The 57,671-nt window shown below is 34.1% G+C and carries 57 protein-coding genes (2 of these 57 running past the window's edge); 29 read left to right on the top strand and 28 right to left on the bottom strand.

Annotated features, from left to right (window positions below; genetic code table 11):
• Together HS129_10495 and HS129_10500 are read left to right on the top strand one after the other, a co-directional pair.
• A protein-coding gene (locus HS129_10495; protein MBE7412467.1) for an MFS transporter crosses the window boundary here: on the top strand, positions 1-233 show its end. It extends 979 nt beyond the left edge of the window; 233 of the gene's 1,212 nt are visible here — the last part of the coding sequence; its start codon lies off the left edge, out of view; it ends in the stop codon at positions 231-233.
• Between the two features lie 113 nt (positions 234-346).
• Positions 347-1,528, top strand: coding sequence for an acetyl-CoA C-acetyltransferase (locus HS129_10500; GenBank protein ID MBE7412468.1), 1,182 nt, complete (start codon positions 347-349; stop codon positions 1,526-1,528).
• On the opposite strand, the gene HS129_10505 is transcribed toward HS129_10500, so the two are convergent.
• Together HS129_10505 and HS129_10510 are read right to left on the bottom strand one after the other, a co-directional pair.
• On the bottom strand, positions 1,525-2,505 hold the full coding sequence (locus HS129_10505; protein MBE7412469.1) for a DNA-protecting protein DprA: 981 nt from the start codon (positions 2,503-2,505) through the stop codon (positions 1,525-1,527). The genes HS129_10500 and HS129_10505 overlap by 4 nt on opposite strands.
• On the bottom strand, positions 2,495-3,376 hold the full coding sequence (locus tag HS129_10510; GenBank protein ID MBE7412470.1) for a hypothetical protein: 882 nt from the start codon (positions 3,374-3,376) through the stop codon (positions 2,495-2,497). Before HS129_10510 ends, HS129_10505 begins: the two co-directional genes overlap by 11 nt.
• Before the next feature lie 147 nt (positions 3,377-3,523).
• Between HS129_10510 and rimI the strand changes: the two genes are divergently transcribed.
• Positions 3,524-3,937 carry a ribosomal protein S18-alanine N-acetyltransferase gene (gene rimI, locus HS129_10515; protein ID MBE7412471.1) on the top strand — a complete coding sequence of 138 codons (414 nt, stop codon included), beginning with the start codon at positions 3,524-3,526 and terminating at the stop codon, positions 3,935-3,937.
• On the opposite strand, the gene HS129_10520 is transcribed toward rimI, so the two are convergent.
• Positions 3,911-4,273, bottom strand: coding sequence for a hypothetical protein (locus HS129_10520; protein MBE7412472.1), 363 nt, complete (start codon positions 4,271-4,273; stop codon positions 3,911-3,913). The genes rimI and HS129_10520 overlap by 27 nt on opposite strands.
• A 224-nt stretch (positions 4,274-4,497) precedes the next feature.
• On the opposite strand from HS129_10520, the gene HS129_10525 reads away from it, so the two are divergent.
• A complete protein-coding gene (locus HS129_10525) occupies positions 4,498-5,676 on the top strand; it encodes a hypothetical protein (GenBank protein MBE7412473.1) in 1,179 nt (392 codons plus the stop codon).
• Between the two features lie 15 nt (positions 5,677-5,691).
• On the opposite strand, the gene HS129_10530 is transcribed toward HS129_10525, so the two are convergent.
• Both HS129_10530 and HS129_10535 read right to left on the bottom strand, forming a co-directional pair.
• Positions 5,692-5,910, bottom strand: a complete 219-nt coding sequence (locus HS129_10530) for a transcriptional regulator (GenBank protein MBE7412474.1) — start codon at positions 5,908-5,910, stop codon at positions 5,692-5,694.
• 1 nt (position 5,911) lies between these two features.
• A complete protein-coding gene (locus HS129_10535) occupies positions 5,912-6,844 on the bottom strand; it encodes a ferredoxin-NADP reductase (protein MBE7412475.1) in 933 nt (310 codons plus the stop codon).
• Between the two features lie 156 nt (positions 6,845-7,000).
• On the opposite strand from HS129_10535, the gene HS129_10540 reads away from it, so the two are divergent.
• Positions 7,001-7,615, top strand: a complete 615-nt coding sequence (locus HS129_10540) for a hypothetical protein (GenBank protein MBE7412476.1) — start codon at positions 7,001-7,003, stop codon at positions 7,613-7,615.
• Positions 7,616-7,628: 13 nt separating this feature from the next.
• Here the strand turns inward: HS129_10540 and HS129_10545 are convergent, their stop codons facing one another.
• The 4 genes from HS129_10545 to HS129_10560 all read right to left on the bottom strand — a co-directional run bounded on the left by HS129_10545 (position 7,629) and on the right by HS129_10560 (position 13,401).
• The gene (locus tag HS129_10545; protein ID MBE7412477.1) at positions 7,629-8,441 is read right to left on the bottom strand and encodes a hypothetical protein; all 813 of its coding nucleotides are present in this window, start codon (positions 8,439-8,441) and stop codon (positions 7,629-7,631) included.
• Between the two features lie 48 nt (positions 8,442-8,489).
• Positions 8,490-10,259, bottom strand: a complete 1,770-nt coding sequence (locus HS129_10550; GenBank protein MBE7412478.1) for a FecR domain-containing protein — start codon at positions 10,257-10,259, stop codon at positions 8,490-8,492.
• Between the two features lie 11 nt (positions 10,260-10,270).
• Positions 10,271-12,199, bottom strand: a complete 1,929-nt coding sequence (locus HS129_10555) for a HAMP domain-containing protein (protein MBE7412479.1) — start codon at positions 12,197-12,199, stop codon at positions 10,271-10,273.
• Positions 12,200-12,303: 104 nt separating this feature from the next.
• Entirely contained in the window at positions 12,304-13,401 is a 1,098-nt protein-coding gene (locus HS129_10560; protein MBE7412480.1) for a phosphoribosylformylglycinamidine cyclo-ligase, read from the bottom strand.
• A 159-nt stretch (positions 13,402-13,560) separates the two neighbouring features.
• Here HS129_10560 and HS129_10565 point away from each other — a divergent pair, with 159 nt between their 5' ends.
• Entirely contained in the window at positions 13,561-14,409 is an 849-nt protein-coding gene (locus HS129_10565) for a hypothetical protein (protein ID MBE7412481.1), read from the top strand.
• A gap of 56 nt (positions 14,410-14,465) precedes the next feature.
• On the opposite strand, the gene murB is transcribed toward HS129_10565, so the two are convergent.
• From murB to HS129_10585, 4 genes are all read right to left on the bottom strand, one after another.
• On the bottom strand, positions 14,466-15,410 hold the full coding sequence (gene murB, locus HS129_10570) for a UDP-N-acetylmuramate dehydrogenase (protein ID MBE7412482.1): 945 nt from the start codon (positions 15,408-15,410) through the stop codon (positions 14,466-14,468).
• A 7-nt stretch (positions 15,411-15,417) separates the two neighbouring features.
• Positions 15,418-16,062 (bottom strand): DedA family protein, encoded by a 645-nt coding sequence (locus HS129_10575; GenBank protein MBE7412483.1) that lies wholly within the window; start codon positions 16,060-16,062, stop codon positions 15,418-15,420.
• A 72-nt stretch (positions 16,063-16,134) separates the two neighbouring features.
• The gene (locus tag HS129_10580; GenBank protein ID MBE7412484.1) at positions 16,135-17,352 is read right to left on the bottom strand and encodes an MFS transporter; all 1,218 of its coding nucleotides are present in this window, start codon (positions 17,350-17,352) and stop codon (positions 16,135-16,137) included.
• 253 nt (positions 17,353-17,605) lie between these two features.
• Positions 17,606-17,977: a hypothetical protein gene (locus HS129_10585; GenBank protein MBE7412485.1), complete on the bottom strand. Its 372-nt coding sequence runs from the start codon at positions 17,975-17,977 to the stop codon at positions 17,606-17,608.
• A gap of 639 nt (positions 17,978-18,616) precedes the next feature.
• Between HS129_10585 and HS129_10590 the strand changes: the two genes are divergently transcribed.
• The 10 genes from HS129_10590 to HS129_10635 all read left to right on the top strand — a co-directional run bounded on the left by HS129_10590 (position 18,617) and on the right by HS129_10635 (position 31,304).
• A complete protein-coding gene (locus HS129_10590; GenBank protein MBE7412486.1) occupies positions 18,617-19,024 on the top strand; it encodes a DUF1564 family protein in 408 nt (135 codons plus the stop codon).
• 133 nt (positions 19,025-19,157) lie between these two features.
• Positions 19,158-19,895 carry a response regulator gene (locus tag HS129_10595; protein MBE7412487.1) on the top strand — a complete coding sequence of 246 codons (738 nt, stop codon included), beginning with the start codon at positions 19,158-19,160 and terminating at the stop codon, positions 19,893-19,895.
• A 10-nt stretch (positions 19,896-19,905) separates the two neighbouring features.
• The gene (locus HS129_10600) at positions 19,906-22,437 is read left to right on the top strand and encodes a response regulator (protein ID MBE7412488.1); all 2,532 of its coding nucleotides are present in this window, start codon (positions 19,906-19,908) and stop codon (positions 22,435-22,437) included.
• Between the two features lie 89 nt (positions 22,438-22,526).
• The gene (locus tag HS129_10605) at positions 22,527-23,270 is read left to right on the top strand and encodes a FecR domain-containing protein (protein MBE7412489.1); all 744 of its coding nucleotides are present in this window, start codon (positions 22,527-22,529) and stop codon (positions 23,268-23,270) included.
• A gap of 49 nt (positions 23,271-23,319) precedes the next feature.
• Positions 23,320-24,072, top strand: coding sequence for a glycerophosphodiester phosphodiesterase (locus tag HS129_10610; protein ID MBE7412490.1), 753 nt, complete (start codon positions 23,320-23,322; stop codon positions 24,070-24,072).
• An 89-nt stretch (positions 24,073-24,161) separates the two neighbouring features.
• On the top strand, positions 24,162-26,156 hold the full coding sequence (locus tag HS129_10615) for a DUF4178 domain-containing protein (GenBank protein MBE7412491.1): 1,995 nt from the start codon (positions 24,162-24,164) through the stop codon (positions 26,154-26,156).
• A gap of 32 nt (positions 26,157-26,188) precedes the next feature.
• Positions 26,189-26,383, top strand: a complete 195-nt coding sequence (locus HS129_10620; GenBank protein MBE7412492.1) for a hypothetical protein — start codon at positions 26,189-26,191, stop codon at positions 26,381-26,383.
• A gap of 10 nt (positions 26,384-26,393) precedes the next feature.
• Positions 26,394-27,893 carry a polyamine aminopropyltransferase gene (locus tag HS129_10625; protein ID MBE7412493.1) on the top strand — a complete coding sequence of 500 codons (1,500 nt, stop codon included), beginning with the start codon at positions 26,394-26,396 and terminating at the stop codon, positions 27,891-27,893.
• Complete coding sequence (locus tag HS129_10630) at positions 27,869-28,663, top strand: M15 family metallopeptidase (GenBank protein MBE7412494.1); 795 nt, start codon at positions 27,869-27,871, stop codon at positions 28,661-28,663. Before HS129_10625 ends, HS129_10630 begins: the two co-directional genes overlap by 25 nt.
• Positions 28,635-31,304, top strand: coding sequence for a hypothetical protein (locus tag HS129_10635; protein MBE7412495.1), 2,670 nt, complete (start codon positions 28,635-28,637; stop codon positions 31,302-31,304). The genes HS129_10630 and HS129_10635 overlap by 29 nt, the downstream gene beginning before the upstream one ends.
• 116 nt (positions 31,305-31,420) lie before the next feature.
• On the opposite strand, the gene HS129_10640 is transcribed toward HS129_10635, so the two are convergent.
• From HS129_10640 to HS129_10655, 4 genes are all read right to left on the bottom strand, one after another.
• Complete coding sequence (locus tag HS129_10640) at positions 31,421-33,016, bottom strand: VWA domain-containing protein (protein MBE7412496.1); 1,596 nt, start codon at positions 33,014-33,016, stop codon at positions 31,421-31,423.
• Positions 33,017-33,186: 170 nt separating this feature from the next.
• Complete coding sequence (locus HS129_10645) at positions 33,187-33,651, bottom strand: DUF1564 family protein (GenBank protein MBE7412497.1); 465 nt, start codon at positions 33,649-33,651, stop codon at positions 33,187-33,189.
• Positions 33,652-34,532: 881 nt separating this feature from the next.
• Positions 34,533-35,426, bottom strand: coding sequence for a ChaN family lipoprotein (locus HS129_10650; protein ID MBE7412498.1), 894 nt, complete (start codon positions 35,424-35,426; stop codon positions 34,533-34,535).
• 79 nt (positions 35,427-35,505) lie between these two features.
• Positions 35,506-36,420 (bottom strand): hypothetical protein, encoded by a 915-nt coding sequence (locus HS129_10655; protein MBE7412499.1) that lies wholly within the window; start codon positions 36,418-36,420, stop codon positions 35,506-35,508.
• Between the two features lie 233 nt (positions 36,421-36,653).
• Between HS129_10655 and HS129_10660 the strand changes: the two genes are divergently transcribed.
• From HS129_10660 to panB, 3 genes are read left to right on the top strand one after another with little or no spacing between them, the layout of a single operon-like run.
• Positions 36,654-37,532, top strand: coding sequence for an ATP-binding protein (locus HS129_10660; GenBank protein MBE7412500.1), 879 nt, complete (start codon positions 36,654-36,656; stop codon positions 37,530-37,532).
• Positions 37,519-37,968: a 2-amino-4-hydroxy-6-hydroxymethyldihydropteridine diphosphokinase gene (folK, locus tag HS129_10665; GenBank protein MBE7412501.1), complete on the top strand. Its 450-nt coding sequence runs from the start codon at positions 37,519-37,521 to the stop codon at positions 37,966-37,968. Before HS129_10660 ends, folK begins: the two co-directional genes overlap by 14 nt.
• Positions 37,961-38,761, top strand: a complete 801-nt coding sequence (gene panB, locus HS129_10670; GenBank protein MBE7412502.1) for a 3-methyl-2-oxobutanoate hydroxymethyltransferase — start codon at positions 37,961-37,963, stop codon at positions 38,759-38,761. Before folK ends, panB begins: the two co-directional genes overlap by 8 nt.
• Before the next feature lie 15 nt (positions 38,762-38,776).
• Here the strand turns inward: panB and HS129_10675 are convergent, their stop codons facing one another.
• The 8 genes from HS129_10675 to HS129_10710 form a co-directional block, all read right to left on the bottom strand.
• A complete protein-coding gene (locus HS129_10675; GenBank protein MBE7412503.1) occupies positions 38,777-39,136 on the bottom strand; it encodes a response regulator in 360 nt (119 codons plus the stop codon).
• A gap of 10 nt (positions 39,137-39,146) precedes the next feature.
• On the bottom strand, positions 39,147-40,406 hold the full coding sequence (locus tag HS129_10680; GenBank protein MBE7412504.1) for a response regulator: 1,260 nt from the start codon (positions 40,404-40,406) through the stop codon (positions 39,147-39,149).
• Positions 40,403-41,482 (bottom strand): chemotaxis response regulator protein-glutamate methylesterase, encoded by a 1,080-nt coding sequence (locus tag HS129_10685; protein MBE7412505.1) that lies wholly within the window; start codon positions 41,480-41,482, stop codon positions 40,403-40,405. The genes HS129_10680 and HS129_10685 overlap by 4 nt, the downstream gene beginning before the upstream one ends.
• Entirely contained in the window at positions 41,460-42,308 is an 849-nt protein-coding gene (locus HS129_10690) for a protein-glutamate O-methyltransferase CheR (GenBank protein ID MBE7412506.1), read from the bottom strand. The genes HS129_10685 and HS129_10690 overlap by 23 nt, the downstream gene beginning before the upstream one ends.
• 4 nt (positions 42,309-42,312) lie before the next feature.
• Positions 42,313-44,220 carry a chemotaxis protein CheA gene (locus tag HS129_10695; GenBank protein MBE7412507.1) on the bottom strand — a complete coding sequence of 636 codons (1,908 nt, stop codon included), beginning with the start codon at positions 44,218-44,220 and terminating at the stop codon, positions 42,313-42,315.
• Position 44,221: 1 nt separating this feature from the next.
• On the bottom strand, positions 44,222-44,782 hold the full coding sequence (locus tag HS129_10700; protein ID MBE7412508.1) for a chemotaxis protein CheW: 561 nt from the start codon (positions 44,780-44,782) through the stop codon (positions 44,222-44,224).
• Positions 44,783-44,786: 4 nt separating this feature from the next.
• Complete coding sequence (locus HS129_10705) at positions 44,787-47,078, bottom strand: hypothetical protein (GenBank protein MBE7412509.1); 2,292 nt, start codon at positions 47,076-47,078, stop codon at positions 44,787-44,789.
• 304 nt (positions 47,079-47,382) lie between these two features.
• Positions 47,383-47,847: a DUF1564 family protein gene (locus tag HS129_10710; GenBank protein ID MBE7412510.1), complete on the bottom strand. Its 465-nt coding sequence runs from the start codon at positions 47,845-47,847 to the stop codon at positions 47,383-47,385.
• Between the two features lie 398 nt (positions 47,848-48,245).
• On the opposite strand from HS129_10710, the gene HS129_10715 reads away from it, so the two are divergent.
• Genes HS129_10715 through HS129_10735 form a run of 5 tightly spaced genes read left to right on the top strand, consistent with a single transcriptional unit; the run spans position 48,246 to position 49,398 of the window.
• A complete protein-coding gene (locus HS129_10715) occupies positions 48,246-48,428 on the top strand; it encodes a hypothetical protein (GenBank protein MBE7412511.1) in 183 nt (60 codons plus the stop codon).
• Complete coding sequence (locus HS129_10720) at positions 48,418-48,621, top strand: hypothetical protein (GenBank protein MBE7412512.1); 204 nt, start codon at positions 48,418-48,420, stop codon at positions 48,619-48,621. The genes HS129_10715 and HS129_10720 overlap by 11 nt, the downstream gene beginning before the upstream one ends.
• 37 nt (positions 48,622-48,658) lie before the next feature.
• Complete coding sequence (locus tag HS129_10725; GenBank protein MBE7412513.1) at positions 48,659-48,877, top strand: hypothetical protein; 219 nt, start codon at positions 48,659-48,661, stop codon at positions 48,875-48,877.
• Positions 48,878-49,156, top strand: a complete 279-nt coding sequence (locus HS129_10730; GenBank protein MBE7412514.1) for a DUF4160 domain-containing protein — start codon at positions 48,878-48,880, stop codon at positions 49,154-49,156. It begins immediately after the preceding gene.
• 32 nt (positions 49,157-49,188) lie between these two features.
• Entirely contained in the window at positions 49,189-49,398 is a 210-nt protein-coding gene (locus HS129_10735) for a hypothetical protein (GenBank protein ID MBE7412515.1), read from the top strand.
• A gap of 384 nt (positions 49,399-49,782) precedes the next feature.
• Here the strand turns inward: HS129_10735 and HS129_10740 are convergent, their stop codons facing one another.
• From HS129_10740 to lepB, 3 genes are all read right to left on the bottom strand, one after another.
• Positions 49,783-50,028, bottom strand: a complete 246-nt coding sequence (locus tag HS129_10740; GenBank protein MBE7412516.1) for a DUF1564 family protein — start codon at positions 50,026-50,028, stop codon at positions 49,783-49,785.
• Positions 50,029-50,535: 507 nt separating this feature from the next.
• The gene (locus HS129_10745; GenBank protein MBE7412517.1) at positions 50,536-52,344 is read right to left on the bottom strand and encodes a PASTA domain-containing protein; all 1,809 of its coding nucleotides are present in this window, start codon (positions 52,342-52,344) and stop codon (positions 50,536-50,538) included.
• A 25-nt stretch (positions 52,345-52,369) separates the two neighbouring features.
• Entirely contained in the window at positions 52,370-52,918 is a 549-nt protein-coding gene (gene lepB, locus HS129_10750) for a signal peptidase I (GenBank protein ID MBE7412518.1), read from the bottom strand.
• A gap of 151 nt (positions 52,919-53,069) precedes the next feature.
• Here lepB and HS129_10755 point away from each other — a divergent pair, with 151 nt between their 5' ends.
• From HS129_10755 to HS129_10775, 5 genes are all read left to right on the top strand, one after another.
• Positions 53,070-54,209 (top strand): fused response regulator/phosphatase, encoded by a 1,140-nt coding sequence (locus tag HS129_10755; protein MBE7412519.1) that lies wholly within the window; start codon positions 53,070-53,072, stop codon positions 54,207-54,209.
• Positions 54,210-54,359: 150 nt separating this feature from the next.
• Positions 54,360-54,518: a hypothetical protein gene (locus HS129_10760; protein ID MBE7412520.1), complete on the top strand. Its 159-nt coding sequence runs from the start codon at positions 54,360-54,362 to the stop codon at positions 54,516-54,518.
• 15 nt (positions 54,519-54,533) lie between these two features.
• Positions 54,534-55,352: a hypothetical protein gene (locus HS129_10765; protein ID MBE7412521.1), complete on the top strand. Its 819-nt coding sequence runs from the start codon at positions 54,534-54,536 to the stop codon at positions 55,350-55,352.
• 90 nt (positions 55,353-55,442) lie between these two features.
• A complete protein-coding gene (gene trxA, locus HS129_10770) occupies positions 55,443-55,757 on the top strand; it encodes a thioredoxin (GenBank protein MBE7412522.1) in 315 nt (104 codons plus the stop codon).
• 23 nt (positions 55,758-55,780) lie between these two features.
• Positions 55,781-57,671, top strand: partial view of a cAMP/cGMP-dependent 3',5'-cyclic-AMP/GMP phosphodiesterase gene (locus tag HS129_10775; protein ID MBE7412523.1) — the 5' portion only. 257 nt of this gene lie beyond the right edge of the window; 1,891 of the gene's 2,148 nt are visible here — the first part of the coding sequence; its start codon is at positions 55,781-55,783; its stop codon lies off the right edge, out of view.

Consider the following 57,671-nt stretch of genomic DNA (forward strand, 5'->3'; position numbering starts at 1 on the left):
TTCTTTGCCTGTCGATGGACATTGCCGACATAAGAATATCTGCAACAATGTTTGCGATTACAGTTGCTATCTCAAACATAGGCTCTCTATTCTCTGAATTTTTCACTCAAAATATGATTGAATTTTTAGACTATAGAACTCTGTTTCAGTTTTTTACTTGTCTGAATCTCCCTGCAATCATTGTTTTATTTTTCTTTTTTCATATTCAAAAAGAAAAACTCCAAAGCCAATAAATTATTTGCAATAGGGAAACTTAAAAATTAGTGCAATCCAAGCACAAAAAAAGAGATTGGTTTTAAGAATAGAATTCATTATAAAAATATCACTTAGAATGTGAGGATGAAATATGGAACAAGCTGTAATAATTGATGGAGCAAGAACTGGTTTTGGTTCATTTGGCGGCTCACTAAAAGATATAGGTGCAACAGAAATGGGCGTAGAAGTTTCAAAGGCAGCTATTCAGAAATCTGGCGTTGACCCAAAAGAAATCGAAGAATCTATTTTTGGAAATGTAGTTCCATCAGGAAAAGACTCAATCTATCTTGCAAGACACATCGGCCTAAAATCCGGGCTAACTATTGAAACACCAGCTCTCACTCTAAACCGTCTTTGTGGATCCGGAATGGAGTCCATAGTTCAAGCAGCCAAAAAAATCTATTTGAACGAAGCCTCTATAGTTCTGGCAGGTGGAACAGAATCTATGAGTCAGGCTCCTTATGTTGTTAGAAACGCTCGATTTGGAGTTCGTTACGGCTCTACAGAATTTGAAGACTCTTTAAACCAAGGCTTAACCGATTTGTATGTAGAATTGCCCATGGGTCTAACCGCAGAAAATCTTGCAACCGAATACAATATTTCTCGTCAAGAGCAAGATGACTGGGCAGCTACATCTCAAGAAAGAGCAGAGGCGGCAACTAATTCTGGCATCCTAAAAGAAGAAATTACCCCGATTACTCTCGGCGGGAAAACGCCGGTCGTATTTGATAAAGATGAGTATATCAAAGGCGCATCCGGAACCTCTAAACTTTCTCAATTGAAACCTGCATTTAAAAAAGATGGGACTGTCACTGCAGGAAATGCTTCCGGAATTAATGATGGTGCAAGCGCTGTAATTGTATCTTCAAAATCTTTTGCAGATAAGTTAGGAAAAAAACCTCTTGCACTGATCCTTGGATACGGACATAGCGGTTGCGACCCCGCGAAAATGGGAATCGGTCCGGCTCTTGCAATTCCCAAAGCTCTGAAATCGGCTGGACTCACCTTAAAAGATATTGGTTTAATCGAAGTCAATGAAGCCTTTGCCGCACAATACCTCGCAGTTCAAAAAGAATTAAAATTAGACCCGAAAATAACTAACGTAAACGGTGGTGCCATTGCTTTCGGTCATCCACTTGGTGCAAGTGGAAACAGAGTCACACTGACTTTGGCTTATGAAATGAAACGCAGAAAAGTAAAATTTGGAGTCGCTTCTCTATGTATCGGTGGCGGACAAGGGATTGCTATTGTCTTAGAAAATCTTTTGGCTTAAGTTTTGCCAAGATTTAGATAATATCCACCACCCATATCTTTCAGTAGTCCTTCGCTTTCTAATTTGCCGAGACCGGACAAAATTTTTGGTATATTTTTAGAGTCTGCCAAGAATTCAGAAATATGTGTGATTGAATTTTTTTTCTTAGTAATATCATCTAAAGTAATTGGCTTTGCACCATCTTCTAAAAGTTTACGTCCCCCCTCGTTATTAAAAAGGCTCTTGTGGTCAAATACAAGAATCTCCCTAAATTGACTGATTGCATGGTTGGCGGAAGAAATAGCACCACTTTTTTTTGGGGCTTCCATAACTACTAACAAATTAGACAGACCCGTGATAATTCTATTTCGTTTCGGAAAAGACCATTTACCGTATTTTTCATCAGGTCTCATCTCTGAAATAATAAGAGTGTTGTCCGAGCTTTTCATTTTTTCGTATAAATCTTTGTTTATATATGGGTATTCTATATTAATTCCTGTCCCAAGAACTCCGATTGTAGGAATATTTTTTTCTATAGAAGAGAGCATAACCTCCCTGTCTATCCCCATTGCCATTCCAGATACGATTGCAATATTTTTGTCCTTGGATAAAAGTTCGGGAATTTTATTTGCAGCAAACCTTGATAGTCTCGAAGGTTTTCTTGTACCCACTACAGAAGTTTTTTCGATCTGAAAAAGATTTCTATTTCCTTTGTAAAATAAAATCAAAGGAGGATCCGAAATATTTCTCAATAAATCTGGATAGTCTTTTTCAAAATAGTGGATTATAGAAATGGAGTCTCTTTCTATCAACTCTTTTGTGTATTCGCAAACAGGCAGGTGTTTTAATAATTCTGTTTTAGGTAAATAATCAATAATTTTTTTTATTAGCTCTTCGATGGTTTTTGAATCTTCTATTATCTTTCTATTTCTTGCAAAATTCGCTATCCGAGAAATTGATAATAGAAATATCAAAGTATTGATTGAGCTATGGAACATTTGCAGGGTGTTGTAATTTCTCCAGATTTTTTAATACGTTTTTATAGGACTGATTTTCTTTTAGATCTTCTGTAATCACTCCATTTTTCTTGAAGTCTTCCAATAAACTTTTAATAGATTTGTATTCTAATTCTGATTCTTTCGTCTTACCCAACTGATATAAAAAATTTGCCTTCGCAAATTTTACAGGAACAGACTTAGGCTCTCTTTTTAAAATATCGCCCAATATCAACATTGCCTTATTTTGATCATTGTATCCTTCCGGGTCAACCCCTTCTATTTTCCCGTCATTCATTGAAGAATCAAAATAGATTAGAGCAATTTGATAAGGGTATCGCATATCTTCAGGGTTTAAGCGAGTGAGGTTTGTAAAAATACTGAGTGCAATTCTCCTTCTTTCCTTATCCCAACCTCTGTCGCGTGACGCATTTGCAAAAGCAAGACCGGTTTCAAATAAAAGATCTTCATCTGCTTTCTTATAAAGATTTGCTTTTTCAAAAAAAGGAATCGCACTTTCAAAAAAGTGAACTTCTGCACCGATTACCTCTACTTTTTCGTTTCCCTTTTCTTTGAGAGATTGAGTGTAGTGCCTACTTCCAAGTTCGTAGTTGGCAACCTTCATATAAGCTCTTGCAATTTTCCACGAAAGAGCACCCGCTTGACCTGTTTTCTGTACCATCTTCTTAATTTTTGAGTCTAATTCTTGAATTTCTGCTTCTTCCAATTGGAGCATTTCTTTCCATTTTTCTACTTCTTTCGTGTCTGGTTCTGGCACGAGTAATTTATTTCTCGCATTTTTTCGACCCCACTCGGACAACCTTTCACAATTTACAATCGAAACAAAAAAAATACTTACTAATAAAACTCTCATTGCAATTCTAAGATATTTGTGTTTTACGGTATATTCAAAAAAAGAAAGATTCATCATACAATACAGGATAGAAAAATTAATAAAAAAAGAAATAAAAAAAAAATTTTTACTATTCATAAAAACCCCTCTATTAGCACTAAATACGAAATGTTCATAAAAAAATTGGAAAATGCAGACATAGAAAATATTTCGGAAATAGAAAAAATCTGTTTTCCTGATACTTTTTGGACCATGGAACAAATCCAGTCTCATCTAAAGAATTTCTATGGAATGGGAATGTTCAATCAATCTATTATTGGCTATATTTTATTCAGTGAGACAATTTCTGAAATAGAAATTTTAAGAATTGGGGTGCTGCCTGATGAAAGAAGAAAGGGGCTGGCTGAAAAATTAATTTATGAGATAAAAGACCGAAAAAAGGATCTAATCTTAGAAGTTAGTGATACAAACGATTTTGCTTTAAAGCTCTATCAAAAATGCGGGTTTAAAACGATTCATTCAAGAAAAAAATATTACAGAGATGAAAGCAATGCCCTAATTTTGAAATACACTGTGATTTAAAAAAACCATCAACAACTCTCTATTTTCTCGTACTTCTTCTAGTTCCTTTTTCAATTCCATTACTTCATTTCTTAAATCAAACAATGTCTTTCTTCTTCTAACAGAAGTCATAAATTTGAGATTTTCAATTTCTTCTTCGAGTAGAGATTTTTTATTTGAGTCGGAATTTAGCCAAGCATTTTTCCAATCTTCGTGCCACTCAAACCACTCGGATCGCTCTTTCCTACTGTCCTCCAATTCTTCTAAAACTTTTGAGATCAGAATTTCTAACTCGTTTAAATATTTTTTCAAACGCAAATACATTGTTTCAATAGTATCGTTATTGCTGTAATTCATCGTTTTTATTATCGGCTTATTTTAGCTCGATCAATTGAATCTCTTCTGTATTCTACTTTTTTTTTGTAGGGTTTGCGACATAAGCAACAATTCCAAGATAAAAATATAAATGAAAACTTGAAGTTGAATAAACTTGATAAAATCAATTCTATTTTAAATGTTGGTTTATGACGTTATTGCAAAAAGCTGTTTCGTTACAATTTTCTTCAATCAGGAGTATTTCATTGTTTAAATTTCATTTTTGCTTTTCCTTACTCTTCCTCTTTTTGATAACCAATCAAATTGTTGCACAACCGAATAAAAAAGACAAGCCACCTGTTGCCGAAACCCCCACTACCCCGATAGAAAACAAAGATACAAAACCAATCACTCCTCAAAATGAATTTGATGTTACTCAAGTGATTGCAAACGACTTAAATTTTCGCGGTTCCAGTGTGCTGGGAGAAAAATTAGCAAGAAGGAATCTACAGCCCTACGAATCTTTTAGCAATGCTTGGCTCATATCTTCTAATGTCGCTTTTATTTTACCTGCCACCGGATTTAAGCTATTCTTTACTTCCAACAACCCAATTGAAAATAGAGGAAATAGAGATACCGACTTCCGATACCAGTCCAGTCCGGGAGGCACAGACCAGACAAGCACAGTAATTAGAGACGTAGGCAGACTGACAGATACAAAAGACCCTGCAAGCATAACTTATGATCCAAACGCCGTAAGAATGAGAAGGGAACAAAATGGACTAAGAGATTCTTTCACTATGCAATTGTATTATGACTGGGAAACAAAAGCAGGTGGATTTAGAACGGGTATGTTCTACTTGAACAACCAAAATTATCCTTCAAGATTCAATCTCGGAGAATTTGTTTTAGGATGGAAATTTCCGTTTTTGAAATTTTTGAATCCGGCTCTTACTACTTATTATAGATTCACTTCTGACACTGGCTCTGCCTACCATGCCAATATTCATTTTCGATTTACAATGAACCACGAATTTAACAAGGGAGAATTTTTTCGTTTTACTCCAAGTGTTGAGGCAGGATACCAAACTGCAAACAATACCACAGACAGAAGAACAGGTGCAACCGACGTAACTACAAAACTTCAGTTTAATTTTGGACACTTCTTAATTTCGTTTACTGATGTATATAGACCGGATACCTATATGTATGACAACGATAGAACTTATCCAAAAATCGGAAAATATTCTGATATAAACCCTGCCGATGGTAGAACAGTTGACCCATCAAAGTCAGTAGGACTAATCAATAATTTAGTCTTAGATCAAATTTCAAAACTAAATACAATAGACGTTGGTAAAATGGCGCTGACCCAAAGTTACCAAGAACAAAAAATTGTGAAACATATTTATATTGTTCAAATTGGTTACAATAAAAAGTTCTAAAAGAGCCTGTGTTATTTAAAATTTAGAGCCGGCTTCTATTATTGCTGTCTTCACATCTTCATACAACTCTGGAGGGATTGCAATTCCCTTTTGAGTTGGTTTCAACTCTCCTTCTTTATCAGTGTACCAAACTCTAAGGTTTAAATAACTTTTTCCCTTGTACTCACTTATTTCTACACGAATGATTTCTCCCTTGCCCTTGTCTATGTCACGAATAACTCCAAGCTCTGCCATTTTAATAAGTCTCCACAAATAGTTGATTTTTTTCTTTTAACTCTTCTTCAAATTTTTCCAAGCTATGCGAACTATCCACAATTTTTTTAATCTCTTCAAGTATTCCTGTCTCCATGCCTTTTGGTCCACCACAAATATAAAACCTCCCTCTATTTTCCAAAGACGCTTTTACTTGAAGGCCAAGTTGCTTGACTAAATGACTGATATACATTCTTCCCCCATCGAATGGATTTTTTTCTTCACGACTGATTGCGGTTAAAAATCTGAAATTAGAATATTTTTTTTCAAATTCTTCAAACTCATTTTTAAATACCATCTCATCAGTATAAGGCGACCCAAAAAGCAAAGTTAATTTTCCGGTAAACTGGATCAATTTATGCTCCAATAGTTCACGAACCATTCCATAAAATGGAGCAATGCCGGTACCCGTAGCACAAAAATATATATCTCCAGAAAAATCACTTGTCGGTAAAAGAAATGTTTTCCCGGAAGGCCCGGTCATCACCACTTCATCACCGGGCTTTAAAGAGCACAAATAATTAGAACAAACCCCAGTATAAAGCACATTCCCTTCTTTGTCATAAGCGTTGTCACGTTTTACTAAAAGCTCCATTGTTTTTTCTTGAAGATCTCTATCATAAGTAGGGGAGCATATAGAATACAATCTGACTGTATAGCCTGTATTGTCTGAGCCTTTAGCCACTTTTTCAGGATCTTCTCCGGGTGGAATCACCCCTGCGCTCTGCCCGATTATGTACGGATACTTAGAGTGATCGACTGAAAAGATAATTTTGTGTATAGATGAGAAGCCCTCATTTTTCGGACGCTTTCCTTTTCCGAAGTCCGGGGTCAATTGAACGTTCTCAATAACCTTTGCAATATAAGGATTGGATTTCTTAAATAGATTTATCTTTGGTTCTCGAATTTGTTTCATAGAAATTTTATGGTCAATCATGGCTAAGATACGGTAAAGCAAAAAATTATTTTTTACTCGAATACATGAAAAATAGAATAAATTTCTTTTAATATTTTTGAATCATTATAATTAGTATATATAAAATTTAATCTATCCCGAGTTTTGCAAAATCAAATGAAATCTATCCCTGAAAAGATTCTTTTATTCTTTTTTAGAAATCGTTCGACTGCTATTTTTCTAATAGTAGTTTTTATAATTATTTTTCCTGTCACTATTCAAGTTTTCAAAAATCAGAGAATTATTACTCTTACGCTATCTACCCTACTTCTTTCAGCCCCCAAAAAAGAAATCCCTTCTCAACTTATTAAAAAAAATGAAACCATTATTTATAAAAAATTAAAGCTCAGTTTTCCTTTTGATGTTGTGGTTCTCACGATTCATTCTCAAAAACCTTACTTAAAAATATTTTCGGTTAAGGAAGAGTCTTTTTTTATAACTATAAGGGAATTTAGAGGTACTCCAAACTTTGAAGAAATAGATTTGAAAAATTTAGAAACTTCCTTTTTGCCGAATGCGACTTATCATCCTACAGTAGAGTATAATTTTATAAAAAGTTACAAGATAAAAAAATGGTCAGCAGAATTTATCAAAAACGGTAATGAACTAAACTCTTTTGTTTATCTCGTCCAAAAAGAAAATGAATTTTACACAATTTGGGTGACCTATAGAAAATATATTTCTGAAATTGATTCTGTTTTCCAAAAAGTAAATTTTTTTACAAATAAGTAATTCTTCAAATTTTCTATTTAGAAGAAGAATCTTTATCTTTTTCTTTCCAAAGAATTCTTGTACTCGCCAGCTCTTTTTGTAATTCTTTGTAACCTTTGTCAGTCATATTCGTATTCTCTAAAGAGAGAAAACTCAAACCTTTTAACTCTTTTAAATATTCAACTGCCTTGTCTGTTACACTAGAATAATTCAAATCAATTTCTTTTAAATTTTTTAACTCTTTTAAAAGAATTAATTTCTCTTCCTGAATCTTCTTACTGCTCAGATAGAGTTTCTTTACATTTTTCAGCTCATCAATAGAAAAATTTACCTTCAATGAATCCAGAAATACTTTTGTTTCATCCAACGTCTTTGCCTTACAAGTGTTGCAAAGAATTGTAACACTCGGAAGAGACTTTTGAATTTCTTCTAAGCCTTTTTCGGTTACGCTTGTATTTATCAAATCAAGGTTTTGCAATTTTTGTAAATCTTTAAGTGAATTTGCAATCGAATCGCCAATAGGAGAATTCATAATTTTTAAATATTTCAAATTAGGAACATCTTTCAAAGATGAAATTCCAATATCTGTAATTTTAGAAGATTCAATAATTAGCCTTTCGAGGTTTGCCAGCTCTTTTAACAAGGTCAGACCTTTATCAGAAATCTCAGTTGCTTTTGAAAATTCTATGGTCTTCAGATTGATTAAGATATTTAAAGAATACCTTTTTCCTATTGAATCGAGATAGTGTTTGGTATCGTTGATATCTTTTTTTTCAGAACAACCAAAAATTAAGACAAGAATGAACCCTAAAAATCTTATTGTATTTTTATTGCGAAAGTATGCCATGATATTGCACCCTTAAATAAATTGTAATTTTGTCTTGTAAAATGTATTCTACATTTTTAAATATTCATTGAATTTTTCAAGTTCGATTTTTCTTCTCTGCTCTCTTTCTTCTTCGGTTTCCTTAGTCGGTCTTCTCGGTTTTACCTGAGGCTCTGAACTGTCAGGTTGAGTCTTTTTCTCTTGAGTGGTAACTTTTTTTGTCTTAATAGTTTCTTCGGTAATTACTTCTTTCGGTTTCTCTACAACTTGCTCTACTTTTTTGGGTGGAACAACTACAGGTGAAGTAACTTCTGTATTCTTCTCAGGCTCTGAAACTATAAAACGAAACGCTTTAGAAAAATCTCCACCCTTCTCTAAATTTTTCACCCTCCAATAATACTCCCCGTTGTGCAGGGCTTGAGTGTATGAAAAATTTGGATGATCTGTTTTTTGTTCAAATACTATGTTCTTAAAGTTTGATTCCTGACTAATCTGTAAAAGAAAACTATCCGTATTCAAAGCCTCCCATTCAAAGGCAATGTTTGAAGGAATTTGAGAATATTGAAATTGATCAGCCGGCTTAAGTAAAATTACAGGAGAAACCTGAATGCTTTTCTGAATACTAAATTGAGACACAGAACTATTCCTAATCGGTATATCTGCAAGCTCTGATTTTGAAGTGATTTTCCAATAGTAAACCCCATCCTCTAAGTTAGACAAACTCATACTATTGGAATCAATTTCATAAGACTTGGTTTTTTCTTTTAAGTCAGGGCTATGAGATAAAGTAAGCGTGTATCCTGCGGAAAGAAATCTCTTATTCCAGTGAAAATCTACCAAAGGGGAGGAATCTTTGTGGTATATAATTTCTTTATTTCTCGGAGAGAATATTTTAATCTGTGAGTCTGTAACTATAATTAATTTTCTTGTTTCGCTATGCTCTTCTTTCCCTTCAGAAATAGCAGAGACCCTCCAGTAGTAAGTTCCTTCAGGGATAGAGATTTGTATTTTATCTCCTGAAACACGAGTCTTCTTATAAATAGTCTGAAAGGCAGAGTTTCTGGAAATTTCTAAAAACACTTCTCCAGAGCCGAATTTATTCCAAGAAAAATCTACTTCAGCAGTCTCACCGGAATCTATAATTCTGATTTTATCGGGAGGATGTATAAGGGATATAGAAATTTTTTTCGCTTGAATATCTTTCTCACCGAGACTGGCAAGCGTACCTTCCTCTATTTTTTGAGAAGTATTATTGCTTATAACCTCTGCTTTTCCTTTCTCTACATATACGTCTAAATTTTCTTTTGTTCTTCGTAAACTAATATCACTTTTTCCGATTTCTACAGTCTGACCCTCGGATTGAATGATCATTTTTGAACTAAAAAAACTATTATCAAAAGATTTTTTGATTTTGATCGAGCCTTCTTTAAAATTGATCGTAGGGTTGAATCCAGAAAAATCGAGAAAAATCATAGTGTTTTCGTCTATATGGATTTCTGTTCCATCATTGAGTTTGATAATCGCATCTGCAAGCGCTTCAGTTTTTATAGAGTCTTTATTGGAAACAGGATTATTAATATCTATCGTACTCCAAACTATTCTATTGTCAAATTTCCTTTGGACTGAATTTTTCTTAAAAACAATGTTTCCAATAGATTTTCTAGTTCCAAAACTCTCTTTTTTTCGATAATCGTAAGTAAATAGAAGTGAAAAAATTACAGTGTTCAAAATAAGAATTGCAGGGATACGATTCTCTTTTGAAAAAAATAAATTCCCTACTATGTAAATTCTAATGAATTCATAAGAATCAGTAAGAAATTTTTTAATTAATAATTCCATTTTCTCATTCGCTAACTTTTCTTCTGATTTGGTTTAAAATCAATTCCTACAAGATTTCTCAATTCCTTTATGGAATTTGGAGCTTTTGAGTCACCGGCTTTTCCGAGAACGGCATACACAGTGATTGCCTCGGATTTTCCTTTTACGGTTACCGGTTGCAATTTCTCAACTTTGTAGAGCTTGATGTACTGTTTGAGAGTAGATTCAGAAACCAAAATATCCGTTCCGTAAGTCTTGTTCAAAGATTCAAGTCTGGACGCAATATTAACAGAATCCCCAATTACAGTAAAATCTAATTTTTCTTCAGAGCCGATTTGACCTACTACGACAGGTCCTGTATTGATTCCTATTCCAATTTTAATAATTGGTTTTTTTACGCTTCCTCGCCCCCTATTGTATTTTAATAATACCTCTCTCATCAATAGTGCGCAATCTATTGCTTTTTTTGGGTCGTCGTCATGGGCTTTGGTAGTCCCCCATGCAGCCATTATAGCGTCTCCGATAAACTTATCTACATTTCCACCTGTTTGTTTTACGCAACTAACCATTTCCTGTAGATAAGAATTTAATACTTCTACAACTTCTTCCGGTGGAAGTTTTTCCGATAAAGAAGTAAACCCTCGTATGTCCGAGAAGAAAATTGTACAGACTTTTCTTTCTCCTCCTAAATTTAACTCACCTTTGGATGCAAGCTCTGCAATCTCTTTATTCACAAATTTTCCGAGAGATGATTTTAAATTCTCTCTTTCGATTAGCCCGCCCACCATGGAAACAAAGGAATTTGTCAACACTCCTATTTCATCTCTTGTGGTTGGCTGAATATTTACGGCGTATTGCCCTTTCTCTATTTGTTTTGCTGCCCCTACAAGTTTTAAAATAGGTGAAGTTAAAGATTTTGAAAATAAATACACTATGAGTATAGCAAGATTTAATACTACTATCATTAGATAGGCATTTCTTCTTTGAATATTGTAAACTTCTTCAAAGGCTTTTTTTTCGGATACAGTGGAAATTACACCGGCTCCGATAGAAGGAAGTTTCTTGTATGAGCCAATAAATAACTCTCCATTTTTATCTTTATATTTTGTAAGACCGGAATCTACAGAGCTTTCTTTCATCGCTTTGACAATAGGAACTTCAGAAAACTTTGCACCTTGCTTTACCAAATTTGTATCAGGGTGAGCCATTAACTTTCCTTCTGAATTTACTAAATAAGTAATTGTAATTCCCGAGGATTGAAAAGCACCTATGAATTTGTCTAATTTTACGTAGCAGATGATTACAGACCTACCGCCAAAAGAATATGGAAAAGAAATTCCAATTACAGGGTAATGGAAACCGGAACTGACATTTTGAATCTTTATCATTCCATTTACGGACTGTTTAAAAAAATTGGAATGATTGTTAGTGATTTTATCTATTGAGTCGCGAGAAATTTCTCTTTCCGATAAAAAAGATGAATTGTAAAATTTTTTCCTTGGAGTCAAATCTTCTGATACAGAATATGAGCCTACAAAAATTAAATTTTTATCGCTTTCAAAAAGAGAACGAACCAGTGTAGTTTCTGCTCCAGGAGTTTGCTCTAATGTAGAGGCTACTACCTTAGACAGACTTCCCAAAGACTGAACTTCGGACGAAACTTTTTGCCCGATTATATCGGTGAGATTTATATTATTTTCTTTAATCCTTACTTCACTGTCTGATTTAAAGAAAAAGGTGGCAAGCGCTATCATAAAAGATAGTGAAATTACGATCAGTCCAGAAATAATCGTAATTAGTTTGTAACGAATTGTCCACTTTGACGGTAAAAATTCCGGCTTACTGTCCTTTGAAGGTAAAGATAATTCAGAGGTAGTTTCAGAAATATTTTTCTGAAAAGGCGATTTAGGCTGACCTTTCTTTTTTGTTTTTTGCACTGCCTTTTTAGTTGTTGGTTTCACAAACAATCCTTTTCATTCAAATCATTTGGTTGTCAAAGTGTGAATTTTTTCAATTTTCTCAAATTCTTGCACTCCTATTGAATTGTAAAGTAGAATTAAAATTTTTATTGAAATTCTACCGTATCTTTTTGTTTTTTTACAACCTGTCCGACTATATGGGCTTCTTCTCCGAGGGACTCTAAAATGTTGATACTATCTTCGGCATCTTTTTCAGGCACAATAACAACATAACCTATTCCCATGTTCAGGACAGAATAAATTTCTTTATGACTCATAGAGGAATCTATATGTATCTTTTCAAAAACTTCATTTTCAGGTAAAAGTTTCTTCTGTATCCTCGCGCATAAATCTTTTGGCAATACTCTGGGTATATTTTCATAAAATCCTCCACCTGTAATATGTACCATTCCTTTCACTTGAACTTTTTGGATTAATTGCAAAATGGATTTCACATAAATTTTAGTAGGAGACATAAGATCGTTTTTAATAAATTCTAAGTCTGCTTTTTTCTCAGGCAAATTCCCTTTTTTTAAATACAGTTTTCGTAACAGAGAAAAACCATTACTGTGAGGACCGCTCGATTCCAACCCAATAATTATGTCTCCTGTCTTAATGTTTTTACCGTCAATGATTTTGTCTTTTTCAACAACTCCTACTGCAAACCCACCTAAATCGTATTCGTCTTCTTTCATAATTCCTGGGTGTTCTGCGGTCTCTCCTCCTACAAGTGAAACACCCGCAAGTTTACACCCCTCTGAAATCCCAGCTACGATTTGATTCATTTTTTTTATATTTAGTTTACCGCAAGAAATGTAGTCTAAAAAGAATAATGGCTCGCCTCCACTAACTAATAAATCGTTTACACACATTGCAACCAAATCTATTCCTATGGTGTCGTGTTTGTTTAAAAGTCTGGCAATCTCTATCTTTGTTCCTACCCCATCGGTACCAGATAATAAAACCGGGTGCTTGTAATTTTTTAAAAAAGAAACGTCGTATGCGGCAGAAAACCCACCAATCCCTCCCAATACATTTCTATCATGGGTGGAATGAACTTTGGAACGAATCATAGACACAAATTTTTGACCTGCATGGGTATCTACTCCGGATTTTTTATATGTAATCTTTGAGTTTATTTTTTTCATCTTGAATAATTCTTCCTGAAAACAAAAAATTATTAAAACAAAGTTTGTCGAATACATTATTCATTATTCCAAGGAGTTTGAAGGCAAACCTATACTGAAAGAAATGCAAGACTAAAACCCTAATTTTTTTTTAAAAAAAGTTAGAAATTTACTTGCTAAATTTTGTAAGTATGGTAAAATTTTGTCAAAATTAAGAAAATTTCAATGGAGATGAAAATGAAAAAAATAGTATTAAGCACTCTTTTTCTATCATTTTTTACAATAGGACTAAACGCAGATACCTATAGATTGTTTGTGCACGGTCGCTCGGATAAAAACCACTGCTCCCCGATCACTAACACAGGTAGTGCTACAGCTGATGTAAACGGTTACTGGATGGGAGCTGTTTACGGTCTTTCTAATATTCGTTATGTTGGTTTTGACGGAACTCAAAATGGTGGGGCTTATAGCTGGAACAATTGTGGTGCTCAAAAGCAATTGAATGACGCTCTAAGAGTATTCTGTACAGGTGTAAATAAATGTGAGATCTACACTCATTCTACAGGTGGATTAGTTGCGGCTGCCTATTTTGGAATGAATAACCCTGCTGTAAATGTAACTAGAATTCAACTTCTTGCAAGCGCTGCAGGCGGCTCTGAATTAGCAGACGTATCTACAACCTACCTTAGCTGGCTTGGAATCAAAACTCTCGGCGGGCAGTTAGACAAATCCGTAAGTACAAGTGGAGCAAGAAACGGTTTCAACCACAACCAATCCTACGGTAAAGTATATTACACAACTTCTGGAGAAGGATCTGACTATTGGAATTTAACAAGCCCTCTTCTACCAGGTAAAGACGATGGAGTGCTTGCAAATCACTCTCTTTGCAATATCAATAAAGTAGCAGATATCAATGTATCTTGCTCTATTGGAAAAGGAAACCTAACCCAATCTCGTAAGTGTGGATTCTTATGGTTATCTACATGCTACGACACATATAGCCGATGGACTCCTTACTACACTGTGTGGCAAGGTGGATCTAAAGAGTCTCACAGAGACGCTCACAGCGACTACAATAGACGTTAGATAAATACTATAGTTTACTATCTTTGAAAAGCCACTCTAATTCAGAGTGGCTTTTTTTATGGAACTTCTCCGAAATATTCTATTTCTTTCTCTAACAAGATTCCAAACTTATTGTACACGCTATCTTGTACCAAAGAAATCAAATAGTCAACATCACTCGCTCTTGCATTTCCCTCGTTGGTGATAAAATTACAATGCTCTTTTGAAATAATTGCACCACCTTTTACAAATCCTCGAAGTCCAACCCTATCAATCAATTCCCAACTTTTTAATGGTCTAAGGTTGTTTTTAGTTTTGGGAGGATTTTTAAAAACCGAGCCCGCACTTTTTTTATTGGAAGGTTGAGAAGAATTTCTCTTATCCCTTTTTTCTTTCAAAGATTCTTCAATTTCACTAATATTTCCTTCTTTCAAAGAAATTTTAATATTTAAAACTATGGAATTTTTATTTTCCTTAAATTCTGAATTTCTGTAACTATACTGAATATCTTTCTTGTTTAAATGTACCAGCCTTCCATTTTGAATACACTCAACTGAGTCGATTAGCTGAAATATTTCTCCACCATAACAACCCGCATTCTGAATTACAGCTCCACCCACAGAGCCAGGAATTGTACTTAAAAATTCCCCACCTGTAAACCCGGATTGTGAAATTTTACGAAAAGTAGGAGTAGTCAGCGCACCTCCACCGATTGAAAATTGGTTGTCCGAGATCAAAGTAAATTCCTTAAACTCTCCAGCCAATTTCAAAACGACAAAATTATCCGGATGATCCGAAATAAGTAGATTGGTACCCCCACCCAAAATCTTATAGGCAGTTTCTCTTTTTTGTAAAATATGAAATATATCAAAAATCTGTTCGGTATTTTCTGGTTCAATCAGTAAAGGAGAAATTCCACCTATCTTAAAAGAAGAATATAAGGATAGATTTACGTTGGTTTTAAACGAAATTGACTTTTCTTTCAAATCCTCCTGTATCTCTGAAAGAAATTTCAAGACCACTCCAAAGCTATTTTTTTTGAAAATAACGTATCTTGATAAACTCAATAATTGCAGGAAGTATAGAAAGAAAAATTATCGCAAACACAACAAGAGTAAAATTTTTACGAATTAAAGGAATATTTCCAAATACAAACCCTGCTACAGTGAAAATCAAAATCCAAATTATACCACCTACAATATTGTATAAAATAAACTTCGAATAAGTCATCTCACCAATCCCTGCAACAAAAGGCGCAAAAGTCCTAACAATCGGTATAAATCTCCCTATGATGATAGTTTTCCCACCGTATTTTTCGTAAAATTCATGGGTCTTGTCTAAATGTTTTTTATTAATAAACCGTATATTATGCCCACTCAAAATCTTGGGTCTGAAATATCTGCCTACCCAATAATTTACAGTGTCTCCGATGATTGCAGCAATTATAAGAGTAATAATTATTATAGTAAGGCTAAGACTCCCTCTTGCAGCAATTGCACCTATCGCAAAAAGTAAAGAATCCCCCGGTAAAAATGGAGTTACCACTAGACCTGTCTCAGCAAATATAATCAAAAACAAAATCAAATAAGTTAGCAAACCAAATTCTTGCGTTATGTAATCTAAGTGCTTGTCTATATGTAATATAAAATCAATAATGTTTGTAATAAACTCCATAGAATTTTCCATTTGAATATATTTTATTTAATGTATTAAATATTTCTCCAATTATAGGTCACCAATAAAAGACTATTTTTTCATTCTACCCGCAATAAATAAAGATAGAATTGTAGCTACTATGGACACATAACCGACTTTATCGTAATTTTTAATGAGTCCGTGCTTGCCAGTTATTATAATAAACCCCGCTAAAGAAGATGCAAGACCCGCAGTAAGTTGCTGAACAGATGAATTCACGCTCATAAAACTTCCTCTAAATTTTGGATCAGCTACAGAATTAATCAAAGCAAGAGCCGGCACAAATCTACCCGACACAAAAATCATAAATACCGTAGTCACCGAAATCGCTAAAAATAAAGAAATCACCGGAAGATTGGTGATCAATACAATCGGGATAATTGAAATCGCAGCTACAATTTTAAATATAAATACTTTTCCAAATCTATCAGAAAATCTACCAATCAATTGAGATGTAAAAAAAGTAAAAACTCCACCAAAAAAATAAATATAAGGCAAATCAGTTTCTGCAATTTTTACATTAGAAACCATGTAAGGACTAATGTAAGGAATCACACTAAAGCCACCAAACATCAAAGTGGTTGTTAAAAAAAATGCTTTGTAGTGATTGGAATTTTGCAACACATTTAAGATAGATCGAATTGGAGAGATTTCATCTGTTTTGACAATATGCCCTTTAACAGAAGGTAAAGAATACCAGCTTAAAATCAAAACGAAAAAGCTAATCACACTCAAACCCGAAAATGCAAAAGACCAACCAAATGAATTTGCAAAAAATAATCCTATCGGTATCCCAACAATAGATGCTACAGAAAATGCTGACATTACCGTACCTGTCGCCCGACCCCTTCTCGAATCCGGTATAATATCTCCAATGATGGCAAGAATAGTTGACCAAAGAATCCCTGCAAAGGCTCCCGCAACAACTCTCGCACTGAGTAAAAAATGGAAGTTAGTCGCAATCGAACAAAAAAAAGTACCAATAGTAAAACCTGAATAAGTAAAAAGTAGTAAACTTTTTCTGTCAAATTTATCTACAAAAAATGCGCCAAACAAACCAAAAAGACCTGCACTGAATGTATAAGAAGAAACTAATAACCCGAATTCGGAAGAGCCAATAGAAAATACTCTCATAAACTGAGGTCCAAGAGGCATAATAATTACAAAGTCAACCATGTGAGTAAACTGAATCGCTGCGAGAGTGAAAATCGCAAGCCTCTCTTTAAATTGGGGTAATCCAACTGGAGAATGGTGTTTGTCGATATCCATATTTAAAACCATAACCTGAATAGGCGATTTTTAGTGAATCTCTTTATATTTTAAACAGGACGGCCATCATTTGACAGTTGGCGTAGATAGTGTTTTTACTTGTGCAAAAAATCAATATTTGGAAATGAAAAAGATTTTCATTTCCAATGTAAAATCATCACTTTCAATCCTTGCCCAGCTCTTGCAAACAAGGACTGAGCAATTACTGAAAGTAGTGCCAAAAATCAGCAAATTAGAACTTCGATCAATGTATTTATTTGTCGGAATTTTTTACAGTAAAGCTTGCTTCGTAACTATTCCATGAGCTGGTTGTTACTCCATTTTTCTCAGAACCAGTATATGCAGGAAGACCCGCAATGATAAATACGGTAACTTTTCCACCTTTATCTTTTTGAATAGCTCCAGTGTGTACGGCTGCAAGACAAATAGAAGAATCAGTTGTATAAGAATCAGTTCCCCAAATGGAAGCACTTCCACAATTTGCGGGGCAATTGACTGCAAATTCTTTTAAATTTTGCATTTTTAAAGTTTTTGGCGAATCTGAACATGTCGCATTGACCGTTTTTTTGCAACCTACAGTAATTAGACTGAGTATTACTGCCAACATTAGAATAATTTTTTCCATTTATATCTCCTATTTTTGGATATTGAGTATCCATATAAAAAATAATTTTTTAAATTTTATTTAGTCAATTAAAAATTTATAACTTTTTGCAGGTGTGCCATTTATAGAGTCCACGTTTTATACTAATAGAGTACTTTTCGTGCTAAAATGTGGGAACTCCACTTTTTTCAATAAAGTGCATGCTTTATACCAATTGTGAACCTTTTATGTAAACATGTGGGATCTCCAATTCAGAGGCCTGATGTCTGAGGTCTGAAATAGTGGAGGTAGAATCTTTGCAAATAGGTTTATCTTTTAGGATGAGGTTTTGAGCCTTAGTAGAGTTTTTGAAATTTCGCGTTTAGTGCAGATTCAGCAGTTTTCGTGCAAAAATGTGGGAACTCCATCTTTTTGGGGATTTCAAGAGATTACGCATTTAATGCAGAATTTGGGACTTTTTCTGTAAAAGTTGAAAAATTTCTTCAGAAAATCGCAAAAATTTTATTTCTATCGTGATATTATTTTACCTTATATCAAGAGGCAAGAAATAGTGGCTGGGGACAGAAACTAGAGGAAAGAAAAATTTTATATTAGGAGAATACTTTGAATCCAGAAAAATTTGAACGAACGCAGTCAAGTCTGCTTATTCCAGAAAAATATATGGATGAGTTTACCTCGAGGACTGAAACTATTTCGAGAGAGGATTACTTGCACGAATTGTTGGAGAGATACAGGAATGTGTTACTTTGGAGGACTTTTGAAAAGTTGGATTGTGTTAAAACGGTGTATCAGGAAGAAGGGCAGAATCTTCAGAAGAAGAATTTTCGTCCTGAGAACGCAGATTGGATTGAGCTTGGTGAGTTTGCTCAATGGCTTGGTATTTCCCGAACGGCTCTTTTTACTCTTCTTTTGTTGCTTGACATTGCCGGATGGGACATAATCATCCCTGCCAAGTTCTATGACTTTGGAGTTCCACCCAAGGTCAGTTCGATTGCGATAGGAGTCTATCTCTCAAAGAGAAAAACTATCCGATACAATAGGCTGATACGACATAAGATGCGGCACTGAAGAAACTAAAAAAGCCGGGAGAAAAAAATAAAAAATAACTAAGAAAAAGCTATGCCCTGCTTGGAATAAACTTATTACAGCTCTATGAATTTAGAGTTTTCAAGAAATCTAGTGATTCTAAATGGTATTTACAATGAAAAAAGTTTATAAACTACTTATTTTAGAAGATGATCCAAATTCAGTACTCTTAGTAGAAAAAGCCTTAGGTAGGTATAATTTTCAGATAGACGTTGCACAAAATGGAATCGAAGGGCTTATCAAGGTCAAGAAGAAAAAATACGATTTAATTATTAGCGATATTATGATGCCTGGAATGGATGGATTAGAATTTATCGAAAGAAGTGAAAATTTTACTACAGGAATACCTATCATTATGCTCACTGCCGCAGGGGATAAGGATCGAGTATTGAGAGCAGCTCAAAACAATGTAGCGCAATATTTATTAAAGCCGATTCGTCCAAGAATTTTATTAGAGAAAGTTTTAGAAACTTTAAAGTTGGATTTAGATAACCTTGTTGACATCAAACTTTTACCTTTTCGGTTACTAGTGAAAGTAGAAGTAGATAACGTATTGAACTTTCAGTGGGTGGGTTGTCCCGAAAAATCAAATCAAGAAAATATAATAAATGATATTAGTCGTTCAGTATTGAATTATCCAAAAATCAATACTTATCTATTTGAGTTAGGCGCAAGCCTCATTTATTTTAATGAGTCTTTACAGTTGATCGAAGATGCAATTACTACAATTCTAATGAGAAATCCAAACTGTTCACCAAACGATATAACTTTAAGAGGAGAATTCTTGAAAGATGTTTCTGTTAATGAATTGCATTCTTTAAAATACTTATCTAAATGCAATATTAGCAGATAATAAAAAATTCATGGATGTAGAACTACCTCAAAATGAAAAAGAACGAATTCAGGCTTTATTAGAATATCAAATTTTAGATACAGAGCCAGAAAAAGCATTTGATGATCTTGCAATGATTGCACTTAAAGTTAGCAATACTACGATTGCCTTAATCAGTTTTGTTGACACGGACAGAGTATGGTTTAAGTCCAAGATTGGCTTGGAAAAGGAAGAGGTATCACGCGAACTTGCATTAAGCTCTTTTGCAATCATAAACTCTTCATCTATTATAGAAATTCAAGATACTTTATTAGATGAAAAATTTTGTCATCACCCCCTTGTTGTATCTGATCCCAAAATCCGATTTTATGCAGGGGTTCCTTTGATTAATTCACAAGGATATTCTCTTGGAGCTTTATGTGTCATAGACAAATCTCCTAAAATTTTAAGCAACGATCAAAAAGAATTTCTCATAACTTTGGCTAATCAGATTGTTTATTTACTTGAACTGCGAAAAGTAGTTATAATTCAAAAGAGAATCATTCAAGAAAAAACTCAAATTGAAGAAAGCCTTAAAAGCAGCAAAGCAATATTGAAAGGTATATTAGACAACATCAACTATGGAATTATTGCTACAGATTTGGATGGAGTGATTCAATCTTTTAATAAAAAAGCTGAGACAATCCTTGAGTATAGTGCCTCTGAACTTATTGGAAATTTTACTCCAATAATATTCCATAATAAAGAAGAGATACAGTCTTGTGCAAAAGAATTATCTAAGGAATACAAGAAAGAAATTCAACCCGATTTTTCAGTCTTCAAGGAAATTGCGAATCTGGAAATAACAGAAGATCGAGAATGGACTTATATTAAAAAAAGCGGAGAAAATATTCCTGTTTACCTCACCGTAAAATTGCTATACGACAGCGAAAAAAAGGCTATTGGGTTTCTTGGACTCGTGATAGATATTTCTGAAAGAAAGCAAGCAGAAATCCAAATTAAAAAAGCAAAAATTGCTACCGAAGATGCAAACCTTGCTAAAACAAATTTCTTAGCTAATATGAGCCACGAAATCAGAACTCCTATGAATGGCATTATCGGGATGACTGAACTATTATTACAAACAGAGTTAAATGACGAACAACTTGAGTACGCAAAAGTTATCAGTGATAGTGGAGAAAATCTGTTAACATTGATTAATGATATTTTGGACTATTCTAAAATTGATTCAGGCAGGATTGAGCTTATAGAAAAACCTTTTGACCTTCTTGAGCGTATTGAAGGGATTATTGAAATACATTTTCCAAAAGCAAACAAAAAAAAATTAGATTTGTATTCAATTATAGATCCTAAGCTACCAAAATTTGTGTCAGGTGACTCAATGAGAATAGAGCAGATCATTACAAATCTCTTAGACAATTCGATTAAATTCACAAACGAAGGAGAAATTGTAGTTAAAGTAAGCGTTTTAGAGTATGCACAAGATAAATCCTTGATTGAATTTTTAATCAAAGATACAGGTATCGGAATTTCTGAAGATAAATTAGGAAAGCTATTTCTAGCATTTTCTCAACTTGACTCTTCATCTACAAGAAGGCATGGAGGGACAGGTCTCGGTCTTGCCATTTCAAAAAAATTAGTCGATCTAATGGATGGGGACATAGGAGTAAAATCAAAACCAAATGAAGGCTCGGAGTTTTATTTTCAAATATGGATGAAAAATGGTACGTTAGACGAAATCATTGATCAAGAAACAAATGATTTTACGAAGCAGAAAATACTTATTTATTCTCCAAAAATTTCCATTCTGAATAATTTAGAAGTACTTCTTAATAATTGGGGTGCAAACACGATTCTAATCAACTCTGATGAAAAATTTTCAGAGGCGATAAATATGAAAGAGCAGGTGGATGCCATAATAATAGATTACGACTCAATTTCTCAAAAATCTCCGAGCACCATTGAAGAAATACGAAAACAAGAAAACCTAAAAGAAATTCCTCTAATTGCAATCACCTCCGAAAATCAAAAAGAAATCACAGACAGAAAAAAAACAGATGATTTTCTATTTTTGACACTAAAGCCAATTTCACAAAAAAAAATTAAAATGGTTTTAATTTCTGCATTTTCTAAAAAGCAACTTATCTCCAATAGGAAAATTTCTTCAACTACAAATAACCAAACGAGTTCTACAAAAATTTTATTAGCCGAAGATAACTCTCTGAATCAAACCTTGTTTACTCGAATCTTTAAAAAATTGGGTTACGCAATTGATATTGCCAATAATGGCTTGGAAGTGATAGAGCTTTTAGAAAAGAAAAAATACGATATAATTTTTATGGACATTCGGATGCCTGTTTTAGATGGACTTGAAACAACAGAACAAATCTGCAAAAAATATCAGGATAAGAAACCTATCATCATCGCTATGACCGCAAATACAATGGACGAAGAAAAAGAAAAATGTATTTCGGCCGGAATGGATGATTTTATAAGTAAACCTGTTTCTTTGGACAGTATTCAAAAATTACTCGATAAATGGGAAAAAATAAAATCTATTTAGAGCATTTTTACAAAAGCGATAAAAATAACAATTGTAATAATTCGTACATTTTATAGAATATACATAAATTTAGTTTACGGTGGTGAGTTATGAAAAGACTCTTTCGTTTATCACAATATGTTTTTTATATTTTTTTATTTCTTTTTACAATTTCCATAAGTAGTCAAGAAAATAATTTGATCTCTGTCGCAACTTTTGTATCCGGTGAAGTTTGGTATAAGCACAGTGGCAAACTCGAAAAAGTAAAAATCAATACAGTCTTTGGCAAGGACGATGAAGTGGCAACCAAGGCAGGGAAGGTAGATATTCAAGTTGGTCCAAATGCAATTCTAAGATTAAATAATTACACTACACTGAAATTCAAAGAATTGTACGAGGTCGGTGATGCACAAAAAATCAATCTCGCTGTAAATTCAGGAAATGTTTACACAAAAATTATAAAAAAACTTACAAAAAACTCAGAGTTTAAGATTGAGAATGATACTTCTGTTGCGGGTGTGAGAGGCACAGAATTTTTAATCAGCGAAACAAAAAATCTAAACAAAAAATACGACGACTCTGATGTTGACCCAGGAATCTATGTCAATGATGGCAGCGTAGAAGCTGAAAGTAAAAACAACCCAAATCAAAAAGAATCCTTATCGGCAGGGCAAGAAGTTGTTACAAAAGGTGGAGAAATGAAAAAAGGGATACTACAAGAATATATCAAACAGAAGATGGAAATTTTTAAAACATTAGATGTGATGAAGGAAGAAAATTTTAAATTATTGAAAGAACAAAACGAAAAAAATAAATCCTTAATGAATGATATAATCAAAGGAAAAAATAATTAGAATTTGTGGTTTGTGAATATATTTTATTTTAGATATTTGCAGGAGAGTCATGGGAAAAATAAAAGTTATAGCGCATAGAGGGTACAGTAGCCACTACCCTGAAAATACTATGCTCGCTTTTCAAAGAGCAGTCAATGTCAAAGCAGATATGATCGAGCTTGATGTCACCCTTACCTCTGATTTTGTTCCTATTGTAATCCATGATGATACATTAAAAAGAACTGCATCCGTAAAAGGTAAGGTTCGAAATACACCCTACGCTACAATCCAAAAATTAGAAGCAGGGTCATGGTTTCATAGAGATTATAGGGGAGAGAAAATTCCACTATTGCAAGACGTTTTAGAGTTTGTTGCAAATAACCCAGTTGAGTTAAATATCGAAATTAAATCTGAAGCTCACGACAAAAGAGTATCAGAAAAAAATATAGAATCACAAATACTCCCACTTTTAAGAAACTACAGGATTTTAAATAAAACAATTATTTCTTCATTTGAGCCGGACATTCTTTTGCGATTGAGGAAGCTATCGGAAAATATAAAATTGGGCTTTATATTTGATCGAAAGAAAGGCAATATCAAAGACCCATTTTTATTTGCAAAAGAAATTCAAGCGTATTCGATTCATCTTCATAAAAGGTTGATAAAGAAATCGATTGTGGAAAGGGCTAAATCTGAAAATTTACAGCTTTATGTATTTACTTTGAACAAAGAATCGGATATGGAAAAAATGCAAAAATTAGGAGTGAACGGAATGTTTACTGATTACCCGGAAAGGCTACAGAAGTTACTGTCCGAAAAATAAGTCACAGCGATTAAAAAAATTTTATCAAAATAGTATAAAAAAAATATTTTCCACTTGCATCAAATTAAAAATATTAAGAAAAGTAATCTGTGTTCGAATTAGCTTGTCCAAACTGTGGGTCGAAAGTCCCATTTATAAGTAAATCTTCATTATTTGCAGTTTGTCCTAATTGTAAATCTTCTTCAATCAGAAAAGATATGGATTTAGAAACTTACGGAAAAGTTTCTGAACTTCAAGACGACTCTTCCCCACTGCAAATTGGAACTACTGGAAAATATCTAAATAACTCGTTTTCTATAATCGGTCGGATTCAGTTAAAATACGAGCTTGGTTTTTGGAATGAATGGTATTTCATAGATGACAAAGGAAATGCAGGATGGATCGGAGAAGCCATGGGACAGTTCATGGTGACAAGATTGAAGAAAATCGACAACCCTGAAAAATTGCAATTTGGAGTTGACTTAGATAGAAAATACAGCTCTTACTTAGTGAATAAGACAACCAATCAGCCTATATTTGCCGGAGATGCTATTGCAATTAATAAGAAGGAATGGATCATAAAAGAAATTACTGTAGCTACGTGCGTTAGTGGAGAAGGTGAACTTCCTTTTAAATTTGATAGTGGCTACACTGCTGTATTTGCAGACCTTTCAGATTATTCAGATAATTTTGCTACTCTTGATTTTTCGGAAGAGCCGCCACTTCTTTTTACTGGAGACATGACCGACTTTGACAGTTTGAATTTTCAGAATTTGAAAGATCCGAGGTTTTCCGAAAAACTTGCAGGAAAGGAACCAAAGTCAATCAGTTGCACTTCTTGTGGTGCACCATTAGTGATTAATTTTCCACAATTTACAAACACGGTATCTTGTCAGTACTGCGGAAGTGTCTTAGACACCACAAACCCCGAACTGAAGATTTTATCTCAATTCAAATTAAAAGAAAAATATACTCCTATTCTTCCATTGGGTGCAAAATGCAATCTCTACAATCAAGAATATACTGTTTTAGGGTACATGAGGCGAAAGACATTAGTTGATAAAATTACTTATTCTTGGGAAGAATATTTATTGTACAACCCAAAAGGATATATTTGGCTAAATTGCAATGAAGGGCACTGGATGGTATTTAAAACAATCAAAGGGATTCCGGTTGTAAATTCAACTGTTTCACGCCCGACTGCATCATACCATAAAGACAAATATCTTCTATTCACTTCTGGTGATGGTGAAGTAGATTACGCTATTGGTGAATTTTACTGGAGGATAAAAAAAGGAGATAAAGCTGATCTACAAGATTATGTAAGCCCTCCACTTATGCTTTCTCTTGAAAAAACTCCATCTGAAATAATATGGACGAGAGGCGAATATCTTGAAAAAGAAGTAGTCAAAAATGCTTTTCTTATGCAATCTCCCCTTCCAGACGGAAAAGGTATTGCCCCATCACAGCCAAATCCACATCAAAAAACATGGAAGAGAAATTGGAAAATTGCAGTATTGAGTTTTGTTGCTGCAATTATTTTTCAGATAGGTTATTGCAATCATTCGGCAAACCAAAAAGTCTTTAACAAAGAATATACTTTTCTTAAAAGTGCTGGTGATAAATCTTTTGTTTCAGAAGGTTTTCATCTTGATGGGAAAGAAAAAAATGTTTCGATTGAAGTCGAGTCTCGACAATTAAACAATAACTATATATATTTTGCAATCGCTTTAATTAATTCTAAGACAGACGTAGCCTTAGATACGGGTATTGAGCTTAGTTATTATCACGGAGTAGATGACGGAGAAAGTTGGTCTGAAGGCTCGACAAAAGAATTTATAATCATAGAGGATGTGGAAGAAGGAGATTACTATTTAAGAATAGAGCCTGAATCAGATGTTGCTTCGTCTTTAAGATATGAGGTTACAGTAGTGCGCGATACTCCACGTTATACCCCATTTATACTTTTCTTGATATTTATTTTTCCTCCAATTTTTGTATCACTTTTTAAATACAAAAATTTTGAATCTGACAGGTTGCAAAATAGCGATTACGCTAATTCATATAGCAGTAGTTATGATGATAGTGATGATGAAGACGAGTAACACAATACAATTACAAAAAAGGTAGAACAAAAATGAGTTTTCTTAAAGGTTATCTGTATCCAATTTATGCGACAACTTTATTTGGATTTCTTGCTTACGGGAATATTATCGGAACTGGTGGTGCTGATGTAGATGAAGTGGAAAATGTGCCCAAGACTGTGAGGGAAAATCCCGGAGTGTATCGATCCCACTTCATCAATTACATGAAGTATTCCGGGGGAAAATAAAATCTAACAATTGAAAAAAGCATTATTTTTATCTGTTTTTATAATTTCAACCTGCGGGTTGATTTATGAATTACTTGCTGGAGCCTTATCCTCCTATTTACTTGGAGAATCTGTTACCCAGTTTTCATTAATTATCGGTGTGTACCTGTTTGCTATGGGTATAGGAAGTTTCCTTTCTAAATCACTTGAAAGCAATCTAGTAGAAAGATTCATAGATATTGAAATTTTAATCGGGATCGTGGGTGGTTTTAGCTCGGCTATACTTTTTTTAAGTTTTAGCTTATCGAATTCTTTTAGGATTCCATTATTTTTTATTGTAGTAGTGGTTGGAATTTTAGTTGGTCTTGAGATACCCATACTTCTTAGAATCCTAAAAAAGCATGTAGTATTTAAAGAACTTGTTTCTAAAGTGCTTGCATTGGATTATGTTGGAGCACTATTTGCATCCATTTTATTCCCATTATTTTTAATACCTAAACTTGGCTTAGTAAGAACTTCGTTTTTATTTGGTTTGTTAAATATTTCTGTAGCACTATGGACAACCTGGGTTTTGCCGGTTTCAAACAGGGCGTTATATTCACTTCGAGCAAAATCTATTTTTGCTATTACAATTTTAACAATTGGTCTAATTTTTTCAGATCATATTACTGAATTTTCAGAAGAAAGCTTGTATGCAGACGAGATTATCTTAGCAAAAAGTTCTCAGTTCCAAAGAATTGTGCTTACAAGATGGAAAGACGAGATGCGTCTTTTTTTAAACGGTCATCTTCAATTTAGCACCAGAGATGAATATAGATACCATGAAGCATTAGTTCACCCGGCTATGAGTGGACATAAAAATCCTGAAAATATACTCGTGTTGGGGGGCGGAGACGGAATGGCAGTAAGAGAAATTTTAAAATACAAAACTGTAAAGAAAATTTCTTTAGTGGATTTAGATCCAGTAATGACCGACTTATTCAAAAGTAACGATCTGCTGAAACAATTCAATCAACATTCTTTGTCTGATAAAAAAGTTCAGTTAATCAATGCAGACGCATTTAATTGGTTAGAAAAAAATCAAAACTACTACGATGTAGTGATCGTTGATTTTCCCGATCCGAGCAATTATTCCATCGGGAAACTCTATTCGACTACTTTTTATAAATTACTCAAGAAAAATCTAAACCTTGAGTCTGTGGTTTCTGTTCAATCCACTTCTCCTCTATTCGCCAGAAAATCTTTCTGGTGTATAAATAAAACGATACAATCAGCAGGAATAAAAACAAAAGCGTTTCATGTCTATGTTCCTTCATTTGGTGAATGGGGATTTGTTTTAGCCGGGAATACAAATTTTTTAGACCCAAAAAGAATTCCAAAAGATCTAAAATTCTTGAAAGAAGAAGAGTATTTTAGATTATTTCAGTTTGCGAAAGATATGGAAGAAGTCGATACTGAAATTAATAGATTAGACAATCAAGTGCTTGTTAGATATTACGATGAAGAATGGAAACAAATAACACCTTACTAAAAATTTTGAAAACAGAAATTGCTTTTGTATTTCTGCTATTTTCCTCCTCAATTTCGGCAAATCCGATATACCTTGGGATTGAACCGGCAAAATATCTTATTGGCGACTTCTCTCCAGAAAAATACTTTGAAGCTTACGAAGGACAAAAAGATAAAAAAGTTATCTATCTCCGCAAAGACGTTATTCTCGCATTAAATAAGATGCTGCGTGATTTTGATAAGGAAAGAGAAAATAAAAGCAAACAAAATATTTTTCTTGTTTCTGGTTTTAGAAGTTTCTCTCACCAAAAAAATATTTGGGAAGGAAAATATCGTGGCGATATAAAAATGAGCACAAGTATAAAAGGCAAGACTCCAGAAGAAAAAATTTTTTTAATTCTTCAATACTCCAGTGCTCCCGGAACTTCCAGACACCACTGGGGAACAGATTTCGATATCAATGTATTAAGAAATGATTATTACGAAAAAAATGGACATGGAGAATATTTGTACAATTGGCTAAAAAAAAATGCTGCTAAATATGGATTTTGTCAGCCTTACAACGAATATTATAAAAGAAATAATGCAGGCTACTTAGAAGAAAAATGGCACTGGTCTTACGCTCCAATAGCAAATCAATTATTGAAAGACTGGGTCCATTACAACAGCAACTCATTTTTAAAATATTCAGGAAGATTTTTGGCTTCAGAATATTTAAAAGAGTTACCCTATGAATATGTAGTTTCTGTAAACAAAGAATGCAATGAAATCAAAACAAATCATTTCTATTAAACTCTTCAGAAAGTTAGTAATCTTTATTTTCTTTGTAACTTCTTCTGCAATTTTTTCAGGAGAATTTTCAGGTTGGGATGTTGGAAAATCTACAAGTACATTATTCATCGAAGGTAGAAAAGTTTTTGAAACTTCAAGAAAGTTCAGTTCCCCTGAATTTTTAAATGAAAACCAGAAGATTGATTTTTCTTTTTATCTTACAGATTATTATCTTCGAAAAGAAGATAAAGAAGGAATCGCAAATGTAATTTTTTTTCTTCGGAGCGAAAAAGGAGATTACAAACTTGCAGATTATTTTATTTCCTCGTTGTGGAGAATGAAAAAAAATGATATTGATGGAGCCAAAAAAAAGCTAAACGAATTCATCGAAATATCTACAGACAATTACCAAAAAGCTTTAGCTTCTCAGATAATAAATAGTTTTACTCAAAAAAACAATCCTCCAAAGTTAGATGAATCTCCAGAAAAGTTAATTTGTACAAGAAACCAAAATTACTATTCTTTGTGTAGATTTCTTAAATTAAAACACCAGATAGACCAACTTAGTCATGAGAGTAATAACCGACATAGGGACTATTTGAATTTAGATAGAATTCTTGCTCCATTTTTTGAAGAGTATATCTTGAATTATCCTCACCTTATTCATTGGATTGTGCCTGAATTATCAGAGAAATTAGCCTATTTGGGTTTTGCAAACGAAGCCATTCACTTTCAAAATATAGTTCTTCAAAAAGAGCAGATGACCGGGACAGCGAAAATTTCTACTTACGAAAAAATTTCATTCTATCAAATGCTTAATGGAAATTTGCTTAATGCCGAAGAAATTTTGCACCAAGCAATTCGTTTATCAGTAACAAAATCTATAGAAGAAAAAAATCAAATTTATTTGAAGTTAGGTGCTATTGCATATATTAGAAAAGACTATAGGCAATCATTAAATTATTATATGAATCTTGATTTTAAAAAATGGGATAAGACGATTTATAATCCTTTTCGATTTGAACCAATTTCTATTAATGAAGCAAAAGACTTGATTTCAGTTTCAATCTGGAAAGTTCGTGGGCCAGTTAAGGCAATTAAAGCACTCAAACTTATTCAAAAATCCAATAAAAAATTAGACGAAGAAGAATTGCTCATTCGAACCCGAATAGCACAAATTATATTCCCAGATAAACCAGAGACCGCAGAAAAATTAGCCGACGAAATTATTTATACGGCTCAAAGTAGAGGTTGGAAAAGAGCCGAATACGCTGGGACTTTACTGCAAGGGTATATTCATATTATAAATAAAAATTACAGAAAATCAGTAATCCATTTTACAAAAAGCTATGGAATCCTTGGAGAAAGTAACCCTGAAATGATATCTGAAAGAATTCGACTTAGTGGTATTATTTCAGCACACATAGCGTCAGGTGAAAGTGCTCCAATTGAAAAATTGCTTCTTACTCTAATAAAATATTTACGAACAGAGCTATTGAACGATGATCTTTCAATAATCAAGTATTACTTGGATTTGCGATTTGACTACGAATCTTTGATAAAAAAATCTATTACCTATTTATCAGATACAAAAAATTACTCTTCCTTGTTAAAACTTTTATATTCTACAAACAAAGCCAATTATTTTCTCTCTGGAATCAATTCAAAAGGAGTTCTTCAAATTCCTTTTGTTTCAAGAAGAATGAGTTTGTACTACACTTTTCGACCCAAAGATGAAAAGAATTTTTTTTCGAACATTCAAGATAAATTAAGAAAGCAAGAATTTGAAAAAGGTGTGGAATTGTTCGATGACTATGAGGACACAATATTTTCACATATAAAAAATCCGATCCTTGCCGGATTTGCTTATCAAAAAGAAATTTATTTATTTTTTTATCTTCCTGAAAAAACTTCAGATTCTCACTGGAAGTTGGTTAAATTTACTTCCTCAGATTACAAAGGAAATGCATACAACAATGCTCTGATAGAATTTTCTGAACAAGTTCCACAAGACAAGGTACTTCAAATTTACTTTAATTCTATTGGTATAGATATTCATCAATATCTAAGATCAAAAAGAAATAAACAATATAGCTTGTTTCATAATTTTTCTATAGCAGGGGGAAAAAATAAACAAGAAATTACGAACCTTACCCCAATTGCCATACTCCCAAACAATAAACCAGTTTTAGGAGTTCAAAATTATTCTATCGCCAATTTTGAAGGCACAAAAACATTCAATGAGAAACATAGACTGCATATATGGAATTTTCAAGGAGCAAAAAAAGATTCTGATTCTTTAGGAATTGAAAACTATTACTGGACAACAAATAATAAAGAATTCATCTCGTTTAAAAAAATGCAAAGGAGATTGGATGCAAGGATTTCTCCTAACGCATTAATTTTTACATCGGACACTTTAAAAAAATCTTTTTGGGATTCATTGTCAGGTGATTTTTATCCATTTTGTGATTTTTGGTTTAGAAAAGGTGTTGATACAATTTACTATATTCCTTCACTAAATTTTGAAAATGAAAAACATATCAAACTTATAAAGATTCTCTCTTCTCCATTAAACTCTTCAGAAGAGTTGTACAAAATTTCCGTAAATAGCAAATCTATTAGTGATGATATAATTTTAATTCAATCTACTTTAAAATAATATTATATATGGCATACTTGCAAAAATTCTTTCATGGAAATATATAAAATCCAATACTCAAAGAAAACCAAATTTACTAGTGGTACCCAGTGCAACGCAAGGGCTTGACAGTAGTGTCATATATTCTTTAGATCTTCGATTAGTTTTTCAATAGTTTCTTTTGCACCTTCAGGGGTTGCAGCTACTCGTATATGGCTTTCCAATCTGGTAAGTGAAAAAACTTTCTTTACGTTGTCAGTCAAATTTGTAACAATAAGTGACCCTCCCCTTCTTGTAAGCCAGCCTTCAATTTGAATCAAAGCTCCAATAGCAGATGAATCTATATGGTGTGCCTTGGACATATTGAATATTACAAATCTATATCCTTCTTCCATTTGCTTCTGAATCATTGCCTTTAAATCTGGGCAATTGTACAAATCTATATCCCCGGGAATTGAGTGTTCAAAAATTCTGTTGTGAACATCTACTCCTTCAAGATCAATTATTTCAGTGCGTCGTCTATGCAAATCAGCTCCATCTGCCATAAGTTGTTTACTGACAGTTGAAGAATAATCTTTTAGCCTTGTCTCTATAGATTTTAAACGATTTAGAACTGGAGTTAAAGAGTCCGGAGATATAGAAAGATTTTGCTCAATTTTCACAATCATCCTATGAATGACTTCTTTTGCTGCATCAGGATTTTTTCCTGCACTAAATCTAGATGCTTCAATCATAGCTTTTGCTGATCTTGAAATAAGTGTTTCCGTTAAAACATCCGGGTCGAAAGCAGAAGACTTTGCTGCAAGTTTTTGATCAATATTTCCCTTCACTGTTTCAAAAGACATATTTTGCAGTATATTGTAATAAGATACATCAACAGAAGCTAGGGCTCCTGCTTTTGCTATTTTAGCTGGATCAGTCTCACAATTGATTACAAAATTTCGGATGTCATCAGAACGTACATCCCCTGCTTGAATTGTTAATACGTTTCCGTCTAACGTATATGGAATGTCATTCAATAATTCAACAAAATTCAACCCTTCAGGAAAGGTAATTTTTATTTCAACTGCCTGACCGTATAATGCTCCAATATCTCCGAATTCTTTGAAGAATATTTCAGGTGCTTCTTCGGGGTTTGCAATAAAATAAAAATTTCCGCCTCCGGCAACCGAAATTTCTCTAAGAGTTTCTTCGCTAAAATCATCTCCTACGCCTATCGCAGTAGTAGAAATATTTCTTCCAAGATGATCTGCTGCAATTTTTTTTAATTGAGCTGGGTCTTTGATTCCAAGAGTTGCTTGACCATCAGTTAAAAGAATAAGCCTTCTATAGGAATTTGGGATGGGAGCAGATTCCACTGCTCTTAACGTCTGAAGCCACCCACCACTCAAGTTTGTGGAAGTGCCCACTTGAATACTTCGCAATTTATCAACAATCATACCTTTGTCGGTTAGCTTTGTTAATGGCTGAATAATTTGAACATCCGCAGAATAGGCAATAATTGCAACATAATCATTTCTAGTAAGCCAATTGACAAGGTATGAAGCCGCCTCAATAGTAGAGTCCATTTTTTCACCTTTCATAGACCAACTTTTATCTATCGCAAGCCCTATAACTAAAGGAGGTCGCTGAGTCATAGCGTTTGCTGGTGTTTTCAGTCTTACCAAAAGATGGTTGCTTTCTTTGCCGGTAGATAATACAGGATATTTTTCAAATTTGATCTCGAGTTTCATGTGACCTTTTTCAAATGTTTAGATACCAATTGCAATCAGAATAATGTATTTATAGGCTGATTTTAAAAATTATTTAGTGTATGTCTATAGCTTGGCATATTTTTATCGTAGCGAAAATCTTTCGCTTTGTTTTTTTTGAAGTTTTTTCTTCTTTTTTTTAGTTTTTCTTCTTATTCGTCAGGTTTTTGTCGTATCAGCCTATTGTAGCGGGTCGTTTTTCTCTTGGAGAGGTAGGCTCCCCCCGCAATCGTGGTTACCGGGGTGGGAACTCCATTCTCGAAGAATCTGGTGAGGAGAATTATGTCCCATTCGGCAAGGTCAAGCACTAACAGAAGAGTAAAAAGAGCGGTCTTTGTGGTGCCAAGCCAGTCTGCAAGAATGCCAAGCTCAATCCAGTCATCGTTATTTGGGGTAAAATTCTTCTTCTGCAAATTTTGTCCGACTTCTTGGTAAGCCTTTTTCACCCTCTCCATCTTCTCAAAAGTACCCCAAAGAATCACGTTTCTGTATCTATTCAACAGTGCGTGCAAATATTTTCGTCTCGAAAAACCTGTCGTTCTTCTATTAAACTCGTCCATGTATTTTGCCGGAACAAGCAAGCTCGATTGTGTTTCTACATATTTTTGTGGATTCATAAATTTCTCCTTAAAGTAAATTTTTCTACTCTCCTTTATAAGGTAAAAAAATATCACGATAGAAATAAAATTTTTGCAATTTTAAAAAATTTTTTTTAGTTTTTACAGAAAAAGTCCCAAATCTGCACTAAATGTGTAATCTTTTTTTAATCCCCCAAAAAAGTGGAGTTCCCACATTTTCGCACGAAAAGTGTAAGATCTGCACTTAACGCGAAATTTCAAAAACTCTACTAAAGCTCAAAACCTCATCCTAAAAGATAAACGTATTTGCAAAGATTCTACCTCCACTATTTCCAACCTCAGACTTCAAGCATCAGTCCTCCGAATTGGAGATCCCACATTTTTGCGTGAAAGGTGAACAATTGGTATAAAACATGCACTTTACTTAAAAGAGTGGAGATCCCACATTTTTGCACGAAAAGAGCAAAATCTGAACTAAAAGCGAAATACTAAAAACTATACTAAAGCTCAAAATCTCTATCTACAAGATAAACCAAATTAAAAAAATCATAACTCATCTATTTCAGTCCTCGGGTTTTTCGTCTTCTGTCCTCCGAATTAGAGTTTCCACCAAATAAGTCTGAAATCAAATACTTAAAGAATATAAAACTTCAGGATTAAAAGTAAACGCTAACAGATAAAATTTTAAAACTAATCGAAGACTTAAGTGAGAAGAATAATAAGAAAGTTATTTCTTTTATTAAAAATCTTCAACCGGAGAAAAAAGATATATCTGAGTTGACACATAAATGGGGAAAGTTGCGAAAAAAATATACAGGGACTATAAGCGATAGCACTTTAAATGAAATTATGACAGCGATTTACGAAGCAAAGGGAAAAAAATATGGTATGGATTGAATCAAAAAAAGTAAAATGAACATCTATTCTCCCGTAAGGTAGATTATATCTGCGATTGAAGAGTTATCCTCTGAAAATTGAAAACCTTTTTTTCTGAACATAGAAACAGTAAGAACTTTTAGTCCCATTTTTTGAAGCCTGTAAGTTACTCCCATTCTGTTGTCGCTATGAACCCTACCGTTGATATGGACAAGTTTTTTACCACGAGTTTTACATTCTGTGTAAATTGAATCTGCCATTGCAGAATCCCAGAGAGCTTGTGCATAAAGAAAATTTTTTTTATCTAGTTTTAAGTTATGTACGGGTAAAAAAGACAAAATTTTTTTTTCATATTCTGGAGTTATATTTTCTTGGATTTGGTTTAGAGGAGGGATGTATTTTCTTGACTCTTTAGGGAGCTTCCACAATTCTTCTAAACCCTTTCTCGAAACCAAATTCGCATAACGTCTCGGCACATTTGAAGCAATTACAGGGATTTGTTTTTCTTTTGCAAAAAAAATAATTGGTCCATAGTGAGCCTTTAAACTATTCCAATTTCTAATTTCATGAAAAAGGTTCCCTTCTTTCACAAATCCTAATAAAAATTCGTCTAATACTATCTGTTGGTCTTTTTCAAACATTTCAAAAGAAATAGAAAACTGCATCTTATCACTTAGAAATTTTATAAGTTTTAGTTTTTCGGCATGACCTATAGCATCGTCGTGCTCTTCACCTAAAATGAGAATATCGTTATCAATAAACTTTTTCTCAATTTGTAAAAACTCAATTTTTTGTTTTAGAGAGGTATCAAAAATATAGGGAAATATATTTTCTGCGTAAACAGGAATAGAAAAGAAAAATACAATACTTGCTACAAAGGAAAAATTCTTTTTTAAAAAACTAAAAAAAATCCTAAACTTAGGATTTAATACTATCATAAACTTTGTAAGCCTACTCAAACAAATAGCCGGGAGTTTAGTCCCCCGGCGTATATATAATTGAAAGAGATTGTCCCTATTAAGGAGTTACAGAGATTACTTCGTCTCTATTCACTAAATTTACGATATGTTTGTATTCAGCAGAATTTTTTCCGTATTTTAATTCGGTTGCTCTAAGCAAATGAACGTTCTTCTTATATCTGAATTTAAACATTTGATCTTCAGAACCACCACCGTATTTTCTAATCATATTTTCTTCAAAAGCGTAGCAGCTTGCAAGATATTTATGAGCAGGGTATTCTTTCTCGTTATCATCAATTTCTAAGTAAAGCTCAAGAATAGGAATACACTGTGGAAGATTTTGCAAGTCGTATTCAGCAATGATCCAAGCCCTATAAACATCAGATAGTAGTCTTTTGTATTCAGCTCTTTCTCTTAAATCAGGATTTGTGATTTCATCTAAGTGATTAATTGCTTTTGTAAAATAAGAAACTGCTTGTTGTTTTGCAGTTAATTTTTCTCTTGCAACGATTCTTTCTTCTTTTGTTTTTCTATCAATTTTTTGCCAGTACCATTTCTCATCCAAACGTTTCTTTTCAGCTTCGTCTTTTCTGAATTGTTCAACACTTTCTCGCATTTTTAAAATAGTATTCATTCCGGATTGATAATTTGACAAAGCCAATCTGAATTTATTGTTTGCGAAAGATTTGGACAATTGGTGTAGCTCTTGGAAAGCCTTGTGATAACCTTTGAAGTCAGGATTCTTCCAAAGAGCTTCGTCTTTTTGAACTTTGTCTTTTAAAGTCTTCTGCTCAGGAGAAAGCTCCTTATCGTTATCTTCTGGAACTAATTCACCTTTCAAAAGCTCATCTTTTGGCTGATCCCCTGTTTGAGGATTTTGTCCCTGCGGATTTCCTTGTGGTTGGTTTTGAGCAAAAAGCCCAATCAATCCAAAGGAAAGAAAAATAATGAAAAATATTTTTGTCATCTTCATTTTAAACACCTTGTTATCTCTTTCAATAATTTAAAAGAATAGAAATACAAATTCCACTCTTCCTTAAAAATATCGGTTTTAATCACATTAAGATAAACCCGTCTTTTAAGTAAAAATATAAATTTTTTAAAAATTAATTTATTTGCGAAGGGACATAATCTTTACCCTTTTTTAAAATATAGTACTGCAATTAGTTTGGCTATTTCTTTATTGGCATTAATTATAGAAATTGTATGAAATTGACGGAACATTTAGCTATTAGGGAAGGAAAATCGTCATGCCTTATTTGTGGAGGAGTTGGATTTACCCTTGAGCACAATATTCCAGGCTCAAAAAGTAGTGTTTTGAGTATTTGTAATTGCACCTCTACTGAATGCTTAAAGTGTGAATCAAAGGGTAGGCCACCATATTTAGCTTACGACAAAGCGATTGAAAAAATGATTCCTTGTTTTTGCCATAAAGTTCGCATAGAATTGAATAGACTGGAAGAATTGATGCAAAAGTCCAATATCCCTGCGAGGTACAGGTATAAATTTCTTTCTGATATAGATTTGAGCGATAAAAACAATTTAACTCTTTTCGCTGCCCACGACTGGGCAAACTCTCTCATCTTGCACTTGAATGATTTTGAGTATTGGGAAAAAAATAATCAAGAAAAAAAAGGAATGTATTTATGGGGGGGAACAGGCTCAGGGAAAACTCTTCTTGCCTGCGTTATCCTAAATGAATTGATATTTCGTTATGGAGTAGAATGTCGCTATGTAAAAATCAACATGGATTTTTTGGATGCGTTGAAAGACACTTATCAAAGAGACAGTGAATTTCATGGAAAAGAAAGATCGATTCTGTTAGACTTTACACAGGTAGAGGTTTTAGTTCTAGATGATTTTGGAGTTCAAAAAGACACAGAATGGGCTTTGTCAAAACTGTATGACCTAATTGATGCAAGATACGAAGAAGAAAAGCTTACCCTCCTAACGTCCAATTCTTCTATTTCAGATTGGAAAGAAAAAGGTTTTGGCAGAATTTATTCCAGACTCTATGAGATGACTAGAGAATTACATTTAGACTGTCAAGATTATAGATTGAGATTTCAATATGAACCCGGATAAATTGTGTCTTATTTCCCTTGGCTCAAATATAGGGAATAGAGTTCACTATATTCATCAAGCTGAGCTTTTGATTTCACTACACCCGGAGATTCAGATTGAAAAAAAATCTTCTCTATTGGAAACAAAAGCACTTGAGGTAACTAACCAACCGGATTTTATTAACTCTGTAATGAAAATCAGAACCCATCTTGCGCCGGAATGTCTTTTAGGGGTTTTTCAAAACATTGAATTTAAAATAGGGAGAATCAAAAGATTTGAAAAGGGGCCAAGAGAGATAGACATTGATCTGTTGTATTTTTCTGATTTTCGTATAAACACAAATGCACTGACCATTCCTCATCATTCTCTTTTTACAAGACCATTTATTCGTAAGTTGATTCAAGAAATTGGCGAGGAAACAATTTATTCTAAAATTGGAGACTTAGAGCATGCGTAATATTATAGAAATTTTTAAGAAAAAAAAACTATCCAAGACTCCCATTTCTGTTGTTACCTGTTACGATTATACATTTTCTAAAATAATTTCTGAAACAGATGTTGATTGTATTTTAGTGGGTGACTCACTCGGAATGGTTATCCAAGGAAATGAGAGTACTCTTCCGGTGACTTTAGAAGAAATGATCTACCATTCAAAGTCAGTTCGCAAAGGCTCACCTGATAAATGTATAGTTTGTGATTTGCCTTTTTTAAGTTATCAGGTAAGTATTGAAGAAGGAATTCGATCAGCCGGAAAAGTTATGAAAGAGTCCGGTTGCGATGCAATTAAAATAGAAGGAGGGGGCAACTATATGTTTGAGCTGACGAGAAGATTAAACGAAATAGGAATCCCTGTCATGGGACATCTCGGACTCACTCCACAATCTTTCCAAACTCTTGGTGGGTTTAAGTTGCAAGGGAAAGAAATATCTTCTCAAGAAAAAATGAAACAAGACGCAATCCACCTTGAAAAAGCAGGAAATTTTTCTGTAGTACTCGAAATGATACCTGAAACTTTAGGAGAAGAAATCACGAAAAATCTTTCTACCTCAGCTACAATCGGAATCGGAGCCGGTAGAAAAGTTGATGGACAAGTTTTGGTTTTATACGATTTGTTAGGTTTTGGGAAAGATTTCCACCCAAAGTTTTTAAAAAAATACGCAAGCCTTTATGAAGTTATAAAAAATGCGTTAGACAATTATTCTAAAGAAGTAGAATCACAATCCTTTCCAGAAGAAAAAAATATTTTTTAATCTTCAGAAATTCTATTAAATTAGCTGCTTTACAAGTTCTAGTAAGTCTTCGCCTTCAAATGGTTTTATAAGCCATGCGACTGCACCTGCTTTTTTTCCGGCTTCTTTTAGCTCTTCGCTGGATTCGGTAGTGAGTATAACTATCTTCATATCTTTTCCGTTTGGCATTAAAAGAACATCTCTTGTCAGGTCTATTCCATTCTGCCCGGGCATATTTACATCAAACACTCCAAGATCAAACTTTTCGGCTTGAAGAATTTTTTTTGCTTCTTCTGCGTTAGGTGCAGTTTTCACGTCATACCCTTCATCGGATAAAGTCATGTCCACTATTTTTAGTACCGTGTTTGCATCATCTACTGCGAGTATTTTCTTCATACTAATCTCCTTAGTTTTCAATTTCCAGAAGTGGAAAACGTATAGAAACAGAAACATCGTATTCGCTTTTATTCTGAACATTATTATTCTTTATAGTAAAAATTCTAAATTCCCCTTTGTGAAGTTCGATAATTTTCTTCACTACAGATAGCCCGATACCAGCTCCAAACTCTTCTAAAAAATACCCTTCGTGAGAAACTGTACTTATGCGATAAAACGGCTCAAAAACCTTATCTTGATGCTCTTCTGAAATCCCTATAGTTCCATCTTGATTGTGGTGGGCTGGGTTGATAATTTTAATTTCTAAAATTTTTTCTTTTACAAATACTATTAGATATATAGTTTCTATGTTGTTGGAATACTTCATTGCATTTATGAGCAGTTCGAGTATTGCAGATTCCATAAGCTCTCTATTGAAAATAATTTTTGCATTGAGTATAGATTTTGGAATTGAACTGACAACCAATTTTTGATATTTCATATTCAGCATGGGTTTTATTTTTGTTTTGCAAGTTTCAAAAAATTTTGCTAGTTCAAAGATTTCGATTTGATCTTTAACCAACACATCATTCATTAAAATTGTCTGTGCTTTCACAAATCCATTCACTAGATTTTTTGCAGAAGTATAATTTTCTTTCATTAGCTGGAATGCTTTTTCTGAAATCTCTACCTTTTTCGTATCGGGGTTTACATTCGCTTTGGAAACAAGTAAGCTAAGAGAAGACAACAATCCACCAAAACCACCACCATGAAAAAGTCCTATGTTTACCTGACGTATAGTCTTTGCTGCGATAGAATCAATCTTAGTTTTCTGAAGTTCTTTCTTCCATTCAAAAACTTGTAGCAACTCTTTAAAATGTATTTCTTCATTTTCAGAAATTGTTTTTAATTTATTTCTCAGTTTATAGATTTCATAAGCCTTTTCTAATTTACTTTTCAAAAAACCTATTTCAATCGGTTTAATTAAAAAATCAAAAGCCTTGTGGCTACTCAAAGAAGAAATGATCAAATTGGTATCAGCAATTCCTGAAACAACAATACAAATAATTTCAGAATTTTCTTTTATTACTTCTTCGATTAATTCGTTCCCGTCCATTTCTGGCATGATCATGTCTGTAAGTAATATATGAAATTGTGAAGTGCGAAGTTTCTGTAGTGCTTCTTTTCCACTCTTAGCAAGCTCATACTTGTAATTTAAGGAGAGCATCATCTCTCCCAACACTTCGAGCATGTCTTTGTTGTCATCTACAACTAAAACTTTTGGAGTCATGGACTTAGCCTATTGTCATATATTTTCTGACATTGCGAAACCAATTCTTCAACGATAGAATCTAAAGGCATTTGAACCGAGATAGCTCCAGATAGATAGGCTTCCCTTGGCATTCCATACACAACACAGGTTTTTTCGTCTTGCCCAATCGTGAATGATCCTTGTTCAAACATTTTTTTAAGTCCGTAAGCCCCATCTTTTCCCATTCCTGTAAGGATTACGCCGATTGTGTTTTTACAGATAGAAGTTTCTGCAATTGATTGAAATAACACATCCACTGAGGGTCTGTGTCCAGATACTTTTTCTCCTTGAAAAATTTCTACACAGATAGATTTATTTTTTTCCTTTATCGCAAGGTGAGATTCTCCACCCGGTGCTACATAGGCTACTCCATCTTTTAAAACATCTCCCGATTTTGCTTCTACTACTTCTAAAGCGGACAAAAGGTTTAGTCTTTGTGCAAATAGTTTCGTAAATCCCTCGGGCATGTGTTGAACTATTACGATAGGTGGAAGCCCTTCTGGAAGTTCGATTAAAATATCTCTAAGTGCGTTTGTACCTCCGGTAGAGGCACCGATTGCAATCAAGCGAACATTAGTTTCGCTTATTTTTTTTTGTGATAGTTTTTTTTCTTTAGCTAAAATTTTTTTTGTTTTGGTTGATTTTATATTTGCCTTGCTTGCAATAATTACTTTTTCAGTAAGCTCGTTGATAGTTCTTTCCATTCCTCCTTCTTCACCAAGAGGTTTGGTAACAAAATCAACCGCTCCCGCATCCAGTGCTTCGAGGGTAATAGATTGCCCTTCTGATGTAAATGAGCTGACCATGACTACGGGGATATAGTACTGCGGGATTAGTTTTTTTAAAAACTCTACTCCGTTCATCTTTGGCATTTCCACATCAAGGGTTAAGACATCAGGTTGCAACTCTACTATTTTGTCTCTTGCTTCATAAGCGTTAGACGCTGTTCCTATGACTTCGATTTGGTCTGACTTGCTTAATCCTCTTGATAGAATGGATCGAATAATAGCTTGGTCATCGACAATGAGAACTCTAATTTTTTTCGACATGACCAATGCTCTTTTTGTAAATTGAAGGATAAATCTGTTTCAATCCAAATTTATTGAATAGCAAAGATTCTGTTAGTCCAATAAATAGATAGCCGTTGTAATTTAAAAAATCATTTAGCTGCCCGATGAGGTTATCTCTTGTTTCATCATCAAAATAGATTAACACATTTCTAAGGAAAATGATATCAAACTTTCCTTGAAAAGGAAAATCTTTTCTTAATAAATTCAAAACTCTAAAATCAATCATTCTTTTTATTTTAGGTGAAATTTCTGATTTTCCGTTTTGCAATTTTGTTGTGTATTGCTCTCTTAGATAGCTCGGAAGTTTTTCTATAACAGATTCTCTGTATTCTCCATGACATGCAGTTTGAATAGCTCTGCGAGAAACATCAGTTGCCAAAATTTTTATACTGCAATTGCAAGGTTGATTCACTCGAAAAAATGCATCTAAGAGCATGGCTACAGTGTAGGCTTCTTCACCGGTAGAGCATGCAGCTACCCAATATTTTAATTTATGCTCTGGCAAATCTTCGAGCTGGTGTTTTTGTTCAGGAAAAATTTTCTGGGTTAGTATTTCAAATTGGGTATCTTCTCTGTAAAAATATGTATGGTGGGTGGTTACTTTGTCTATAAAATCATTGAGCAAGTCTTCATCTTTTTCTTCTAAAAGTTTATAAAAAAGCTCTTTGTAGTTTTCAAGTTTGTATTTGATTAAAATGGGAATCAAACGATTGTTTAAAGTACTCAATCCGTTATGCGAAAACGTAACTCCGGTTTTTAGTTTAATATATTCTAAATATCGAATATATAAATCTTCAGTAAGCCCAAGCATAGAATTAACTCATTACACTTTCTTCAAAGTTTCTCGCATACATCTGTACGATATATTCCGTGTCGATGATTACACCCACCTGACCATCACCTAGAATTGCACTACCGGTAAGACCCTGCAAAGATTCCATAGTCTCGTCTAAGGGTTTCACTACAACTTGTTGACTTCCGATAATTTTATCTAACTTGATTGCAACGAAGTTTTCTTTTTTCCCGACCACTACGGCAATCCTATCTTCACTTTTTTCCAAAGAATTTTCGTATTGAAATACTTCTGTAAGCTCTACTACAGAGATGAGTCTGTTATTTAACTTCATCACTTCTTGGTGATCGTGAATTTCTGAAACTGTGAGTGAAGTAAGGTCGATAAATCTTTCTATGTTTTCAGTAGGAATAATGTAATACCTTCCTCGGAACTGCACAACCATTGCATCTATAATTGCAAGCGTAAGCGGGATTCTAAGATAAAAGGTGGAGCCTTCTCTGTAAACAGAGTGAACGTCTATTTTCCCTTTTAGCTTAGTGATTTCTTTTTTTACTACATCCATTCCGACACCCCTGCCGGAAATATCTGTAACCGAATCGGCTGTAGAAAATCCGGGTAAAAAGATCAATTCCCATACCTCAAAGTCGCTCAGGGAATTTGGATCCGTGGTGAGTATCTCATTTTCAATTGCTTTGTTTAAAATCTTTTCTCGATTCAACCCTTTGCCGTTGTCTGAAATAATAATCCAGATTTCGTTACCTCTGTGCATCGCTTCCAAAGTGATAAGTCCGAGTGGAGGCTTAGAATTTTTTACTCTTTCGGCTTCTGTTTCGATTCCGTGATCTACTGCATTTCTGATGATATGTACCAAAGGGTCGGAAAGTTTTTCGATGATAGACTTATCTATTTCTGTTTCTTCACCTTTTACTTCGAGTCTAACATTTTTACCGGATTTTTTAGAAACATCTCTAACCAATCGGTGCATTTTTTGAAATAAACCGGAAATAGGAACCATTCTCATGGATAAACCAATTTCCTGCAAGTCGTGAGTGATCTTACTTAATTGAGAAGCAGACCTTCTAAGCATTTCTATATTTAAGATTTCGTCGTTAGCGTGCCTCGATACCATTGCGTCAACTATTACCAATTCACCCAGTAGGTTTACGAGTAAGTCTAATTTAGAAGTAGGGATTCTAATATCTGAGGCTTCTTGGTGGTCTTCTGTTTTTAGCTCTTTTGTATCGGTGGATTTTTGGTTGGGGGTTTCTTTGAGCACTTCGGTTTCTAAATTTGCCTGTGGTGTTTGCTGTATTTCTTCTTTAAAAATTTCAAACTTCTTGGCATCGCTTTCTTTTGTGGAAGACTTGGTTTCTTCCCTTGAAGTATTTTCTTCATTGGATGAATTTGAAGCCTTCTCTCTATTCTCTTCTTGGTTCTCTATTTCTTCTGTTTGTAAATTTTTAACATCGGTGAAGATTTCAAATTTTTTAGGCTTAGTTTCTTTTTCGGACTCTGAGGGAAAAACAGGATTCGCTGTTTCTATATTTTTTAATTCTTCAATGAGTAAGTCCGCAGTGTTTTCTAAACCCTTGTCTTTACCGGTGGAGTCTATAATGGAAATTAGCTCTTTCAAAAAATCGTGAACTCTAAAGAGGCTTTCGATACTCTCAGGTTCAATCTTTAATTTTTTCTTTCTGTATAAATCTAAAATACTTTCTGCTTGGTGGGCTACCCTTACAAGCTCCTTCATTCCAAAAAAACCGGATGAGCCTTTGATGCTGTGAAAATGCCGAAAAAGACTATTTATCACATCATAATCAAGCTCTTCACTATTTAAAACTTTTTCTTCAAGATGAACAAGAATAGACTCGATTTTACTTAAATCTTCTTGAGTGTCTTTTAGAAAATCTTTTAAAAATTCGTCCATCTTAATTTTCTCTTTGTTTTATAATCTCTGACTCAGATTTATTTAGTGCAGATTTTGGAACTTCACTTTCATGGATTAAATTTTTTAAATCGAGTATGATTTTTACTTCTTCACCTGACTTTCCTATCCCTTTCACAAACTTGCTGTTTATAGAGTCTCCCATTTTTGGTGGAGGCTCAATTTCACTTTCAGGAATAAACTCTACTTCGTTCACTGCATCTACAATAAGACCAATAGAAGAGTTGTCCATACTCGCAATGATTATGCAAGTTCTTTCGTCGTACTCTCTTTTTGCTACATTGAAACGAATACGCACGTCCAAAACAGGAAGAACTTTCCCGCGTAAATTAATAATTCCCATGATGGAAGGTGGTAGGTTTGGAACTTCTGTGATCGGCTGCATTGCCACTATCTCTGTCACATAACGTATTTCTAACGAGTAGAGTTTTTTATCGCACACAAAAACAAGGTATTTGTTTTCGAGAGTGTCTTCCTCATCTTCATCGAAAAAATCATCCTCATCATCTGAAAAGTTTTTCGTTTTCAATAATTCGCTTTTCATGGGATTAGTATCCTTCAAATTCTTTGTCTTCAAGAGAAATGACTTTTTCGGGGTCGATTTTGGCTTGTTTGTGTGAGCCATTCCCATTTTGTGAGACAGCTTTTTTAACTACAGGTGCGTTATGCGAGCGACTTTGCTCTTGAGTTTTTTTGGATTGAGCCGGGTTGACAGGTGGTTGATTAGAGTCTTTGATGTGGAATTTTGCAATAATCTCCGACATACTCTCTGCCTGACCTGCAAGCTCAGTACTGGAAGAGGCAATCTCTTCGGAGTTGGATGCATTGGTCTGGGTGACTTGCTCGATCTGCTGCATGCTCTTTTCTATTTCTACAAGTCCTTTTACCTGCTCATCTGATGCGATCACTACCTCTTTCATAAGAGTTGCCACCTCATTGACGCTTTCACTAATTTCAGTCAAAGCAATAAAAGTTTTTTCCGCAATGTCAACACCGTTGTTTGCTTTGTTTATCGACTCTTGAATGAGGTCTGCTGTTTCTCTTGCGGCTTTTGCACTACGATCAGATAGCCTTTTTACTTCTTCTGCGACTACTGCAAATCCTTTTCCGTGCTTACCTGCTCTTGCTGCCTCTACTGCCGCATTTAAGGAAAGTAGGTTTGTCTGAAATGCAATTTCATCTATTGCTTTTATAATTTTAGAAATATTGTCCGATGCGTTCTTGATCTGGTTCATCGCATTTTTTAGCTCGCTCATCATCTCTTCTCCTTTCTTTGAGCTGGTGAGTGTGTGAGTAGAAAGCTCGTTGGCTCTTTTTGCATTTTCTGAGGCTTGTTTGGTCTGAGAACTTAACTCTGTAACTGCTGCAGAGATTTCTTCCACAGATGCTGCTTGCTCTGATGAACCTTGGGCAAGTGACTGACTCGCTTCAGAAATCTGTCCTGCCCCACCGTGGACTTCACTTACTGCTTGAATCATTACACCAAGGATTTCATTGAATGAGTCCAAGGTTTTATTTAGTGAATTTTTAATTTCAGCGTGACCGCCCTTGTATTCTCCGTTTACATATTCCCGTAAGTTTCCATTTGCCATTTCTGCCATTACTTTGGAGGCTTCTTCGATTGGCTCGACCATTTTTACTACGATATCGTTTATGCCGGGAGGAATGGCTTTGAAGTCTGTGCCGATTTCTTCTTCGGACATCCTTGAGTCCAAGATACCGTCTTTGATTTTTTCTGCAAATTCCTTAGCACGGGCAACTAAAGTTTCTATTTGAGATGTAATGCTTTTGGTCAAAACAATTGCCAAGAATATCGTACCGAGAAGAGTACCGGCAAGCAGGACGTAAACGAGGTAAAGAATTTTCGTTTCTTTTACTAAATTTTCATCCAATTTTTTTACGAGTAGCCCTGAAGTGTTTTTATTCACTTCAAAAATTGCGTTAGTCGCCACTGTAGCAATTTTAAAGTATTCCGAAGGAGTGATTGTAAGTTCTTTTGCAGTTACAATTTCTTTTTTTATGACTGAGATATAATTTTCTATAATTGAATTGAGCTTGTCAATTTCTTCTTTAGAAAAAATTTTCTCATCCGGATTGTATTTTCTTGCCATTTCTAATGAATCTTTTGAAAATTTAGAATAAAAAAGCAAATCTTGATATAGGAAAATAAACTTTTCAAACTCATCATTTGAATTATTTTTTTTATTAAGTAAACTAATTCCATAGGCTCTAGTCTTTCCTACAGTTTCAGCTAAGAAAGGCATTTTAAAGATGGATAAATCCATAATATAATAAGTATCAGAATTTGGATCTAAAACTAATCCCGAAGCATCCCCCAATTTGGTAATAAATTTTAATGAATTATCAATTGCATTACTGTGAATTTCGAGATTTTCTAAAGAAGAAACAGTTTTATAGGTATCTTTTAATTTTTTATAATCTTTAGAAATTTTCTCCCAACCAGAGGTTACATGCAATTTTTGAGATGCTGTCTTGCCGAATTTTTCAATTTCCAGATCTATTCTATCTAATTCAGATTCTATTTTAGATAATTCGGAAATTATTTCATTGCTTTTGTCTCCACCGTGGTATCTGGAACTAAGCCCACGATGCACAGCAAGATTATTATTGAAATCAACTGCCATTAATACTACTTTTGTACCTTCATTTTCGAGAGTGAAAAATTCCATTTTACGGGCTTGCTCTTTGTATATCATAAATCCCATAACGAGAAGTGGGATTAGAACCGCCAAGACCATTAGAATGAGTCTTTGCTGGATTGAGAATTTATTAAAAATTCTAAAGAGTATGTTGGTATTGTGAGTTTTATTGTGACTCATAGTGGTAATCCTGCCTTTACAAAAACCAAATTTAAAAAAATTTGTATCTTAGTGAAGAATTACAATACATTTTAAAAAAAGTAGTGTCAAGAACTTTAATTTAAAAATATTCTTCTTCTTACTTTTAATCTAATTGCAATACTATACGTCCAATAATTTTTTTTAGAGAATAAATGTAATCTTTTAAAAATAGTTTGTCAATAATTTTTTTCCTCTAAAGAAATAATTTTTTTCTTTTGTAGTAGTTAGAGCTTAGAGCGTGTTGTATTTGTGTTGTCTTTTTTGTTCACGTAAGTTTTTTCTCTTATTCGTCGGGTTTGTATCGTTTTAGTCTATTGTAGCGGGTTGTTTTTCTCTTGGAGAGGTAAGATCCTCCCGCAATCGTGGTTACCGGGGTGGGAACTCCATTCTCGAAGAACCGACTGGGGAGAATTATGTCCCATTCGGCAAGGTCAAGCACCAACAAAAGAGTAAAAAGAGCGGTCTTTGTGGTGCCAAGCCAATCCGCAAGAATCCCAAGCTCAATCCAATCCTCGTTATTTGGGGTAAAATTCTTCTTCTGCAAATTTTGCCCGACTTCTTGGTAAGCCTTTTTCACCCTCTCCATCTTCTCAAAAGTCCCCCAAAGAATCACGTTTCTGTATCTGTTCAGCAATGCGTGCAAATATTTTCGTCTCGAAAAACCCGTCGTTCTTCTATTAAACTCGTCCATATATTTTGCTGGAACAAGCAAGCTCGATTGGGTTTCTGCATATTTTTGTGGGTTCATAAATTTCTCCTTAAAGTAAAATTTTCTGCTCTCCTTTATAAGGTAAAAAAAGTTTGCTTTAGAAAAAAAATTTTTGCATTTTTTAGAAAATTTTTTTAGCTTTTACAGAAAAAATCCCAAATCTGCACTAAATGCGTAAACTCTTGAAATCCCCTAAAAAAGTGGAGTTCCCACATTTTTGCGTGAAAAGTGTAAAATCTGCACTAAAGGTGTAATTCCCTATAAAACGATATAGCTCATGGATTATAGTCTTTTGAAAAAATTGTGATATTAATCGCACAGAAAAAGAATTAGAAAAACGAGAAAAATAAAATGAAATTGATGATGATATTTATTATACTTCAAGACTACAAGAAATCACAGACGACGAGCTTGAATATATTTTTTAGGAGAAACCAATGACTGAAACACAAATTAAATCTTTAAAGAAAAAATTTCCAGAACTTTGTGAAAAATGCAAAGTCATTTCTGAAAACGGAAAAAAATTTTACGTTCTTGCCAAAACCGAAAACATGATCCACAAATTCGACAAGGCTTCCAGTTTCGTCAAGTTTGCGAAGGGGCTGAACGATGGATTCTGAACTTGCAAAAATATTATTGGATCCAGTTGATAGTTTTCAACAAAGACTCATGTATGCGTTTCTTAAAAGAAAAGGCCTTATGGAGGAATTTCATGATTTTTTTGACGAGTGGATTGTCGCCACTAAATACCCGAACCCTGAACCTATTCTCATTCCAGAAGAAATTTTAAGAAAACTTGACAACCTGCGATGATAAAAACCCTTGACAGAAAGAAAAAAATAGCTATAATATGGGTATGACGACAGCTACGAAACAAAAAACCGACAAAAAAGACTGGGAGCTTGCAGACAGGCAAAGAGATTTTTTAAAAGAAAAATATGGGCTTGAACTTATTAAAGTGAATGAGTATGGCTATATTTATGATGGGATAGAGTCATTAAAAGCCTTTAAAAAATACGGAAAAGAAGGGAAAAATGGTTCTATTATGGCAGTCAGAAAAATAAGATAAATGCCAAAATTCGCTGAATTTAGAAATTTTGAATTTTATTATTTTGTAAAAGATGCAATTGCGGATGAGCCGTTGCATGTTCATGTTGCAGTCTCAAAAGATAGGTATCGGTTTGGAAAGTTTTGGCTTGAGCCGGACGTTTCTATGGATAGGAAAGGTGCGCTTTCTACTCCAGACATATTGAAAGTCGAAAAAGCCTTAAAGAAGAATTTGACAAAAATCAAAGCACAAATAGAAAAAATAAAAAAAGGGGAATCAGTCAAAGTTATAAAACTATGAAATCTTTAAATTTTCCAGAAATCCAGGATGCCATGATCCTAAAGAGGGACTTGGTGGTTAAGTTGGTTGACGGTCGATCCGTAATATATCCGGTTTCGCTTTTCCCTGAATTGCGAAAGGTTCCTGTAGGTGCAAGGAAAAAGCCTACGATTGGCGGGATAGACATGATAGATCGTTTTTCATTCAAGGGGCGGCCTGAAGTATATCAGATAGATGAGACTCTTCATTTAAACAAAATTTAAACTTTTATTCGCCTCACTATAAAAAATTTTTTCAAAAGTGTTACTTTTCGCTTAACAAAAAAAAACGCCTGGGCATAATGTGGGTATGTCTCTGACTGGAACGGAAAGCGCGGTTAACGATAGAACCTCCCGAAATCTCCCCCAAGGAGGTTTCGGAATGGCGGTCACGAATACAAAAAGTATCACAATTAAGCTTGATGATAATTTGTGTAGTGTTGTCCAAGATTTTGCAGAGAGAAACGAAATGGATGTTTCAAAAGTAAGTCGTTTAGCTTTAAAAAAATTTCTGGGTGTAAATCCGCCGGTGAATGTCAAAAAATTAGAAAAAGGGTGCGACCTAATCGGCAGGTTTTATTGCCGAATAACGGGGAATATTTGTATAGTCTATCCGTCATCGTTGTCCGGCTTAAAATTCTTCTTTTGCAAATTCTGTCCGACTTCTTGGTAAGCCTTTTTCACCCTCTCCATCTTCTCAAAATTACCCCAAAGAATCACGTTTCTGTATCTATTAAACAGTGCGTGCAAATATTTTCGTCTCGAAAAACCCGTCGTTCTTCTATTGAACTCTTCCATGTATTTTGCTGGAATTAGCAAGCTCGATTGGGTTTCTACATATTTTTCTGGGTTCATAAATTTCTCCTTAAAGTAAATTTTTCTGCTCTTCTTTATAAGGTAAAAAAAGTTTGCTTTAGAAATAAAATTTTTGTAATTTTAGAAAAAATTTTTTAACTTTTACAGAAAAAGCCCTGAAAAAAGGCGTAAACTCTTAATTCTGCAAGTTCCCAAGGCGTAAACTCTTGGTAAAAGCATCCCTTAAAAAAGTGGAGTTCCACATTTTGCGTGAAAGGTGAACAAAAACTTGGTATAAAGATATGCAAGATTCTTCAGAAAGAGTGAGATCATCCCCACAAAGGGATTTCAATGAAAAGTGCAAACTGCACTAAAAGCGAAATTTCAAAAACTCTACTAAAGCTCAAAACCTCATCCTAAAAGATAAACCTAATTGCAAAGATTCTACCTCCACGATTTCCGACCTCAGACATCAGTCATCAGTCCTCCGAATTGGAGCCCCACAAAGGGATATTAAAATTGAAAATGTAAAAAGGTGTTCGGAAAATAAGTGGAAGTTCAGTTAGTTTATTGAAAATACAAAATCCATTCACCGGATTCAGGTAGGGGATTTCCTGGGCTTGGACTTTGATCAAAGCAAAAACCTGATCCGACAAATTTGTATTTTACTTGTAATTTATTCATTATCAGTAAGGCTTCTTTCACTGATTTTCCAGTGAAGTTAGGAACGATATTGGTTTTAATTTTTGGTGAAACTTTTTCTATTCTGTGGAGAGTATATACTTTAGAAGATTCGCTTGATTCTATAATTGGGATTATGCTTTCCACGACTTCTCTAAATACGGGAGCTGCAAGCCCGCCACCGGAATGAACTAAGCCACCCGGTTCATCAAAAAGCACAAGCCCTACAATCCTCGGCTCGTTTGCCGGAAAAAATCCAAGAAAAGAAGCGCTGTAAAGAGACTCGCTGTAACCTTTTCCGGGTTTCGCTTTTTGACCTGTGCCGGTTTTACCTGCAATTGCATAATCCTGCAAATAGGCATTTTTCCCTGTACCTTGGGAAACGACTTTCGTCATTGCGTTTAGGATTTGTTTTGTAGTAGAGTTTTTGATTCCGATTGTAGATGGGGTGTAAGAAAATTGTTGAACTATATCCCCATAAGAATTTGTAATAAAAGAAACTGCTGTGGGAGTGAAAATTTTTCCTCCATTCACAATACTTGCGGCAGAGGTAACTAACTGGATCGGTGTGACGGAAATTCCTTGACCAATCGCTAAAAAATACGATGTGCTGGGAGTCCATTTTTTAAATTCAGGAAAGTATCCTTTGTTTTCATAAGGAGAAAATCCGGTCTTCTGACCAAATAAAAAATTCTTCATGTACTCGTAGAGTTTTTCATCGGGAATTTTTTTGACTGCTTTTATAATTCCAACATTACAGGAATATTGTAAAATTTCTTCTAAGTCAACTGGCCCGTGGCTATCCGTGCATCGGATAATTGAATTTCCGAATTCTATATAACCTGGGCAAAAAAATTTCTCGTTTGGCTTTATCAGCCCTTCATTTACAAGAGTCATTGCCATGAATATTTTCATAGTTGAGCCTGGCTCATAAACGTGACGAATCGCCCAGTTTGTAGTTGCTTCTGCGGGGTAGTCGTAATATTTATTTGGATTAAAATTAGGAAAACTGGCCATGGCTAAAACTTTCCCTGTTTTCACATCCATGAAAATACCGACCGCTTTCTTTGATTTTGTTTCTAAAAAAGCCCTACCCAATGCGTGCTCTAATTTATATTGAATTAGGCTGTCTATGGTAAGGTGGAGTTCGTTTCCTCTTGGAGTATCCGTATCGTTTGCAGTGAGTAACTCTTTGTGGTATAAAAATTCTAAACCGGAAAGTGATCTGTCATCGTCCATTCCGGTAAACCCGATTAAATTGGATGCTAAACTACCATTTGGGTAAACTCTCTTGAATTCTTTTTCTTGTCGAACACCGGGTAGAGCCATCTCCATAATTTTTTTAGCTATTACGTTATCTACTTCTCTTTTCAATAGAAAGTAATTTGATTTTTCTTTAATTAAAGATTCAATTTTTTCTGTTGGAATGTCTACGTAAGGAGAGATCTGAGTTGCAGTGAAAGCTGGATCGTAAACGTTTGCCGGATTAATTCCAATGGTGGAGGAGTCTTGGGAGAGGGCAAGCTCTATCCCTCTTCTGTCGTATATTGCGCCTCTTTGAATTCTTAATTCCGATCTAGTTTCTTGAGAGTTTCCGTTTAGAAATGTTAAAAAAACTACTCTACTGAAAAGAATCATGAAAAACAATAGTAAGAAAAAAAACAGATATTTTAAACGAAGAATGTATAACGACATACCTATATTGATTTATCGGAAACAATTAAAATATCCATAAAACCTTTCCTCGCAAATAACTAAACGGAACTAATCCGAACGATCTTGAGTCGGTTGAGTAATCTCTGTTGTCTCCAAGTAGTAAATAGTAGCCTTCAGGGATACGACCTTTTTCAAATATGGGGAGAAACTCAAGATTCCCGTCAATCGAGCCTTTCCAGTTTTTTTCTTCTTTTGAATTTTTTGGGGAAGGAATCTCATCAGGCGAGACTAAAAATTTATCATTATCAAAAATATAGAAATCGAATGGAGTGCCTTGCAGTCTTTTTACTAAAATTTCGTTTTTGTTGTTTTCAAATACAAGAATTTCATTTTTTTGAAGATTGGGTTTTCCTATTTGAACAGTCTCTTTAATAAAAGGAAGTTTTATAGGAAAAAATATTCTGGATACAAATAGAATGTCTCCATTCTTGATAGTGGGAAACATCGAATTTCCGCTTATAATATAAATCTGGAAAAAACACAGTCGGATAGCGAGTAGCACCACAAAAAAGAGTAAGGAATAGAAATATTTTTTTTGTAAGAGTTTTGTCATAGATTTATTTTTTTTTAGAATTCCTTGGTTACATATATTTATATAAAAAATTTACTTGATTTATCATAAGAAAAATTCTCCACTAAAATATAAGTTAGACAGATGGTAGTAAATTCAAGTACCATTTCGCAAAAAGGAAATTTTTCAGAAAATGGGAAATAAAACAATCTTATTAATCGACGATAGCGAAGATAATCAATTCTTAGTTTCGAGAATGTTAAAGAAAAATGATTATAACGTCTTGATTTCAGACTCAGGGAAAAGCGCTTTTCGTATTTTAGAAAACGAGACTGTTGACTTGATTCTTTTAGATTTTGTAATGCCGGAAATGGGTGGAATAGAAGTTTGTAGAGCTTTAAAAAGAGATCTAAAAACAGTATCAATACCCGTAATTTTTCTCAGTGGGAATAGCAGCTCGGACAATATAGTAAATGCACTGGAGGCCGGTGCTGTGGACTATATTTCTTTTCCATTTAACGAATCAGAGATAATAGCGAGAATTGAAACTCATTTAAAAATAGCTTCTCTTGAACATGAAAACAACCAGCAACTGAAAAAAATTCAAGGCATAAATAAAATCATGGAAGACGAGCTGGAGATAGCGAGGAAAATTCAGCAAACAATAGTAATGCTCAAGTTTCCGATTTCGGATGATTTTCAAATTACGAGTTATTACAAACCTGTTGGCAAAGTAGGTGGAGATATTATTAGCTACAAGGAGAGAAACGACGGTAGTTTGAATTTTTTCTTTGGAGATATTTCCGGTCATGGAGTATCTGCGGCGCTATTGTCGGGAATGTATGTATTGGCGTTTGATATTTCTTCCAGATTTGATTGTGGTCCAAAAGAGCATCTACAAATAATCAATGATATGATCGCCAAGTTTGCAAAAGATTTCTTTCTATCAGCAATTCTTTTTCGGTACATTCCATCTTCAAAAAAAATAATTTATTCTTATGCAGGTCACCACCCTATGCTTGTAATTCGTGACGGAGAAATTATTCCCTTACCGGGAACCGGAAACCCACTCAATATTTTTCCTGAAATTCATTTGATCGAGAAAACATTTCAATTGATCCAAGGCGATAAATTATTTCTTTTTTCTGATGGTTTATTTGAGTTCTGGGAAGATAAAAGAGAAATTTTCGGATACGAAGGATTTATAAATTCACTTCCAAAGTTTTCAAATTTGCATGGTTATAATTTCTTGGAGTCCATTTCCAATGAAATGTTTTTAATATCAAAAAATAGGATTATGGATGATGTAAGCATGCTCCTAATCGAAGTATAGTTTTTTTGCTATAGCTGGAAAGAGATTGGAATAAAAAGATTGCTTTACAATCGAATCCCAGTCTGATACAATTATGAAAACTGGCATCTCTTCCCTATGGATTCAAATAGGGTTTTGGGTGTTTGAAATTTCGGTTTATGAGAGGTCTTTATGGAAATCCAGAACGTAAATATTTTGACAAATTCTTATAATCTTCCGGTTCAATCTCTTCCAAATGTCGATATTAAAGTAGAGAAAAAGGAAGAAGTTCCTGTTTCTTCAGAGCAAGATTTAGCTACTCAAGGGCAGATAGTTGATATACGGGCGTAAAAACCGGAGAATTTTATGGCGATTACCAAAGAGCAAAAATTAGACTTTAACGAAAATTTAAAAGAATTTAAAAATTATCTAGAAGATTTAAAAAAAGAAATCAATCTGTACAAAACTCAGATGAAAAAAAAGCCCGCTATGGAGCCATACTTTCAGATAGCACTTGCAATCAATTCTATAAAATTTATCAATACCTGTCTTCTTATAAGCGAGTTGAGTGACGCTAAAATGGGAATCAAGAGCGATAATTATTTGAATCTAGGAAGGAAAGAAATCTACGGTGCAATCTCTTATTGTGAGAAGGTTGTTGGTTCGGACTATGAGGGAGGACTTGCAGAAAATAAGGATCTTCTTGCAAAGATTGAAGAATTTAAACCGATTCAAAGATTGAATTTAATAAAATCAATCCGAATGGTTATGCACAAGACAATAGATGCTTATGGGCCTTCCAGTAAATGGAAATGGAGCTGGCCCGAAATTCACTTTAAATTAGCAGTTCTTGCAAAAAATTTATTTGATTTCAGAGCGTATGAAGCAGAAAATAATTTAGACAACCCTAATTATTACATTCGAAATGAGTATTACAATTTAATTATCGAGTTGTGCAGCTTTGCGGCTCAAGAGTATAGATCGAAATACGACTTGTCCACAAGTGACGTAAACGATTTGAAAAAGTCCATTTCCATGCTTGAATTGAACAGAAAAATTTTTCAGATAACCGGAAATTTGGATGATATTGAAAAAACAAAGATACTCATAGAATCTTTAAAAGAAAAAGTTGAAGCGATCGAAGCAGAAAAATCCAAAGATAAAGATAAAAAAAAGAAAAAATAGACTTTTCTGTTTTCTATGGTAATAAAAATTACAAAATTAGAAGAGTATCTGTTGTAAAAGCAGGTCAAATTTAAGTGAGGGATTTTAGAAATGGCGCTACCTGAAGTGAATGATTCAAATTTTCAATCAGAAATTTCCAAAGGGTTGGTATTAGTAGATTTTTGGGCAGAATGGTGTGGTCCTTGCAGAATGGTTGGACCGGTATTAGAAGAATTATCAAGAGAGTATGGTGGAAAAATTTCAATAAAAAAACTGAACGTAGATGATAATCAAAATACCGCCAGAACATTGAATATTCAATCTATTCCTACTTTGCTATTATACAAAGATGGTCAAGTTGTGGATAAGGTAATCGGTGCATTGCCAAAAACACAGTTGAAATCTTTTATTGATAGACATGTCTAAAAAAGAACTATAAAAATCTCCTTATGGAGAATACTGTAAAAGATTACATTGAACTGCCGAGGGGGGGCTACCTTGCAGATACTAGCGTAGGCTATATCCAAATCGGCTCTCCTCCGGAAACGATCAAGGACACTATGTTCTTTGATAAAAAATCTCCTTTGATTTACGTTCTTCCAAATAAATTCTTCCATGTTGAAAAAGGAATCAGTGTAGCAGAGTTAGAATTCCCGATTTATTACAACCATTTCCTTCGTCAAAAATTAACTACAATAGTCTGCACAGAAGAGCAAAAAGAACAGTTAATTGTAGTCTTGAGTGAATCTGTATTTGGCCCTGAAAAAATAAATCTTGCAAGTGAATTTTTAGATGGAGAAGAGTCTTTTGGTTTTCCAAACATGAAAGCCGAGATGGACTATTTTAGAGGGAATAGGAAATTAGAGGATTTAGTAGAGTTTCAGGTATTTAAAGAAGGCCGTGTAAAAATTCAAAATGTACTAATCGAAAAACTCATCAATGGTGATTTTATCATTATTGATGGAGATAAAAAAGTTTCTCTGCCGGGGGAAGTCGGATTCAATATAAAATACGACATTGGTAAAAGGTTAGAAGAGCCGTATCGTGCTCCACTACTTGGAATCACTTGCCTTGGACCATCTCACGGATTTGATCCAAAGGATAACACTTCCGGTTTCATACTTTGGATTAACCACCAAGGTATCATGGTTGATCCTCCTGTGAACTCTACAGAATGGTTGAGGGATTCCAATGTTAGTCCCAAATTAATCAACCACGTTATTTTAACCCACTGCCATGCAGATCACGATGCGGGAACTTTTCAAAAGATTCTCCAAGAAGGAAAGATCACGATTCATGCAACTACAACAGTACTAGAAAGTTTTTTAAGAAAATACTGTGGACTGACAAAAATTCCAAAGAAAGAGCTTATGGAATTGTTTAATTTTCAACCGATCATCATAGGTAAGCCAACAATTATCAATGGAGCCGAATTTAATTTTTATTATGCGCTTCATTCTATACCATCAGTGGGTTTTGAATTTTTCTTCCAAGATCAATCTTTTATTTATACATCCGATCACTTGAATGAGCCAGACGTTCACGATAAAATGTACAATGAAGGCGTGCTTACCGAATCAAGGTGGAAATTTTTAAGAGAGTTTCCTTGGGACAGGCAAATCATCTATCACGAAGCAGGGATACCTCCACTGCATACTAGAGTCAGTTACCTTGCTTCCCTTCCAGTAGAAATACAAAAAAAGATCACACTATACCATATCGCAAGAAAAGATATGCCTGAAAATACAGACTTGAAAATTGCCAAGTTTGGTATCGAGCATACCTTTGAGCCAAAGATTACTCCTCCTAAGTATATGGAAGCCTATAATCTATTGGATATACTTTCGCAAATAGATATTTTTAACGGCTACCCTATAGAAAAGGCAAAAGAATTTTTACTTATTGTGAATGAAGAAAAATACAAGAGAGGAGATTTAATTTTCAGTAAAGGTACCCAAGGAGATAAATTTTTTATTATAGCATCGGGTAACGTAAAATTTGAGGGTTTATCCGGGGACTTGGATATGCCTGTCAAACGCTATGGTCAATACGAATATTTCGGTGAAGCCTCTCTTATTTTAAACACTACCAGGGCAGCGGATGTATATGCAGAAACCGATGTAGTTGCGCTTACAATTGAAAAGAATAAATTTTTACAATTTATAAGAGGTTCCAACCTAAGGCAGGATTTAACAAAGCTAAATGCAATCAGGGAAACCAATTCTTGGAAAACTTTAGCCGAATCTCGTCACTTTAAGGGACTGACCAGTCACCAAAAAACTCAGTTAGAATTAATCATGAACGTAAAAAATATTTCTAAAGGAAAAGTATTGATTTCTG

It is taken from the genome of Leptospiraceae bacterium (assembly GCA_015075105.1).
Taxonomy (GTDB): Bacteria; Spirochaetota; Leptospiria; order Leptospirales; family Leptospiraceae; genus JABWCC01.

What these genes read in the sequence shown, in the direction of transcription:
- HS129_10500 (MBE7412468.1), top strand. Translation starts at nt 347, where the DNA reads ATGGAACAAGCTGTAATAATTGATGGAGCAAGAACTGGTTTTGGTTCA.
- HS129_10505 (MBE7412469.1), bottom strand. Translation starts at nt 2,505, where the DNA reads ATGTTCCATAGCTCAATCAATACTTTGATATTTCTATTATCAATTTCT.
- HS129_10510 (MBE7412470.1), bottom strand. Translation starts at nt 3,376, where the DNA reads ATGAGAGTTTTATTAGTAAGTATTTTTTTTGTTTCGATTGTAAATTGT.
- rimI (MBE7412471.1), top strand. Translation starts at nt 3,524, where the DNA reads ATGTTCATAAAAAAATTGGAAAATGCAGACATAGAAAATATTTCGGAA.
- HS129_10520 (MBE7412472.1), bottom strand. Translation starts at nt 4,273, where the DNA reads ATGAATTACAGCAATAACGATACTATTGAAACAATGTATTTGCGTTTG.
- HS129_10530 (MBE7412474.1), bottom strand. Translation starts at nt 5,910, where the DNA reads ATGGCAGAGCTTGGAGTTATTCGTGACATAGACAAGGGCAAGGGAGAA.
- HS129_10535 (MBE7412475.1), bottom strand. Translation starts at nt 6,844, where the DNA reads ATGAAACAAATTCGAGAACCAAAGATAAATCTATTTAAGAAATCCAAT.
- HS129_10540 (MBE7412476.1), top strand. Translation starts at nt 7,001, where the DNA reads ATGAAATCTATCCCTGAAAAGATTCTTTTATTCTTTTTTAGAAATCGT.
- HS129_10545 (MBE7412477.1), bottom strand. Translation starts at nt 8,441, where the DNA reads ATGGCATACTTTCGCAATAAAAATACAATAAGATTTTTAGGGTTCATT.
- HS129_10550 (MBE7412478.1), bottom strand. Translation starts at nt 10,259, where the DNA reads ATGGAATTATTAATTAAAAAATTTCTTACTGATTCTTATGAATTCATT.
- HS129_10560 (MBE7412480.1), bottom strand. Translation starts at nt 13,401, where the DNA reads ATGTATTCGACAAACTTTGTTTTAATAATTTTTTGTTTTCAGGAAGAA.
- HS129_10565 (MBE7412481.1), top strand. Translation starts at nt 13,561, where the DNA reads ATGAAAAAAATAGTATTAAGCACTCTTTTTCTATCATTTTTTACAATA.
- HS129_10575 (MBE7412483.1), bottom strand. Translation starts at nt 16,062, where the DNA reads ATGGAGTTTATTACAAACATTATTGATTTTATATTACATATAGACAAG.
- HS129_10580 (MBE7412484.1), bottom strand. Translation starts at nt 17,352, where the DNA reads ATGGATATCGACAAACACCATTCTCCAGTTGGATTACCCCAATTTAAA.
- HS129_10585 (MBE7412485.1), bottom strand. Translation starts at nt 17,977, where the DNA reads ATGGAAAAAATTATTCTAATGTTGGCAGTAATACTCAGTCTAATTACT.
- HS129_10590 (MBE7412486.1), top strand. Translation starts at nt 18,617, where the DNA reads ATGGATGAGTTTACCTCGAGGACTGAAACTATTTCGAGAGAGGATTAC.
- HS129_10595 (MBE7412487.1), top strand. Translation starts at nt 19,158, where the DNA reads ATGAAAAAAGTTTATAAACTACTTATTTTAGAAGATGATCCAAATTCA.
- HS129_10600 (MBE7412488.1), top strand. Translation starts at nt 19,906, where the DNA reads ATGGATGTAGAACTACCTCAAAATGAAAAAGAACGAATTCAGGCTTTA.
- HS129_10605 (MBE7412489.1), top strand. Translation starts at nt 22,527, where the DNA reads ATGAAAAGACTCTTTCGTTTATCACAATATGTTTTTTATATTTTTTTA.
- HS129_10610 (MBE7412490.1), top strand. Translation starts at nt 23,320, where the DNA reads ATGGGAAAAATAAAAGTTATAGCGCATAGAGGGTACAGTAGCCACTAC.
- HS129_10620 (MBE7412492.1), top strand. Translation starts at nt 26,189, where the DNA reads ATGAGTTTTCTTAAAGGTTATCTGTATCCAATTTATGCGACAACTTTA.
- HS129_10630 (MBE7412494.1), top strand. Translation starts at nt 27,869, where the DNA reads ATGGAAACAAATAACACCTTACTAAAAATTTTGAAAACAGAAATTGCT.
- HS129_10635 (MBE7412495.1), top strand. Translation starts at nt 28,635, where the DNA reads ATGAAATCAAAACAAATCATTTCTATTAAACTCTTCAGAAAGTTAGTA.
- HS129_10640 (MBE7412496.1), bottom strand. Translation starts at nt 33,016, where the DNA reads ATGAAACTCGAGATCAAATTTGAAAAATATCCTGTATTATCTACCGGC.
- HS129_10645 (MBE7412497.1), bottom strand. Translation starts at nt 33,651, where the DNA reads ATGAATCCACAAAAATATGTAGAAACACAATCGAGCTTGCTTGTTCCG.
- HS129_10650 (MBE7412498.1), bottom strand. Translation starts at nt 35,426, where the DNA reads ATGATAGTATTAAATCCTAAGTTTAGGATTTTTTTTAGTTTTTTAAAA.
- HS129_10655 (MBE7412499.1), bottom strand. Translation starts at nt 36,420, where the DNA reads ATGAAGATGACAAAAATATTTTTCATTATTTTTCTTTCCTTTGGATTG.
- HS129_10660 (MBE7412500.1), top strand. Translation starts at nt 36,654, where the DNA reads ATGAAATTGACGGAACATTTAGCTATTAGGGAAGGAAAATCGTCATGC.
- folK (MBE7412501.1), top strand. Translation starts at nt 37,519, where the DNA reads ATGAACCCGGATAAATTGTGTCTTATTTCCCTTGGCTCAAATATAGGG.
- panB (MBE7412502.1), top strand. Translation starts at nt 37,961, where the DNA reads ATGCGTAATATTATAGAAATTTTTAAGAAAAAAAAACTATCCAAGACT.
- HS129_10675 (MBE7412503.1), bottom strand. Translation starts at nt 39,136, where the DNA reads ATGAAGAAAATACTCGCAGTAGATGATGCAAACACGGTACTAAAAATA.
- HS129_10680 (MBE7412504.1), bottom strand. Translation starts at nt 40,406, where the DNA reads ATGACTCCAAAAGTTTTAGTTGTAGATGACAACAAAGACATGCTCGAA.
- HS129_10690 (MBE7412506.1), bottom strand. Translation starts at nt 42,308, where the DNA reads ATGCTTGGGCTTACTGAAGATTTATATATTCGATATTTAGAATATATT.
- HS129_10695 (MBE7412507.1), bottom strand. Translation starts at nt 44,220, where the DNA reads ATGGACGAATTTTTAAAAGATTTTCTAAAAGACACTCAAGAAGATTTA.
- HS129_10700 (MBE7412508.1), bottom strand. Translation starts at nt 44,782, where the DNA reads ATGAAAAGCGAATTATTGAAAACGAAAAACTTTTCAGATGATGAGGAT.
- HS129_10705 (MBE7412509.1), bottom strand. Translation starts at nt 47,078, where the DNA reads ATGAGTCACAATAAAACTCACAATACCAACATACTCTTTAGAATTTTT.
- HS129_10710 (MBE7412510.1), bottom strand. Translation starts at nt 47,847, where the DNA reads ATGAACCCACAAAAATATGCAGAAACCCAATCGAGCTTGCTTGTTCCA.
- HS129_10715 (MBE7412511.1), top strand. Translation starts at nt 48,246, where the DNA reads ATGACTGAAACACAAATTAAATCTTTAAAGAAAAAATTTCCAGAACTT.
- HS129_10720 (MBE7412512.1), top strand. Translation starts at nt 48,418, where the DNA reads ATGGATTCTGAACTTGCAAAAATATTATTGGATCCAGTTGATAGTTTT.
- HS129_10725 (MBE7412513.1), top strand. Translation starts at nt 48,659, where the DNA reads ATGGGTATGACGACAGCTACGAAACAAAAAACCGACAAAAAAGACTGG.
- HS129_10730 (MBE7412514.1), top strand. Translation starts at nt 48,878, where the DNA reads ATGCCAAAATTCGCTGAATTTAGAAATTTTGAATTTTATTATTTTGTA.
- HS129_10735 (MBE7412515.1), top strand. Translation starts at nt 49,189, where the DNA reads ATGATCCTAAAGAGGGACTTGGTGGTTAAGTTGGTTGACGGTCGATCC.
- HS129_10740 (MBE7412516.1), bottom strand. Translation starts at nt 50,028, where the DNA reads ATGAACCCAGAAAAATATGTAGAAACCCAATCGAGCTTGCTAATTCCA.
- HS129_10745 (MBE7412517.1), bottom strand. Translation starts at nt 52,344, where the DNA reads ATGTCGTTATACATTCTTCGTTTAAAATATCTGTTTTTTTTCTTACTA.
- lepB (MBE7412518.1), bottom strand. Translation starts at nt 52,918, where the DNA reads ATGACAAAACTCTTACAAAAAAAATATTTCTATTCCTTACTCTTTTTT.
- HS129_10755 (MBE7412519.1), top strand. Translation starts at nt 53,070, where the DNA reads ATGGGAAATAAAACAATCTTATTAATCGACGATAGCGAAGATAATCAA.
- HS129_10760 (MBE7412520.1), top strand. Translation starts at nt 54,360, where the DNA reads ATGGAAATCCAGAACGTAAATATTTTGACAAATTCTTATAATCTTCCG.
- HS129_10765 (MBE7412521.1), top strand. Translation starts at nt 54,534, where the DNA reads ATGGCGATTACCAAAGAGCAAAAATTAGACTTTAACGAAAATTTAAAA.
- trxA (MBE7412522.1), top strand. Translation starts at nt 55,443, where the DNA reads ATGGCGCTACCTGAAGTGAATGATTCAAATTTTCAATCAGAAATTTCC.